48 protein-coding genes (2 of these 48 cut by a window edge) are annotated in these 57,671 nt (G+C 50.7%); 29 read left to right on the top strand and 19 right to left on the bottom strand.

Translation table 11 applies throughout. The annotated features are described in order from the left end of the window. The 4 genes from CFF01_RS14555 to CFF01_RS14570 all read left to right on the top strand — a co-directional run. Nucleotides 1-586, top strand: the end of a protein-coding gene (locus tag CFF01_RS14555) for an aspartate aminotransferase family protein (RefSeq protein ID WP_088905261.1). Its footprint begins 755 nt before the window's first position; only the last 586 of its 1,341 coding nucleotides appear in the window; its start codon lies beyond the left edge, outside the window; its stop codon occupies nt 584-586. Nucleotides 587-635: 49 nt separating this feature from the next. After that, a complete protein-coding gene (locus CFF01_RS14560) occupies nt 636-2,126 on the top strand; it encodes a CoA-acylating methylmalonate-semialdehyde dehydrogenase (protein WP_033540136.1) in 1,491 nt (496 codons plus the stop codon). Between the two features lie 57 nt (nt 2,127-2,183). Continuing rightward, the gene (locus CFF01_RS14565) at nt 2,184-2,549 is read left to right on the top strand and encodes a cupin domain-containing protein (protein WP_033540137.1); all 366 of its coding nucleotides are present in this window, start codon (nt 2,184-2,186) and stop codon (nt 2,547-2,549) included. A gap of 110 nt (nt 2,550-2,659) precedes the next feature. Beyond that, nucleotides 2,660-3,379: a TorF family putative porin gene (locus CFF01_RS14570; protein WP_033540138.1), complete on the top strand. Its 720-nt coding sequence runs from the start codon at nt 2,660-2,662 to the stop codon at nt 3,377-3,379. A gap of 58 nt (nt 3,380-3,437) precedes the next feature. Here the strand turns inward: CFF01_RS14570 and CFF01_RS19205 are convergent, their stop codons facing one another. Next, complete coding sequence (locus tag CFF01_RS19205) at nt 3,438-3,608, bottom strand: hypothetical protein (RefSeq protein ID WP_088905262.1); 171 nt, start codon at nt 3,606-3,608, stop codon at nt 3,438-3,440. 125 nt (nt 3,609-3,733) lie between these two features. On the opposite strand from CFF01_RS19205, the gene CFF01_RS14580 reads away from it, so the two are divergent. Beyond that, nucleotides 3,734-4,078 (top strand): DUF3634 family protein, encoded by a 345-nt coding sequence (locus tag CFF01_RS14580; RefSeq protein WP_088905263.1) that lies wholly within the window; start codon nt 3,734-3,736, stop codon nt 4,076-4,078. Nucleotides 4,079-4,282: 204 nt separating this feature from the next. On the opposite strand, the gene CFF01_RS14585 is transcribed toward CFF01_RS14580, so the two are convergent. Further along, nucleotides 4,283-5,209, bottom strand: a complete 927-nt coding sequence (locus CFF01_RS14585; RefSeq protein WP_088905264.1) for a DUF368 domain-containing protein — start codon at nt 5,207-5,209, stop codon at nt 4,283-4,285. 213 nt (nt 5,210-5,422) lie between these two features. On the opposite strand from CFF01_RS14585, the gene CFF01_RS14590 reads away from it, so the two are divergent. The 4 genes from CFF01_RS14590 (at nt 5,423) to CFF01_RS14605 (ending at nt 8,620) form a co-directional block, all read left to right on the top strand. Next, nucleotides 5,423-5,899, top strand: coding sequence for a hotdog fold domain-containing protein (locus CFF01_RS14590; RefSeq protein ID WP_088905265.1), 477 nt, complete (start codon nt 5,423-5,425; stop codon nt 5,897-5,899). 158 nt (nt 5,900-6,057) lie between these two features. Further along, nucleotides 6,058-7,518: a hypothetical protein gene (locus CFF01_RS14595; RefSeq protein ID WP_088905266.1), complete on the top strand. Its 1,461-nt coding sequence runs from the start codon at nt 6,058-6,060 to the stop codon at nt 7,516-7,518. A gap of 175 nt (nt 7,519-7,693) precedes the next feature. Continuing rightward, entirely contained in the window at nt 7,694-8,050 is a 357-nt protein-coding gene (locus tag CFF01_RS14600; protein ID WP_232479447.1) for a DUF1294 domain-containing protein, read from the top strand. A gap of 96 nt (nt 8,051-8,146) precedes the next feature. Beyond that, entirely contained in the window at nt 8,147-8,620 is a 474-nt protein-coding gene (locus CFF01_RS14605; RefSeq protein WP_033540143.1) for an FKBP-type peptidyl-prolyl cis-trans isomerase, read from the top strand. A 60-nt stretch (nt 8,621-8,680) separates the two neighbouring features. Here the strand turns inward: CFF01_RS14605 and CFF01_RS14610 are convergent, their stop codons facing one another. The 3 genes from CFF01_RS14610 to CFF01_RS14620 form a co-directional block, all read right to left on the bottom strand. After that, nucleotides 8,681-9,913, bottom strand: a complete 1,233-nt coding sequence (locus tag CFF01_RS14610; protein WP_088905268.1) for a M24 family metallopeptidase — start codon at nt 9,911-9,913, stop codon at nt 8,681-8,683. Between the two features lie 289 nt (nt 9,914-10,202). Continuing rightward, complete coding sequence (locus CFF01_RS14615) at nt 10,203-10,997, bottom strand: ROK family protein (RefSeq protein WP_088905269.1); 795 nt, start codon at nt 10,995-10,997, stop codon at nt 10,203-10,205. A 146-nt stretch (nt 10,998-11,143) separates the two neighbouring features. Continuing rightward, nucleotides 11,144-12,343 carry an MFS transporter gene (locus CFF01_RS14620; RefSeq protein WP_088905270.1) on the bottom strand — a complete coding sequence of 400 codons (1,200 nt, stop codon included), beginning with the start codon at nt 12,341-12,343 and terminating at the stop codon, nt 11,144-11,146. Between the two features lie 272 nt (nt 12,344-12,615). On the opposite strand from CFF01_RS14620, the gene CFF01_RS14625 reads away from it, so the two are divergent. Further along, entirely contained in the window at nt 12,616-14,403 is a 1,788-nt protein-coding gene (locus CFF01_RS14625; protein WP_088905271.1) for an aminopeptidase P family protein, read from the top strand. 36 nt (nt 14,404-14,439) lie between these two features. Here CFF01_RS14625 and CFF01_RS14630 read toward each other — a convergent pair whose 3' ends face one another. Next, a complete protein-coding gene (locus CFF01_RS14630; protein WP_088905272.1) occupies nt 14,440-15,639 on the bottom strand; it encodes an EAL domain-containing response regulator in 1,200 nt (399 codons plus the stop codon). A 316-nt stretch (nt 15,640-15,955) separates the two neighbouring features. Here CFF01_RS14630 and CFF01_RS14635 point away from each other — a divergent pair, with 316 nt between their 5' ends. From CFF01_RS14635 to CFF01_RS14650, 4 genes are all read left to right on the top strand, one after another. Next, nucleotides 15,956-17,254, top strand: a complete 1,299-nt coding sequence (locus CFF01_RS14635; protein WP_033540149.1) for a DEAD/DEAH box helicase — start codon at nt 15,956-15,958, stop codon at nt 17,252-17,254. A 161-nt stretch (nt 17,255-17,415) separates the two neighbouring features. After that, on the top strand, nt 17,416-18,072 hold the full coding sequence (locus CFF01_RS14640) for a peroxiredoxin-like family protein (protein WP_088905273.1): 657 nt from the start codon (nt 17,416-17,418) through the stop codon (nt 18,070-18,072). Nucleotides 18,073-18,182: 110 nt separating this feature from the next. Next, a complete protein-coding gene (locus tag CFF01_RS14645) occupies nt 18,183-18,815 on the top strand; it encodes a DUF2913 family protein (RefSeq protein WP_088905274.1) in 633 nt (210 codons plus the stop codon). A 110-nt stretch (nt 18,816-18,925) separates the two neighbouring features. Then, entirely contained in the window at nt 18,926-20,434 is a 1,509-nt protein-coding gene (locus CFF01_RS14650; RefSeq protein ID WP_088905275.1) for a carboxypeptidase M32, read from the top strand. A gap of 142 nt (nt 20,435-20,576) precedes the next feature. On the opposite strand, the gene CFF01_RS14655 is transcribed toward CFF01_RS14650, so the two are convergent. Then, nucleotides 20,577-22,364 carry a flotillin family protein gene (locus CFF01_RS14655; RefSeq protein WP_088905276.1) on the bottom strand — a complete coding sequence of 596 codons (1,788 nt, stop codon included), beginning with the start codon at nt 22,362-22,364 and terminating at the stop codon, nt 20,577-20,579. A gap of 68 nt (nt 22,365-22,432) precedes the next feature. Then, a complete protein-coding gene (locus tag CFF01_RS14660) occupies nt 22,433-23,068 on the bottom strand; it encodes an OB-fold-containig protein (protein WP_088905277.1) in 636 nt (211 codons plus the stop codon). Between the two features lie 271 nt (nt 23,069-23,339). On the opposite strand from CFF01_RS14660, the gene CFF01_RS14665 reads away from it, so the two are divergent. The 3 genes from CFF01_RS14665 to CFF01_RS14675 are packed head-to-tail and all read left to right on the top strand — an operon-like array spanning nt 23,340 to nt 24,678. Then, the gene (locus CFF01_RS14665) at nt 23,340-23,822 is read left to right on the top strand and encodes a GNAT family N-acetyltransferase (protein WP_088905278.1); all 483 of its coding nucleotides are present in this window, start codon (nt 23,340-23,342) and stop codon (nt 23,820-23,822) included. Between the two features lie 40 nt (nt 23,823-23,862). After that, nucleotides 23,863-24,114 (top strand): DUF2960 domain-containing protein, encoded by a 252-nt coding sequence (locus tag CFF01_RS14670; RefSeq protein ID WP_088905279.1) that lies wholly within the window; start codon nt 23,863-23,865, stop codon nt 24,112-24,114. Between the two features lie 54 nt (nt 24,115-24,168). Further along, entirely contained in the window at nt 24,169-24,678 is a 510-nt protein-coding gene (locus CFF01_RS14675) for an RDD family protein (RefSeq protein ID WP_088905280.1), read from the top strand. A gap of 147 nt (nt 24,679-24,825) precedes the next feature. On the opposite strand, the gene lptG is transcribed toward CFF01_RS14675, so the two are convergent. Then, nucleotides 24,826-25,884 (bottom strand): LPS export ABC transporter permease LptG, encoded by a 1,059-nt coding sequence (lptG, locus tag CFF01_RS14680; RefSeq protein WP_088905281.1) that lies wholly within the window; start codon nt 25,882-25,884, stop codon nt 24,826-24,828. Beyond that, entirely contained in the window at nt 25,881-26,993 is a 1,113-nt protein-coding gene (gene lptF / locus CFF01_RS14685) for an LPS export ABC transporter permease LptF (RefSeq protein WP_033540159.1), read from the bottom strand. The genes lptG and lptF overlap by 4 nt, the downstream gene beginning before the upstream one ends. A 221-nt stretch (nt 26,994-27,214) precedes the next feature. On the opposite strand from lptF, the gene pepA reads away from it, so the two are divergent. Next, complete coding sequence (gene pepA / locus CFF01_RS14690; RefSeq protein ID WP_033540160.1) at nt 27,215-28,723, top strand: leucyl aminopeptidase; 1,509 nt, start codon at nt 27,215-27,217, stop codon at nt 28,721-28,723. A 75-nt stretch (nt 28,724-28,798) separates the two neighbouring features. On the opposite strand, the gene CFF01_RS14695 is transcribed toward pepA, so the two are convergent. Then, nucleotides 28,799-29,179 carry a TonB-dependent receptor gene (locus tag CFF01_RS14695; RefSeq protein ID WP_088905282.1) on the bottom strand — a complete coding sequence of 127 codons (381 nt, stop codon included), beginning with the start codon at nt 29,177-29,179 and terminating at the stop codon, nt 28,799-28,801. 297 nt (nt 29,180-29,476) lie between these two features. Between CFF01_RS14695 and CFF01_RS14700 the strand changes: the two genes are divergently transcribed. From CFF01_RS14700 to CFF01_RS14725, 6 genes are all read left to right on the top strand, one after another. Next, complete coding sequence (locus tag CFF01_RS14700) at nt 29,477-31,516, top strand: winged helix-turn-helix domain-containing protein (RefSeq protein WP_198387054.1); 2,040 nt, start codon at nt 29,477-29,479, stop codon at nt 31,514-31,516. A 192-nt stretch (nt 31,517-31,708) separates the two neighbouring features. Beyond that, nucleotides 31,709-35,455: a S8 family serine peptidase gene (locus tag CFF01_RS14705; RefSeq protein ID WP_088905284.1), complete on the top strand. Its 3,747-nt coding sequence runs from the start codon at nt 31,709-31,711 to the stop codon at nt 35,453-35,455. Nucleotides 35,456-35,524: 69 nt separating this feature from the next. Next, nucleotides 35,525-39,103 (top strand): S8 family serine peptidase, encoded by a 3,579-nt coding sequence (locus CFF01_RS14710; RefSeq protein ID WP_088905285.1) that lies wholly within the window; start codon nt 35,525-35,527, stop codon nt 39,101-39,103. A 248-nt stretch (nt 39,104-39,351) separates the two neighbouring features. Next, a complete protein-coding gene (locus CFF01_RS14715) occupies nt 39,352-40,119 on the top strand; it encodes an EAL domain-containing protein (RefSeq protein ID WP_088905286.1) in 768 nt (255 codons plus the stop codon). A gap of 180 nt (nt 40,120-40,299) precedes the next feature. Continuing rightward, nucleotides 40,300-41,184 carry a tetratricopeptide repeat protein gene (locus CFF01_RS14720; RefSeq protein ID WP_033540166.1) on the top strand — a complete coding sequence of 295 codons (885 nt, stop codon included), beginning with the start codon at nt 40,300-40,302 and terminating at the stop codon, nt 41,182-41,184. 210 nt (nt 41,185-41,394) lie between these two features. After that, nucleotides 41,395-42,039, top strand: coding sequence for a class I SAM-dependent methyltransferase (locus CFF01_RS14725; protein ID WP_088905968.1), 645 nt, complete (start codon nt 41,395-41,397; stop codon nt 42,037-42,039). A gap of 141 nt (nt 42,040-42,180) precedes the next feature. Here the strand turns inward: CFF01_RS14725 and amrS are convergent, their stop codons facing one another. Next, the gene (amrS, locus tag CFF01_RS14730; protein ID WP_088905287.1) at nt 42,181-43,269 is read right to left on the bottom strand and encodes an AmmeMemoRadiSam system radical SAM enzyme; all 1,089 of its coding nucleotides are present in this window, start codon (nt 43,267-43,269) and stop codon (nt 42,181-42,183) included. Between the two features lie 64 nt (nt 43,270-43,333). Here amrS and amrB point away from each other — a divergent pair, with 64 nt between their 5' ends. The 4 genes from amrB to CFF01_RS14750 all read left to right on the top strand — a co-directional run bounded on the left by amrB (nt 43,334) and on the right by CFF01_RS14750 (nt 46,634). Next, nucleotides 43,334-44,134, top strand: a complete 801-nt coding sequence (gene amrB / locus CFF01_RS14735) for an AmmeMemoRadiSam system protein B (RefSeq protein WP_088905288.1) — start codon at nt 43,334-43,336, stop codon at nt 44,132-44,134. Then, nucleotides 44,112-44,687, top strand: a complete 576-nt coding sequence (gene amrA / locus CFF01_RS14740; protein ID WP_088905289.1) for an AmmeMemoRadiSam system protein A — start codon at nt 44,112-44,114, stop codon at nt 44,685-44,687. Before amrB ends, amrA begins: the two co-directional genes overlap by 23 nt. Before the next feature lie 407 nt (nt 44,688-45,094). Further along, nucleotides 45,095-45,601 carry a DUF4823 domain-containing protein gene (locus tag CFF01_RS14745; protein ID WP_232479448.1) on the top strand — a complete coding sequence of 169 codons (507 nt, stop codon included), beginning with the start codon at nt 45,095-45,097 and terminating at the stop codon, nt 45,599-45,601. A 583-nt stretch (nt 45,602-46,184) separates the two neighbouring features. Further along, entirely contained in the window at nt 46,185-46,634 is a 450-nt protein-coding gene (locus CFF01_RS14750) for a hypothetical protein (RefSeq protein WP_088905291.1), read from the top strand. 666 nt (nt 46,635-47,300) lie between these two features. Here CFF01_RS14750 and CFF01_RS14755 read toward each other — a convergent pair. Both CFF01_RS14755 and CFF01_RS14760 read right to left on the bottom strand, forming a co-directional pair. Further along, nucleotides 47,301-49,457 (bottom strand): S46 family peptidase, encoded by a 2,157-nt coding sequence (locus CFF01_RS14755; RefSeq protein WP_033540608.1) that lies wholly within the window; start codon nt 49,455-49,457, stop codon nt 47,301-47,303. 224 nt (nt 49,458-49,681) lie between these two features. Continuing rightward, nucleotides 49,682-50,881: an amino acid permease gene (locus tag CFF01_RS14760; RefSeq protein WP_088905292.1), complete on the bottom strand. Its 1,200-nt coding sequence runs from the start codon at nt 50,879-50,881 to the stop codon at nt 49,682-49,684. Between the two features lie 631 nt (nt 50,882-51,512). Between CFF01_RS14760 and CFF01_RS14765 the strand changes: the two genes are divergently transcribed. Further along, the gene (locus CFF01_RS14765; protein ID WP_088905293.1) at nt 51,513-52,067 is read left to right on the top strand and encodes a TMEM165/GDT1 family protein; all 555 of its coding nucleotides are present in this window, start codon (nt 51,513-51,515) and stop codon (nt 52,065-52,067) included. A gap of 114 nt (nt 52,068-52,181) precedes the next feature. Here CFF01_RS14765 and katB read toward each other — a convergent pair whose 3' ends face one another. The 5 genes from katB to CFF01_RS14790 all read right to left on the bottom strand — a co-directional run. Further along, nucleotides 52,182-53,642: a catalase KatB gene (katB, locus tag CFF01_RS14770; protein ID WP_088905294.1), complete on the bottom strand. Its 1,461-nt coding sequence runs from the start codon at nt 53,640-53,642 to the stop codon at nt 52,182-52,184. Nucleotides 53,643-54,173: 531 nt separating this feature from the next. Beyond that, nucleotides 54,174-54,425, bottom strand: a complete 252-nt coding sequence (locus CFF01_RS14775) for a YgjV family protein (RefSeq protein ID WP_088905295.1) — start codon at nt 54,423-54,425, stop codon at nt 54,174-54,176. Nucleotides 54,426-54,674: 249 nt separating this feature from the next. Further along, complete coding sequence (locus tag CFF01_RS14780) at nt 54,675-55,112, bottom strand: PaaI family thioesterase (RefSeq protein ID WP_088905296.1); 438 nt, start codon at nt 55,110-55,112, stop codon at nt 54,675-54,677. Between the two features lie 544 nt (nt 55,113-55,656). After that, nucleotides 55,657-57,390, bottom strand: a complete 1,734-nt coding sequence (gene ushA, locus CFF01_RS14785; protein WP_232479449.1) for a bifunctional UDP-sugar hydrolase/5'-nucleotidase UshA — start codon at nt 57,388-57,390, stop codon at nt 55,657-55,659. 166 nt (nt 57,391-57,556) lie between these two features. Further along, nucleotides 57,557-57,671: the end of an endonuclease gene (locus tag CFF01_RS14790; RefSeq protein WP_198387061.1), read on the bottom strand. It continues 2,528 nt past the right edge of the window; the window shows 115 of its 2,643 coding nt (coding positions 2,529-2,643); its start codon lies off the right edge, out of view; its stop codon occupies nt 57,557-57,559.

Here is a 57,671-nt window from a genome sequence, read left to right on the forward strand (position 1 = left end):
TGGCATTTTGTTGATCTTCGATGAGGTGATCACCGGTTTTGGACGCGTAGGCGATGCCTTTGCCAGTCAGCGCTGGGGCGTCACGCCAGACATGATCACCACCGCCAAGGCGCTCAACAATGGCACCATTCCTATGGGCGCCGTGCTGATCGATGATGCTATCTATGATGCCAGCATGGACGCTCCAGAGGGCGCCATCGAACTCTATCATGGCTATACCTATTCGGGTCATCCGGTTGCTGCGGCCGCCGCGATAGCCACCTTAAATATCTATCAAGAGGAGCAGCTGTTCGAACGCACCAAGTCGCTGGAAGGCTACTTCGAACAGGCGGTACACAGCCTCAAAGGACTGCCGAATCTCATCGACATTCGTAACACAGGCCTAGTGGCTGGCATCCAGTTTAGCCCAAGCGACAAAGGCATTGGTAAGCGTGGCTACGGTATCTTCGAGACCTGTTTCAAGAACGGTACCTTAGTCAGAGCCACGGCCGACACTATCGCCCTATCGCCACCACTGATAGTGGAAGAGGCGCAGATAGATCAGATAATCAATACCTTAAGCGATGCCATCATCAGCGTTGGCTAACCCTATTCAATAGAAAGACATTAAGATTTTTGCAGGGAATTTACGTGCTATGCAGCAGATAAACCACTACATCAACGGCCGACACACAGACAAGAGTGAACGCAGCGCCGCCGTTTTCGAACCCGCGACAGGTCAGCACAAGGCTAATGTCTCTCTGGCCAGCGCCATAGAGGTCGATGCAGCCGTCGAGTTGGCGAAAAAGGCCCACGGCCCCTGGTCAGAGATGACCCCGCTCAACCGTTCACGCATCCTGTTTAAGTTCAAGGCCCTGGTCGAAGCCAACATGGATGAACTGGCCGCCATGATCACCCGTGAACATGGCAAGGTGCTTGACGATGCCAAGGGCGAAATCATTCGCGGCTTGGAAGTCGTGGAATTTGCCTGCGGTATCCCACATCTGCTCAAGGGCGAGCATACAGAGCAAGTCGGTGGTGGCGTCGATGCCTGGACACTCAACCAATCCTTAGGGGTGGTTGCAGGCATCGCGCCCTTTAATTTCCCGGTCATGGTACCTATGTGGATGTTCCCCATCGCCATTGCAGCGGGTAACACCTTTATCATGAAACCCTCAGAGAAAGATCCTACCTCTGTAATGCGTATGGCTGAACTCCTCACCGAGGCAGGCCTGCCAGATGGCGTATTTAACGTGGTCAACGGCGATAAGGAAGCGGTAGATGCCCTACTGACCCACAAAGATATTCAGGCGGTGAGTTTCGTTGGCTCAACCCCTATTGCCGAGTATATCTATCAAACCGCAGCCGCACACGGCAAGCGAGTCCAGGCACTGGGCGGCGCGAAAAACCATATGCTGTTGATGCCAGATGCTGATCTTGACCAGGCGGTCAGTGCCCTGATGGGCGCCGCCTATGGCAGTGCAGGGGAGCGCTGCATGGCGATCTCTGTAGTACTTGCCGTCGGTGATGTGGGCGATGCGCTAGTAGAGAAACTCCTGCCCCAGATCCAGGCACTCAAGGTGGGCAATGGCCTCGAAGGTGAGATGGAGATGGGACCATTGATCTCGGCTCAGCATCTGGAGAAGGTGCGCGGCTATGTGGACACAGGTGTTGCCGAAGGGGCGACTCTGCTGGCCGATGGCCGTCAACTCACAGTTGCTGACCACGAGCAGGGCTACTTCCTCGGTGGCTGCCTATTCGACCATGTCACCCCAGAGATGACCATCTATAAAGAGGAGATCTTCGGCCCGGTACTGGCTATCGTGCGGGTCAAAGATTATAGCGAGGCGCTAGCGCTGATCAATGAGCATGAGTTTGGTAACGGCACCGCCATCTTTACCCAGAGCGGTGAGGCAGCCAGACACTTCTGCCATCATGTACAGGTCGGTATGGTAGGGGTCAATGTCCCTATCCCTGTCCCTATGGCCTTCCATAGCTTCGGTGGCTGGAAACGCTCGCTCTTTGGCCCGCTGCATATGCATGGTCCAGACGGGGTGCGTTTCTACACTAAGCGAAAGGCGATCACCGCCCGCTGGCCAAAAGGTAACAGCGGTCAGGCAGAGTTTGTGATGCCTACCATGAAATAAATTCCCTTAAGGCGCAGTGCTGCGCCTTAAATATTTGTTATAGTTTTTGGAGTCGATATGACGCAAACTATTGATGCCATCATCAATTTTGGCCAACATAAGGTTAAGACAGAACATTATGAAGTCGCACCTGAGAAGGTGCTTAGCGGGGAACCGAAACAGCAACTGGAGAATCACTACTCCAGCCCCTGCGATCAATTTCACGCCGGGGTCTGGCAGGGTCAGGTCGGCAGTTGGAAGGTCAACTACAGCGAACATGAGTATTGCGAGATCTTGTCAGGCAGCAGCGAAATTATCGATGAAGCTGGCAATAGCATCACGGTCACTAAAGGCGATCGCTTCGTTATCCCAGCAGGGTTTAAAGGGGTATGGCGAGTGCTGCAGGAGTGCCGCAAGATCTACGTCGTTTTTGAACAAAAATAATTATCAGTATTGCCATGTTGTCTCAGCATCTTAGCTGTTGTTTGGCTTAATCTGGTCGGGTTAGCTTGCTAATCAGACTGGTGTCAACAAAGTGAAATGGAGAAACCACCGTGTATAAAAAATTTAATAAGAAACGGATAGCCCAACTAGCTGGCTTAACCTTGGCAACTGCGCTAATTACACCTTTAGCTCAAGCCGAAGTTTCGGGAGAGATAGGCATCACTAACGATTACCGCTTTCGCGGTGTCTCACAAACCGCTGGCGACTTTGCCGTTCAAGCCGGCATAGATTACAGCATGGAAAGTGGTTTTTTTGTCGGCGCTTGGGGAAGTAATGTCGATGATGAAAGCTATGACGCCGATGTCGAGATTGACATTTACGCAGGTTATGCCGGCGCCTTTGGCGAAGATGATGCAGTAGAATATGACTTTACCCTCACCTACTACACCTATCCTGGACAAGATGAGAGCAGCCAGTATCTGGAAGCGACCCTAGGCTTCTATATCGCCGACTTCCATGTTGCACAGTGGTACACCAACGACTATGCCAACGCAGACGTGTCACTGCACTACACTGAAGTGAACTACTCTTACGGGTTCGCCGAAAACTGGAGCCTTGACCTTCATGTAGGCTACAACTATGGCGACGGTGCCGATCTGGACTGGGGTGAAAACTATCTAGACTACTCAATCGGCGTCTCAACAGAGATGAATGGATTTGGCTTTTCACTGGCTTGGTTAGACACTAACCTGAGCAGCGAAAATGAGATCACCGATGGTCCTTGGAAAAATGAAGGCACTATTCTGGCGTCAGCCAGCTACAGCTTCTAACCCTCTTTCCCCAACCTAAGTGATTGTCAAAAAAACCGCCAAGATTGGCGGTTTTTTATTACAGCTTCAGGCTCTCACCGCGGCGAACCCGCTCAGCCAGCATACGCCAATAGTTAACCAGTTCCTGATGCGCCTGCGCGCGCTCGGGAAAGGTTTTTGATAAATCTTGCAGAATATTAGCTTGCTGATGGCAGAGCTTTTCCCATCGACGGGCATTAGAGAGGTGCATAGTGTTGTCCTTAACGTATTAAACTCCTTCGAAGAGTATAGCCAGTTTATTAAAAATTTGATCTAAGCCGCTAGGAAAAAAGCGTTGCCGGGAGTATCTTCAAGCTATAAAGCTAAGGAGTGATTATGACTGAAACCCTATTTAAAATCGTCTTTATCCTGGTGGGTCTTTTTGTGATCTATAAGCTGATCTTCTCAGGCAAACGTGGCTTAACCCTGTTTGAGATGCACTTTAAGGATGGGCGTCTTATTTCCCATAAGGGCAAGATCCCAGAGAAATTTCAACGAGAGTGCAGAGCTATCGCCAAGAGTGAAAAACTCACCTGTGTGGTGCGCGCCGAAAAGAACGGTGGTGTGAGACTGCATGTGTCGGCAAACGTCAGTGATGCCGTCACCCAGCGCATTCGCAACCTGTTCCCCTTCGAATATTACGACAAGAAAACCATCGACAACTCTCGCCAGGCAGGCTAAACCTGTCTGCGCTGTGCATGATGGCCGCGAATACTCGTTCCCGGCGGCCATCTTGCGTGGCACTATCTCTGCTCTAATGCTAGTGCTAAGAGCTTAACCTTTTGACCAGCAGCGGCGTACTTGCTCGCTAGGACTTGGTCGTGCGATTAAGGCCATGGAAAAAGCGACTAAAACAACACGCCCAAGAGTCCAGACCCCATTCGCTTATTCAGCTTTATCCTTTGCGCCAGCAAAATACTCTAACCCAGCAACCAAGGCGATGCCCAGCAACATGGCGCAGATCGCCAGCGCAAGTTGAGACGGCTGCCCCGTCAACTGCTCAAAACTCATCGGAGAGAGATTCTGTTCCAGCAAAGGCACCTGCTCTCCGGCCGAATTTTCACGCCAGGTCAGCACCTGCTTCCAGGGCCAAATCTTACCCAAGGTACCGAGCATCAACCCGGTTAAAAAGATCAGGGTGGCGTCATGATATTTGCGCAGCAGTGCCGACAACAGATGACTGAATGAGAGCAGCCCAAACACACAACCGCTGGCAAAGGTTAGCAACACAGGAATATCCAGGCTCTTAGCGGCACCCAGCACTGAGGTATAAAGCCCTAGTAGCAACAAGATAAAACTGCCGGAGATCCCCGGCAGCAACATGGCACAAATGGCAATACTGCCGCCAATGAAAACGTTCAGGGTATTCATCTGCATATCTATCGGGTGCAATACGGTGATCCCCCAGGCGAAGGCCACACCGAGTGCAAACAGCAGCAAACGTCCGACTGAGAAGCCATTAACCTGTCTGAGCATGTGCACCACAGAGATCAGAATCAGCCCAAAGAAAAATGACCACACAGGAATAGGATGGTTATGCAGCATGTAAGTGATTAGCTTTGCTAGGGTAAAAATACTGGTCAAAATGCCGCCAAACACCGCCAGTAAAAATGGCCCATTAATGTGCATAAATGCGGCTTTTATCCCCTGCTGGCGTATCATGCCTAACAGGCTGGGGTTGACCTTTCTTATGCTGTCCAATAGTGGATGGAGTATGCCTGTAATGAAGGCGATAGTGCCACCGGACACGCCGGGCACCACATCAGCGGCCCCCATGGCCATCCCTTTAAAATAGGTCAGCAGATATTTCACGCAAAATCCTTAAGTTGGTCTGAGTTACAGCATTCGCTTGTCGGGGCAGATTATACGCATCCTCGCCCAGCAATGGAAAATGAAGTTTGGTTTAACGAGACGTCCGGCCCACTATTGTTAAGCGGTTGTTATTAGGCTAGTCTAGCAACTCATCTGACCAGACCAAACTTTCTCTATACAGCAGACAAGGTTTTCTATTAGCGAGATAAGCCAATGAATAACAAACCAACAAAAGTGATGGCACTCTACCACCGACTGACCAAATGGCCATTTGGCCATAAGCTCTTTTCCGTCATGGTGTCTCGTATGGCCCCCTACTTTGCCACCGTTAAACCACTTATCACCGAGCTAAAACCCAACTATTGCCAGGTGCTGGTGCGAAAGCGTAAGACAGTACAAAACCACATAGGCACGGTACATGTGATTGCTATCTGTAACGGCCTGGAGATGGCTATGGGGACTATGGCTGAGGCCTCTATTCCGCCTCATCTGCGCTGGATCCCCAAGGGGATGAGCGTCGACTACACCGCCAAGGCAGGCAGTGATATCCGTTGTATCGCCCAGGTTAAGCCAGAGCAGTGGGTTGAAGGTGACATGCTGGTGGCTGTGACCGCTCTGGATGAGAATGACGTTGTGGTGGTCGAAGGTCATATCAAGCTGTGGATCTCCCTTAAGCCCACAAAGGCATAGCCGCTCGTTAGAGGCGAATTTAACAAACAGTGTTAAAGGGCGGCTTAAACTCCGCCCCCGTTCCCAGCAAAGAGAATATCGATAATCCTATGAAAATTTGACATTTTGTCCTCAGTCTCTCAAGTTAGTGACATACTTTGGCATCAGGGACGCGCCACATGACATCGACTTTCAGGACACTCTCACCTTTCACTCTGCTATTGGGATCTCTTTGCCTTACCGCTAACGCCACGGCCAATGACGATCATAAAGGCGCAGATATAAGCGCCAAGATCTATGATAAAAAGCCAAGCTGTATTGAACAAACGCTAACACCTATCTCTCTGACCCTTACCAGCCATAAATACCCTGCTGATACTAAGCCTCTGGAAAGTGAGGCCTTTAAGGCGGCATTGGCGCAACTTGTCCAACAGGCCACAGAGCAAGGCGCTGAAGCTATCTTACTCACCCAGGTGGGCAATCATATTGTCAGCAAGATGAAGCAAAAAAAGCTGTCTCAACGCTCGCAACAAGAGATGGTCAAAATGACACAGCTAAAGACCCATCTCGAAGCTGAGCTATATCGTCTCTGCGACCATGATAAAAGCCTGTCTCAACAAGCGGCTGCCTATGACAGTAAAGGCTATGAGATCCGTCAGTCACACTTTGAATACACCTTCGAACCACCTACGCCTAAATCAGCCGCCAAGCTCGCGGCGGCGAAGACTGTGCCTCCCGCCTTAGTCTCGTTAGACCAAGGGGTCTACGGCGCAACACTTGGCATGAGCCCCGAGGCGATCTATGAATTACTCGGCCCCGCAAGCATAGAGTTACCGCTTAGCGCGCAGGATTTTGCTTGGGGTTACGGCAGGCAACTCTGGTTTGTGTTTACCAAAAAGCGACTATCGGCCATCTCTACTGACTTTAGTCCTCTGAATAATACGGGGCAGAATCTTATCGATTATCGCGACGGATTCGATGGCGCTCCCTGGCTGATTAATGGTGAGTTCGCCTATCGCACGCCCATGTCTCAGGTGAGCCAAGCCTTAGGCATCAATCAAGCAAAACGTCGTGACCAGCTAAAACTTAGTGACGGTAATCGTCATCTAACCCTTAATTTTGACACCTTTCATCAGAACAAGGACGCCGCACCTGAAGCCCAATTAACCGGCTTCAGTCTCTATCAAGACAAGGGGAAACTGACGCTGCGAGGAAAACAACCCGACAACGAGTCACTCTCGCCACTGCTGCAGCGTCTTACCCCTTCGTTACCCCAGGACCGCCCCAGCCTGCAGCAGCTTCAGAAAACTTATCCCACCATGGCAAGGTTAGCGATCTCCAGTGATGGCGAATGGTGGCTGCTAGGCAACCATCTGCAGCTCAAGTTCAACGGCGACACCTTGCATAAGGTCAAACTGGCTTCTGGCATCTATCAACAAATGGATGATGCCGACCTCACAGAGCTTTGCGAAAGCATGGCTATTCCATCGCGAAAAAATAAGTTGCTTGAGCAGTTCGACCAGGCTAACGATGAGTTCGACAGCGTCGAAGTTTCTGAGAACAACTTCTCTCTCGTGGCTAAGTATGACTCTTATGATGATGACGCCACCCTGTATGAACTGGAGATCGTCTATTTCTAAATGGTATAAAGCGCACTGTCGGCATTTATCCCTAGATTAAACTATGAGAAAACATCGCCCAAATAACCCAAAGCAGCATCAAAAATTAGACGAGCATAGGGCCAAACCAAGTGCCACAAGGAGCAATGGGAACAAGCGTAAACAGAAAAAGACTCGATGGACGTTAGGCGCTAAAGTGCGCCTATTCTTGATTATCGGGCTATTTATCGGCCTGCTACTTGCCGAGCAGCAACACCTGCTGCCGATAGGCGTCTTTATCTATTATGCCATTATGAGCCTGCTCACTTTTATCTGCTATGCCCTAGACAAAAGGGCTGCCCAACAAGACGGATGGCGTATAAGAGAGAGTCGATTGCATTGGTTATCGCTTTTGGGTGGCTGGCCGGGGGCTATGCTGGGTCAGCAGCAACTCAGGCACAAATCCAGTAAGCGCTCCTTTCGCTTGATGCTCTGGCTAATGGTATTGATCAATCTCGGGCTATTATTCGCCATCTTGTCACCCCAGGGGCAAGCGCTGATTTCATTTAATTAAAAGCCAATTAGCCAAGAATAAGTTTACCTAGGGCTCGTTTACCCAAAGAGGACAATTGGCTATGATGAGGGCCGCACTTTTACAGGAAAATCAATAATGAGAATCATATTAGCAGTCGTGGTGATCGCCGGCGTTTTGTTTTACTTCTTTACCAGTATGAACAACCAAAAGGCGGCAAAGGAAAATATCGCCAAGGGCGAAGCCTTTTTAACCCAAAATAAGACACAAGAGGGAGTTGTTGAGACCGCCTCGGGATTGCAATACCAAGTCTTGGCAAAGGGCGATGGCAGCGACCACCCTAAGGCGAGCGATACAGTGACAGTGCATTACCATGGCACCCTGATCGACGGTACTGTATTTGACAGCTCAGTCGAGCGCGGCGAACCTATCGCCTTCCCACTCAATCGCGTCATTAAAGGCTGGACCGAAGGGGTGCAGCTTATGGTCGAAGGCGAAAAGACCCGCTTCTTTATTCCCAGCAGCCTGGCCTATGGCAACCGCAGCGCTGGCAAGATCCCCGGCGGTTCAGTGCTCATCTTCGATGTCGAGCTGATCAGCATAGATAAATAGCTGGTGCGCAACTCGCTTCTGCAGCAATAAAAAACGCGCCTTAGGGCGCGTTTTTTTATATCAATACCCGAAGGGATTATCGATTGAGTGAGCTGGTTGGGTAAACCATTTCGGCCCGCTCTCCGTCATGTAGAAATGATCCTCGTGACGCACCCCAAACTCGCCTGGAACACACAGCATGGGTTCATTACTAAAACACATGCCTGCGGCCAGCGGCGTGTGGTCATTCAGCACTAGATAGGGCCATTCGTGAATATCCAGCCCTATACCATGTCCCGTCCTATGGGGCAGACCCGGCAGATCATAGCCAGGTCCGAAACCTGCCTGCTCGATCACATCGCGGGCGGCGCGATCGACGCTAGAACAAGGCGCACCCAATTTAGCTGCCTCAAAGGCCGCCAGCTGGGCATCTTGTTCAAGTTGCCACAACTGACGCTGACGCTCACTTGGGGTACCGTACACATAGGTACGAGTAATATCTGAGTTATAGCCATGTAACTGACACCCTGTATCAATCAGCACGGTATCGTTTAACGCCAGCGCCTTAGGCGATTTCACCCCATGGGGATAGGCGGTATCTTCGCCAAAGAGCACAATACAGAAGTATGAACCCGCCGGTGCGCCCACGGCTTTGTGCGCCTGATGAATAAAACTCTCCACCTCGCCCACTGTCATCCCTTCACGTAAGATACGCGCCGCAGCCTTATGCACCTCCAGCGTCATATCCTTAGCACGCTGCAGCAGGGCCAACTCAGCTTCAGACTTGATCATGCGACATGCTGCGGTGATCGACTTACCGTTCACAAATTCAAACTCACTGCTCAGCTGACGAACGCCATCGAAGATGAAAAAGGCCGCCGACTCATCCATGGCCAACTTACCCTGACAAATCCCCAGCTCCCCCAGACGTTTTACAAACAGCGCATAGGGGCTCTCATCTTCGTGCCAGCAGTTCACCCGCCCCTCAATCACCATGTAGCCCTTGAGGGTATCGAGTTCAAACGCCGGAGCGATATATTCCAATTCGCCATCGGCAGGCAAAATGGCACCCACCATACGCTCACTGGCATACCAGCGTGTTCCGGTAAAATAGTAAAGGTTAGTGCCTGCATTGAGGTAGATAGCCCCTATCCCCTGTTGACGCATCAGGCCCTGCGCCTTTTCGATGCGGGCACGATACTCTTGCGCCGAGGGAGCCTCAACGCCTTGAGTCATATCAGATAATTTTGCCAGCTCCTGCTCGGGCGTTGAGCCGCCCACGCCCTTGGTGGTTGTTACACTCGCTTCAATCATATCTTACACCTTACAAGGCAACCGCCGAACAAGTCTGCGGTCACCGTAGAAAACATCAATGGATAACCTGCATTTTTAGCATACTGTATACAAAAAAGCAGTAGTGTAAAGAAAGAAAAATCTTCAAGGTGGGGTAGCAAACATATTGCGGTACCGACAACTGAGACCGACACCTGTAGATAATGTGCCAGTCAGCTAAGGTATCGGCGTGTTTTTATCAGATAAACTATAGCCTCACATCACGGCAGCAGTCTCATATCCCCTAGGCCGCGTCATACACTAGAGTCGATTAGGCTTGATCTTTTTCTAGCTGATGCTTGTCGAGCAACACCTTAAGGCCACGACAAACCAGGGTCTCCATATCATCGACCCGGGCGATATTGACATCACTGAGTGGCGATGTCAGTGCCAACTGCTTCAGAGACTCAACACAGCCCTTATAGTAGTCGGGCTGATTCATCATAGGGCCTGCCAACCAGATACGATTAGGGTTGAACAGGTTGATCGCCCAGGCAATCCCCATCCCTAAATAACTGCCTGCACGGTAAAGCTCCTGCGGGCTCTTAAGGCCTCTGATGCGGATCGACTCGCCGCTGGCCAGTTGCTCCAAACTGTACTCGCCGCCTTCACTCATCACCCGGCAATGACCCAGTTCACCGGCAACGCCACCCGCCCCGAGAAAAGGCTCTCCCTTGATAGCGATTGCCATGCCTATCCCTGCGCCGCTCATCAGCAGTAATTCGCAAGCATTTTTGGGATCACACACCGCCAACATGCCGGCATCGATATCATTGTGGATCAGACTGAAACGAGCCTGGGTATGAAGGTGTTGCAAAGAGAGTCCATTGAGCTTAGGCGCCACCTTACAGGCAATGAGAGTGTTTTGCTTGACTAAGCCTGGTACGGCCACCCCAAGTGCATAATCGGTCAATCCATAGTCCGCTTCGATGTCGGCAATGTGCCGATTAAGATCGTCCCAGGTAAAATGCTCACCCGTGGCGATCTTATACTGTTCGGTACGCCCCTGAGTTTCGATTTCAAACAAGGCCGTTGTCGCGCCAATATCTATGGTGAGGGATTGCATAGCGAGCTCCGTTACCAGCTATCTCATTACAGAGACAATGAGAGTTATGTATGGCCGAATTTTATCATAAAAATAGCCGCATTAGGCTACACAAAATCATACTAACACTTTGCTTTGATTGAATTTCCACCAAGCCTTATGCAGGGTCATCGATTTTTTTCCTCAGCCGTCTGTATACTGAGGTCAATCGGTACCCTGCCCCAGGCCATCAACAACAAGTGTATGGCAAGTAATGGAATGCAGCTAAGTAACATCACCTCCCAGCCGAGCTGATGCAGTACCCAGCCAGCGCTTAATGAGGCCACAGCCTGAGAACCAAACACAAAAGCGTCGTTAAACGCCTGAACTTTAAAACGTTCCTCGCTATGATAATGACGGGACAATAATACAGTCCCAGCCACAAATAGCAGGTTCCACCCTAAGCCAAGTAACACCAGCGCCACCCAGTAATTGAGTAACTCTCGTCCTAACAAAGCAACTGTAATGGTCACCCCATAGGCCAGCAAGCCCACCAGCATCATACGGCTGGTGCCAAACTTAGCCACCAGGTAACCGCTAAACAGTGAGGGGAAATACATGGCGATAATATGGCTCTGAATCACCCATTTGGTGTCGGCTAGCGAGTAATGCTCCATATGATGCATGTGAAGTGGCGTGGCCGTCATGATAAAACTCATCATGCCATAGCCTATTGTCGCTGCGCCTATGGCTGTCCAAATAGAGGGTTGCAGCAAAATATGACCAAGGGGGCGTACAGGCCGAGGCGCTAGCTCAACCGCCGCCTGATGTTCCTGGTTATCCTGATAAAAACAGAGCACCAATCCCGCCAACAAGCAGACGCAGATCAGAAACAGAAAGGCACCAACATGGGGCGTTTCGAACAATTTCTCCCCCAGCACCGCCAGTTCAGGCCCCATAAAGGCAGCAACTAAGCCACCAACCAGCACACGAGAGGCCGCCTTAGCGCCGTCGATTGGCGCGACCGACTCCATCGCCGCAAAGCGGTACTGCTGCACTATGGCCCCAGCCGCGCCCAGCAGCAGGCCACTAATACAAAAAGGTATAAAGAGTTGCATCAAGGTAGCAAAGGCGGCCAACAGGCCGCCGCACATCCCGAGCGCGCTGCCCAAGAGAAAAATCTTCTTACGCCCAAAGCGGCGCATCAAACGACTCACGGGCACAACTGACAGCGCAACCCCAATCACCATCACGGCAATAGGCAGAGTTGACAGAGCGGGAGTGGGCGCAAGCTGGGCACCAATCAAACCACCCAGCAACATCATCATGGGCGTCGCACTCATGGCAAAAGCTTGCGCCAGGGTTAACACCCAAACATTTCTTGGCATCAGGATCTCATCTTCAGGCTATTTATATGCAAAATACTGACTCATGACTCAATTTACCAGTCTGCACTGAGCTTAATTAGCCAATACGTGTTGGATCCATGTGCCAAGAGCGATTAACGATCTGGCTCAGGCCACTTGAAAACAACCTAAGTTCACCTAAGGTTTACGCCGACAACCCAGCAGTTTTGTTGACTTCCCTTCCAAGTCTTGGCCGCAACTGAGATAATCCCTGCACATTAAGCCACCCATAGATGGCCAAAAGAGGAGCCTACATGACATCTGTAACTGCACAACGTCTGCACGCCGTTAGAACCGAAATGCTCAATCATTCACTCGATGCCTTTATCGTGCCACGGGCCGACGAATACCTGGGAGAATATGTGCCGGCGCGTAACGAGCGACTCCTGTGGCTTAGCGGTTTTACCGGTTCGGCAGGCATGGCCATAGTGCTCAAAGAGAGTGCCGCAATCTTCATCGATGGCCGTTACACGGTTCAGGTGAAGCAACAGGTAGACGCCACGCTATTTGAATACCAGAGTCTGCATGACACGCCGCAGATCCCTTGGCTGATAGCCCAGCTAAGTGAAGGCGATCGCATAGGTTACGATCCGCGCCTGCATACCCTGAGTTGGCAGCAACAGGCCCTAGCACAATGCCAACGCGCCGGGATCGCCCTGGTACCTGTCACTCAAAACCCTATCGATCTGCACTGGCAGGAAAGACCCGCGGCATCGAGCACAGCTATCACCCTATTTAGCGAGCAAAGCGCTGGACTCTCCAGCCTGGAAAAGCGCCGCCAGATAGGCCAAGAGGTTGCCGGTAGCGGAGCCGATGTTGCCCTTATCAGCGCCCTCGACTCCTTCTGTTGGTTGCTGAACATTCGTGGCAGTGACGTTCCTCGTCTTCCCGTGGTGCTGGGCACCGCACTCTTGTACAAGAATGGCGACATGACACTGTTTACCGATCTGGCTAAATTGCCAGAAGGCATTGTTGAGCACGTCGGCGCTGGCGTCGAATTTAGAGCCGAGACCGAGCTCGCCGCCGCCCTGGAACAATTAGCGGGCGTCAAACTGCTGGCCGATCCAGACAGTGCCAATGCCTGGATGCAGCTAACCGCGCAAGAGGCCGGCGCCAAGCTGATAGCCGGTCAAGATCCGGTTGCCCTGCCCAAGGCACAGAAAAATCCAGCCGAACTTGCCGGGCTGACCGCCTGCCATGTTCGCGATGGCGTTGCCGTGAGCCGCTTCCTCGCCTGGCTCGACAGCGAAGTGGCGGCCAAGCGCCTTTATGATGAAGGCACCTTGGCCGACAAGCTGGAGAGTTTCCGCCTGGAAGATCCTCTCTATCGCGAGCCAAGTTTCGACACCATCTCGGCCGCTGGCGCCAACGCGGCCATGTGCCACTACAATCACAACAATGGCACTCCCGCCATGATGACCATGGACAGCATCTATCTGGTGGACTCTGGCGCCCAATACCTTGATGGCACCACAGATGTTACCCGCACCATAGCTATCGGTGAGGTCACAGACGAGCAGCGCAAGATGGTGACTCTAGTCTTGAAGGGGCATATCGCTCTGGATCAAGCCAGATTCCCCAAAGGCACCACAGGCCAGCAACTCGATGGCTTTGCCCGTCAATACCTGTGGCAGCATGGCTTTGACTACGACCACGGCACGGGCCATGGCGTCGGCCACTTCCTCAGCGTCCATGAAGGCCCACAGCGCATCGCCAAGAACAGCAATGCCGTACCTTTACTACCGGGCATGGTGGTATCAAACGAGCCAGGTTACTACCGCGCCGATGCCTTTGGCATACGCATCGAAAACCTGATCACTGTCCAAACATGTCAGGCCTTGGCTGGCGCCGAGCGCGAGATCTACGAGTTCCATGCGCTTACGCTTATCCCCATAGACACCCGTTTGATCGATAAGCAGTTACTTACAGATGCTGAAATCCAATGGCTTAATGCCTACCATCAGAGAGTCAGAGAGACATTAAGCCCCTTGATGCAGGGCGCAGAGTTAAACTGGCTCCTCAAGGTTACAGAAGCTATTTAAGCGATAGTAAAACAGCACCCTAGGGTGCTGTTTTTTTCAGGCTTGAACCAGGCGCTCCCGCGCCTTTAACCAACGTACCAGCTCGCTATAGGGTTTGGGGCGGCAGATTAGATAACCCTGCAAGGAGATATCTGGCACCTGCTCTAGGTAGTTAAGATCATGGATATCTTCAACCCCTTCGGCCACAAGATGTATGCCGAGCTTGCCGCTAATGGCTTGCATCGACTTTAAGATTGTCTGGGAAACCGGATCTTTATGTATGCCATGAACCAGACTGCGATCTAACTTCAACTCACTGATCGGTAAAGTGCAGAGCTGAGAAAGATTTGTGTAACCTGTACCAAAATCGTCAATCGCCACCCCAATACGATTCATCCTCAACTGGCTGATGGTGGAATGCTGGCGCTGCTTATCCAGCACCTGATTTTCGGTGATCTCCACCGTGAGGCGCGAAGGCGACAAGAGATTTTGTTCGCAATATTGAATCAAGCGGGTATGCCAACCACTCTGATTGAGCTGCTTAGGGCTCAGGTTGATTGATAGGTGGCATTGCCGACAAGAGTCAAATTGACTGATGAGCGCCCACTCAGGGATAGCATTATTAAGCAGTTTAGTGGTCAGGCTGTTGAGGGCATTGTTGCACTCGGCCACATCGATAAACATATCAGGGGTGATCAGCTGCAGGTGATTACCCTGTTGCAAGCGGCACAGCACCTCGAAGCCCTTTATCTTGCCGCTAAGAATGTCAACTTGCGCCTGATAATAAGGAATGATCTTGTTGGAGTTGATCGCGCGGCGGATCTCTGTGATGCTCATCAAGCCTTTCTGGCGCGCACCGACACCTTGATAGGCCATCAGGCGATAGCGCTCAACACAGATCCTAAGTTGTTCTGTGGTGACGGGTTTCATCAGCGCCCCAAGCAACCTGAGTTTCGAGGCTTCCACCAGCTGAGAGGCGGCCTCGACAATACGCGACTCCATGCCGGAGGCAATAATGATCCCCCCTTTGAACTCCATTTTGCTCAGGCGCATCAGAAACTCTATGCCATCCACTTCTGGCATATGCAGGTCAACCACCACTATCTGGTAGTCATCGCTGTATTTACTTAGGGTGCGAATGGCACTGCGAGCATCACGGCAGAACTCCACCTTGTCGACATCAAGCAGCAAGAAGTGACGGCTGAGTACACGGCAGGCACTCAGCGAATCATCGACGATCAAGACATTTATCGACATGACATCCCCTATAGCAAGTAGGATGCTGTATTAGATTTCGAGTATAGAAACATTCCACCTCAGCCTCCGTGCCAATGACAACCTCCAAGAGTTAACCTAATAAGGTTAGTTCAGCTCGCTATCGTGTCAAATGACCCAAATCACCAACACCTCTCTGCCTCGAGACAATAAAAGTGCAGGTTTTAACCAAAATTTTTGCTATACTCCGCGGCCGCCTTTGTGGCCTAGGGTCGTTATGGGTTAAGGTACAGCTCGAGTCTGGACTAAACTCAATCTGATATGTCGTTATTTTAAAAGGTAAACAACAGGATATCCCATGAAATTTGAATCTTTCAGTTTTGCTCCCGAGATTTTGCGCGCCGTCTCAGAGTGCGGGTACCAAAAAATGACGCCTATTCAGAAAGAGGCTATCCCGGCTATCCGCCGTGGACAAGACGTGCTGGCCAGTGCGCAAACCGGCACAGGTAAAACCGCCGCTTTCGCCCTGCCTATCCTGCAGAAGATGATTGATACCCCGGCCGAGACACAGCGCTCAAATACCCGCGCACTCATTCTAGCCCCAACCCGTGAGCTAGTGGCTCAGGTGGCCGACAACATCAAGCAGTACAGCCGTTATCTGCCTATTTCAGTGCTGACGGTTTACGGTGGCGTTAAGATGGACACCCAGGCAGCCAAGGTGAAGAAAGGTGCCGACATCATAGTCGCTACCCCAGGCCGTCTACTTGAGCACATTCAAGCCTGTAACCTTAACCTCTCCAACGTCGACTTCTTGGTGCTGGACGAAGCCGACCGTATGCTCGACATGGGTTTTATCTCAGACATCCAGAAGATCTTGCAGTCGGTAAATCGCGATCGCCAAAACTTACTGTTTTCAGCCACCTTCTCTAGCGCCGTTAAGCAACTGGCCAACGAGATGCTGGTCAAGCCTAAGTCAATCGCCGTCGACAAGCAGAACACGACGGCAGTGACCGTCAGCCAAGTGGTTTATCCAGTCGAGCAACGCCGCAAGCGTGAGCTACTGTCTGAACTAATTGGTAAGAAAAACTGGAAACAGGTGCTGGTATTTACCGCCACCCGTGAGGCCGCCGACTCCCTGGTGAAGGAGCTCAATCTGGATGGCATCCCTTCGGCTGTGGTGCACAGTGAGAAAGCCCAGGGCAACCGTCGCCGCGCCCTGCGCGAATTTAAAGAGGGCAAGGTACGCGCCCTGGTCGCGACCGAAGTCGCGGCACGTGGCCTGGATATCCCTGAGTTGGAATATGTGGTTAACTTCGACCTGCCCTTCTTGGCAGAAGACTATGTTCACCGCATCGGTCGTACCGGCCGCGCCGGACGCAGTGGCGTCGCCATCTCTTTGGTGAGCCGCGAAGAAGAGCGAACTCTGGCCGATATCGAAAAATTGATCGGCAATAAGATCCGCCGAGTCACTATCCCTGGCTACGAGGTAGGCAGTCGCGATCTCTTGATCAAACAGCTGCAGAAACGTCGCAGCTTTGCCAAGAAGCAGCAACGCAGCGACAATGTCGGTGCTCAGGTGGTCGCAGAGAAGAACATGGGCGCTCGCCGGGTCAAGGTAAAGAACTCATCTAACGCGAAAATTAAGAAGCAAAAATAATCGACGTACGGTCACAAAATTATTATCTAATCAATTAAGGCACTTAACAGTGCCTTTTTTGATCGCATCGATTAATTCCACATCAGGATGAAAGTTTAAATCGCCCGCCTGGGTCTGTTCGACAGATAAAACAGTCCACATACAACAATAAAGGCCCCCTGATGACTAAAACCTCCAATCCCCTCCTCGGTACCCTGTTGCTACTCCTGATGAGTCTGCCGCTGACGGCTGAGCCTGTTGCAGTCAAGCCTATCGCAGAAAGCCCGACGACTATCTCACCGCTCCTCAACGGCCAGCAAGTGCCTGAGGTGTTAGTCAAAGATCTCCTAGGAGAGACTGTGGAGCTAAAGCAACTACTCCAGGGTAAACCCAGCGTGATTTTCTTCTATCGCGGCGGTTGGTGCCCCTTCTGTAATGCTCAGATGGGTCAGCTCCAGGCGATCGAGGGCGATCTACTCAAGATGGGCTTTCAATTAATTGGCATCTCACCCGACGCGCCGGAAGAACTGCGCGCCTCGATGACCAAAAACGATCTCAACTATACCTTGGTCTCCGATGCCGATCTCAACGCCATGCGCGCCTTCGGCCTGGCCTACTTTAGCAGCCAAAGCATTACCGAGCGTTACATGAGCAAGATGCAACTTAACAACCGTCTGTGGAAAAACGCGGCCGGAGAGGAGCGCTTAGTGCTGCCGGTACCTGCCGTCTACATCACAGATAAAACTGGGCTGGTGCACTTTCAATACCTCAATCCCAACTACAAGGTGCGCGCCGATCCCAAGCTGATCCTCACAGCTGCCAGTTTGGTAAAATCTTAAATACACAGCAGGCCCAGCGCCTGCTTTTCTTTGCCTGCGCCATATTGCTCATCGCGGCGATAGGGTATACTTGCCAGCGCATTCTTATCCCATTTCTGCGCGGAGACGCAATGACAGAGCAAAGCTATAATCAGGCCCTATTGGCGTTAGCCGAAGCTGGGCTGGCAGCCTTAACGGCACGTAACGACAACCCCTCCAGCATCAAGACCCCGGCGGCCGAAAGCCACTTTATCTGCAACTGGATGGCCCAGGCACTCAAGGAGCGCCGCTTCTCTAAACTGGTGGCCGACGATCTCACCCGCTGGGTAAGAGAGGGACGTAGCCGCGGTGCAAATGCTCAGTTACCCTTGCTGTTAGAGCGCATCCAGGCCCAATACCTGCCCGCCATGGCAAACCATGAGGTAGGAGAGTCACTACAGGCGATGATTGCCGAACTTGAAGCTCAAGATTGGCTAGTTATTCTCGACTGCGAAGTCAGCGGCAAACTCAAGCTCGACAGCGATGGTCAAAACAGCCTGGTGATTTCGGTCGAGCAATATGAGCAGCATCTGGTCGACGGCAAACTCCTCAAGCCCATCACACTCTACATACGTGCCGATGAGCAGCTTATCGCCCAAAGCGCCGTTAAACACGCGCTCCTGCTGAGCCAGGGTGACAAGAAAGCCAGCTGCATCAAACACCATAAGGCCTATCGCGTCTATCCGGGCAATCGTCTGCCCGCCTTAGCATTGCTAAAAGCCTAAGTAGACTTAAATAGGTCGTCTCAGCCAAGACGGCCTATCTCATCGACACTTCCTTCTGCCCAATCTCGTGGTAGCATGTCAGCCTGATCCACTTAAATTCAACAGGCAATATGACAGCGAACAAGCACCAAGATTCGGCAACACCGCACTACAACGCCCTGTGCGCTGCCTTTAAACAGATCCACCACTTCGAACACCTAAGAGCACTGGGTGACTGGGACCAAGCGACCATGATGCCAAGTGGCGGCAGTCAGGCGCGAGGCGATGCCATGGCTGAGTTGGCACTGCATATCCACGGGCTAAAGACGGCGCCAGATTTGGTGGATAGATTAGCCGCTGCGGGCGAAGAAGCCCTATCGAGCGAACAAGTCGCTAACCTCAGAGAGATGCGCTATCAGACGCTGCAAGCCACCGCCCTACCCGGCGAGCTGGTACAGCAAAAGACGGCACTTACCTATGCCTGCGAACATGCCTGGCGCCAGCAACGCAAGGATAATGATTGGCAGGGATTTAAGCCCAACCTGGAGCAGGTGATTGCCCTGGTGCGCGAAGAGGCACAGATCTTAGGTGAGGCGCAGCAGTTGTCGCCTTATGATGCGCTACTCAATAAGTTTGAGCCCGGCACCCGCACCGAATCACTGAATCAAGTCTTTGGCGAAATCAGAACCTGGCTACCAGATATGATTAAGCAGGTACAAGCCAAGCAGCAGAGCTGGCCATCGGCGCCCGTGCCACACACCAGCGCGGCAGCCCAGCAGGCGCTCAACCTGGATGTGATGACACTCTTAGGATTTGATTTTAATCAGGGCCGACTAGACACCAGCAGTCACCCCTTCTCAGGTGGCGTGCCCGGCGATGTGCGGATCACCACTCGCTATGATGAGACCGACTTCATCACCTCGCTTTACAGTACCATCCATGAGGTAGGCCACGCCCGCTACGAACAGGGGCTGCCGCCAAAGTGGCGCACTCAGCCTGTGGGGCTGGCTCGCTCAATGGCTATCCATGAGAGCCAGAGCCTGTTTTTCGAGATGCAGCTGGCCAGAAGCCCGGCAATGATTGCCCTGCTGACAGAGAAGATTAATCAACACCTAGGCACAGCTCTAACCAACCAGTCCCTGACTCATCTGGTTCAGCGCGTCACGCCGGGCCAGATCCGGGTCGATGCCGATGAGGTGACCTACCCTTGCCATATCATGCTGCGTTTCGAGGTGGAGAAAGGGCTGATCGATAACAGTCTGCAGGTCGCCGATCTTCCCGAGTTCTGGGACAACCAGATGCAAAGCCTGCTTGGGCTCTCCACTAAGGGAGATTATCGCAACGGCTGTATGCAGGATATTCACTGGCCGGTCGGTGAGCTGGGCTACTTCCCAAGCTACAGCCTGGGGGCCATGTATGCTGCCCAGTTTAAGGCAAGCATGGTCAAGACACTCGGTGATATCGACAGTCTGATTCAGGCGGGAGAGATGGGGCAGATCATGGCCTGGCTCGAACAAAACATCTGGTCGCAAGGGTCGCTGCTGACCACTGATGACCTAGTCACCCAGGTAACCGGCGAGGTGCTTAATCCGGTGCACTTCAAGCACCATCTGGAGCAACGCTACTTACACCAATGGTAGTAAACAACTGCTCACTTACTGTGATTGGTATTAGTTAAACTAACAGACAAATAAAAAGGCTAGCGCAATACGCTAGCCTTTTTCATTCTATTACCGGCAGCTTTATCTCCCAGGCTGACGTGACTCGTCAGCACCATTAAGCTTAGTTAGCGACTTCGCCCTCGCGTGGCGTCTTGCCATTTAAAGGAGAGTGCGCCCCTTGACTCTCTTCGGCTAACTCGCCCGAGCCAAGCATATCGTTAGTGATCATGTTATGACCTTTGAGCAGATCATTGAGTCCGCCCTTTTTGGCATCGACCATGCCTAGCTCTCTAAGCATGGCATCGACGATAGGCGCATTAGCCCGGTAGTTCAGCGCCGCCGAAGTGACCTGCTCGGCAATGCCGCCCTGGCTCAATACCGTCTCGCCGCTACCTTGTGTCGCACCAGAGGTACCATAGCCCTGCAGTATCTTAATCCCTTCGATGTTCTCCAGCGGCTTAACCGCCTGGGCCACCACTTCAGGCAAGGCTTTAAGCATAGCCAGCGCTTTTTGCAGCTCGATCTGCTCGCTGCTCAGCACGTTTTCCGCCTCGTGCAGCGCCTGCTTACCGGCCGCCTCGACCGCATACACCTTCTCATCGGCCTCGGCCTTAAGTTTCTTGGCATCGGCTGCCGCCTTCGCCTCGGTAAGAATCGCGCTTGCCTTATCTTCGGCGGCGCGCTTCTCGGCTTCCGCTTCCACCGTTACGCCAACCGCATCACGCTCGGCTTCCTTACGGGCGTCGATCACTTCGATCTCTTTGCGACGGTTAGCCTCGGCCACCTGACGCACGGTAATAACCGCTTCCTCTTTCTCAACTTTGAGCTTCTCAGCCTCAGCCGCCTTGGCGCGCGCAGCGGATTCCTCTTCCGACTTCTGCGCCACGGCGATCTGCTTATCCTGCTCGGCGACCTCAATATCGCGCTGCTGCTGGATACGAGATTGCTCGATCGCCTTACGCTTCTCGATCTCTCGGGTCTCGATATCTTTAGTCTTCTCAATCTGCGCCGTCTCTACCGCGCGCTCCTTGGCGATCTCCGCCTCGCGCTCTTCACGGGTCTTCTGTTCTTGCTTCTTGAGGATCTCTGCCTTTTGTTCGGCGCGCTTAAACTCCAGCGCCTGTTGTTGAATTAGACGCGCTTCCTCTTCCGCCTTCTCGATCTCAAGCGACTCTTTTTCGGCTTCCAGGTTACGCTGCTCTATCTTGATGCGGTTTTCCTGCTCGATGTCGTTGGTCTCTTTGCGCTTCTCTTCGATGATCTTCGCCAGGCGAGCACGCCCCTCAGCATCGAAGGCGTTATTTTCATTAAAGAACTGTAGATCGGTCTGGTCGAAACCTGTCAGTGATACCGACTCCAGCTCGAGACCGTTTTTCTCCAGATCGTTGGCGACATTATTCTGTACCCGCTGCACGAAATCGGCGCGCTGTTCATGCATCTCTGTCATGGTCATCTCTGCCGCCACCGCACGTAGCACGTCGACAAACTTGGACTCCATCAGCTTCTTCACCTCTTCGACACGGGTGGTACGCGTACCCAGTGTCTGAGCCGCCATGGAGATCCCCTCGACACTTGGCGCTACACGCAGATAGAAGTCGGCGCGCACATCGACCCGCATGCGATCTTTGGTGATCAATGCATCTTTCTGCATCTTCTCCACTTCGATTCGCAGGGTATTCATGTTGACCGCGATGGTTTCATGTAACACGGGCAATACGATGGCACCGCCATCTTTAATGATTTTCTCCCCGCCAAAACCCGTCCTGACAAAGGCGGTCTCTTTCGAGGCCCGTCGGTATAACTTGGCAAATATCAGGCCGATAACCAAGAGACCGATAAGCGCAGCGCCAATGGCAATAAAAACAAAGCTGCCACCCAATGAGACGCCTATTCCTTCAATTTCATTCATTTTTCATCCTTAATCTAAAATCACTTGTATCAAGCGGGTAAAATGGCGAGCCTCAGGCTCGCCGAAAGTTAAAGGTCATCGTTAAACTGCACCACAGACCAAACCTTGCCGTTGCGATGCAGGAGTACCACAGAGGTGCCCTGAGAAAAGGCTTCACCGGCCAACTCGGGCTCCACCAGTACATAATGTTTCTGCTGATAGATATCTCGTACCACGGCCTCACTAGGAAACCCCTTGCGAGCGCAACCTAAGGTAACGACTCCCACCAGTCCGCTCAGTTCATCAACAGAGACGGCAGAAGATTCGTTTTTCGGAAGTAGATCGGCAAGGCGACTGCCAAGGAAACGACAGGAGAGCGCGGTTAACACCAGGGCGCCAGGAATACTCATCACGGGAGAAAGTGACGTCACAAAGGTCAGCCCCAGATAATTAATCGCAAAGCCCGCGATGGCAAAACTGGTTAAGGCTAACACCAACCAAATAAGTAGCGGTAAACGATCCAGGCAGAGCCAGCCGGCAACGCCTGTGACACCAGACACGGCGGTATCGACATCGGCGTCCATCTCCATGGGTGTCATATCGTCCAGAAGACCAAACAGGCTCAGACCAAAGGCCATAGACAGGCCTTCGACCAATCCCAGTAAGATCACGAATGCCAGTGCTAGGCTATAGGGTAAGTTATCGGTAAGAAGTAAAAAGTCCACTGTCTCTCTCCATGAGAAAAGCCTATTTCCTTCAAGAAAATTTAAGGCCTGCTTAATATTGAGCGCATATCTTCCTAGCTTGGCAACTTGGGCAACGAATGACTGACAAAACGATAAAGTCACCAAGTCTGAGAGAATAACAGACTGAATAATTGAGTTAAATAGCCAAATTACACATTTGTTTTTGCTAATCTAAACAGCCATACCATGCCATTGATAAGCCCTACAAGCTGTGCGAACATCTAGCCTTTACCCCATTTAAGCCCGACTTATGCAGATACGAGAAATACAGACTCAGGATTGGCCCGCCATATTAGTAATACAAGATGAGTGCTACCCCAACATAGCGCCCGAATCCGAGACTGCCCTGCAGAGTAAGGCAATGCTCTCACCAAGCACCTGCTGTGTGGTGACTCAAGATGACACAGTTATCGGATACTGCCTAGCGCATCCCTGGCAGCGTGATACCCCGCCGAGTCTGGAGCAGGTACTGGACACCTTGGAAAAGCAAGAAACCCTCTACCTGCACGATATCGCTTTTTCCGCCAAGGCCCGTGGCCTAGGTGCTGGCACCGCCGTGTTCGACCGTCTGCTTGCTCAGGCTAAACGTCTGTCACTACCAAGCATCTCACTGGTGGCCGTGGGCGGCGCACACACATATTGGCAACGCCTGGGATTTAAATCGCGTATAATCGACAAATCATTAGATAGCTACCCGGATGATGCCTGCTATATGGTGTACGCCATCGATTAGCATTATCCGCTGCGCTTCAATTTATCAGTAAGAGAATATTATGGCACGTAGAGTCGGTTATACCTTTAAAAATCAGTACAAAGAGATCAACTTCGTTTACGACAAGTACCACGATATCTATGAGGCAGTCGCCGCCGCAGAAGGGATAGATTTGACTCGTTATCTCGCCATGGAGGCTCAGGTCGCCATGACATCCAAGGGCTCTCAGGCGGTGAAAGACTATCGTCAGAAGGAGTTTGCCCGCTTCGGCTTTAGCGATATCCACTTTATCCGAGATGAAAGCCAAGACTAACTTAGCTAGAATAGCCCCCCATTTATGCCTTTAACCAGATGATGTAGGCCCAAGATGTCTAATATTGAACATGCCAATTTTCCCAGAGCCGGTTTCATTCGCCGTATGGGCGCAATAGTATACGATCTCCTACTGGCCGTTGCCGTCTATATGGTGGCCGGTGCCATCGGCTTTGGTTTCTTTATTGCCCTCACCAGCAGTGGCTTGATCTCAATGCAGGGATTCGAGCATGTTTCAGATCTGCTCAACGCGACACCGCTTTACAAAGGGTTGTACCAACTGTGGATCGCCTTGTGTGTCGGTTTCTTCTATGTACTGTTCTGGAGTCGTGGTGGCCAAACCTTGGGCATGCGCGCCTGGCGCCTCAAGATCCAACATCCTAACGGCCAGTGCCTGAGCATGATCACAGCCGGCGCTCGCCTGGTCTGGTCTCTGCTGGGGATAGGTAATTTATGGATCTTAATCAACGGCGACAAGCTGGCGCTGCAAGATATGATGACCCGCTCAGAGGTGGTGGTGTTGTCCAAAGAAGCCAATCAGATGCGTAACTGGCACGGCGTTTAATGGCTAATTTGTGATAGCTGTATAAGCAGTTCATTTTGACAGATAGCGGCTCACCGCAACTTTGGCCGCATTAACCTGCCATGAAAAAAGGACCTCTAGGGTCCTTTTTTATTAGTCTGCTTAGCATCAGGATTTAATCAGCCTGCGCTATTTTCGAATATAGTAGATCGCCACACCGCTAAAGATAATGGGCGGCATCACGGCCCCCAATATGGCTGGCAGGCCGTACACTAGCGTCATAGGGCCAAAGATCTCATTGCAGATATAGAAGCTGAAACCTGCCATCACCCCTAATAGCACACGTGCACCCATGGTGACAGTACGCAGTGGGCCAAACACAAACGACAGCGCCACCAGCATCATGACCGCAACCGTTATCGGCTGCATGATCTTTCGCCACAGCGCCAGTTCATAACGGCCTGAATCCTGATTGTTTACCCGCAGATACTCAAGATAATCCACCAATCCCTGAATCGATAACGCCTCAGGTTTCACCGAGACCACACTGAGCTTATCGGGCGTCAGGGTCGACTCCCAGCGGAATAGTGTCAGGTCCGTCTGGCTCACCTTTTCAGCTGAGATATTGGTCTGGCGCACATCCAGCAGTCGCCAATGATCGCTCGAATAAACACCACGTCTCGCTTCAATGGTGCCCACCAGGTTGAGGTTATCGTCAAACTCATACAGCACAACATTATGCAGGGTATTGATGTTTTCAATCTCACCGATTTTTACAAACAGATCGCCATCTCTGGCCCAGATACCACGACTCGACTTAAATAGACTACCGCCTGAGAGCTTGACCGCCTGTAGCTCCTTACCATGACGCTCGGCAACGGGGGCTCCCCACTCGCCTAAGGCCATCACTAAAATCATCAAGGGCACCGCGGTTTTCATCGCAGACAGGGTGATCTGAAAACGGGACAAGCCTGATGATTGCATCACCACCAGCTCAGAGTTCGACGCCAGCATGCCCATGCCGATCAAAGCCCCTAAGAGCACCGCCATGGGAAAGAACATCTCAATGTCACGAGGGATCAGAAACAGTACATAAATAGCGGCATCGACCATGGTATAGGTGCCCCGCCCCACAAGGCGCAGCTGATCCACCCACTTGATGATGCCTGACAAGCCTGTCAACACCAACAGACACAGGGCAGAGGTGCTCACCAAAACACGAGCTATGTATAAATCTAATATCTTCATGCCTTCACCTTCTTACGCTTAATCAAGCCAGAAAGCTTAGCCCCAGTAGGACGCTCCTTACTCAGCAATAATATCCCCATAACCAGGGCCGAGGCGTGGATCCACCACATCCCCAAATATGCTGGTACCACCTCATCTTCGAGTGCCTTACGCCCTGCAATCATCAAACCGAAATAGCCAAGGTAAAGTAAAATCGCCGGGAACATCTTGGCAAACTTGCCCTGCCTGACATTCACCCTAGCCATAGGCACGGCGATCAGTGTCATAAAGGGGATTGCCAGTGGGATTGCCAGACGCCAGTGGAACTCTGCCACGGCCTCAGGGCCCTCAGTGTCCAGCAGTTGATCGATAGGTAGGGCCGATAGTTTACGGCGGCGCTGATCCACTTCCTGTTCTTTGATCTGCATTTCGTAGCCAGCAAACTGCACCACTTGATAGTCGAGTTGATTGCCCTTGCTCTGATATTGAATACCGTCATTGAGCTTAAGACGCTGCTCGCCGCTTTCATTTTCAACAACGCTGCCCCCTTGAGCCACCACGATATTGGACTGGCTCGCAACGTCTTCAGGATCTGGCAGCTGAGCCACAAACACCTTATCGAGCTGATTATCCCGACCGATACGTTCGACAAACAGTACCGCCCGGCCATTAGGACTGGTTTGAAAACGCCCTTGGGTCAAGGCCGCAAGGCCAGCCTCCGACTGTGCATTTTCCAACACTCGGTTTTGGGTCTCTTCGGCCCAAGGCGTCACATAGATGGATAAAAAGCCGGTAAACAGCATATTGGCGATGGCTAGTAACAGGGTGACGCGGGTGACATACCACTCACTGATCCCGACGCCGTGAAAAACCACCATCTCACTCTCGGCATACATACGACCATGGGCCACCAAAATCCCTAAAAATAGGCTTAATGGCACCACGAGTACCGCGAGGTAGGGAAGGTTGAGACCTAAGAGAGTCATCACTAGAGAGGCGGGAAACTCGCCTTCGGACGCATCTGCGAGTACACGAACAAAATGTTGGCTAATAAAAATAGCTAACAGTACTAAAAGCACCGCCATCTGCGCTTTTAAAACTTCACGAATCAAGTATCTAAATACAATCACAGGCAGGATCCAGTCCCTAAACTTATATTTATGCTGGTATCAGCCCACTTTTCATGTAGACTGTCTACTTTTGGTAGTTTTGTGACCAGCCTTTAACTAAAAATGGCAGAAAAACACCTGAAAAACTAACATTTGGTGTACCAATTTTAGGTCCGTTTTGGACACAAGCAGACATTATCTAATAAATAATAATATTTGTCTTTAAGAATCTAGGAGAGCTCATGGAGTTTAGCGTTAAGAGCGGCAGCCCGGAAAAACAACGTTCCGCCTGTATAGTCGTTGGTGTCTATGAACCTAGACGCCTCTCAGGTATTGCTGAGCAACTGGATAAAATCAGTGAAGGCTACATTAGCAACTTGCTGCGTCGCGGCGATTTAGAGGGTAAACCGGGTCAGATGCTACTGTTGCATCATGTGCCTAACGTGTTAAGTGAACGCGTCCTTCTTGTAGGTTGTGGCAAAGAACGAGAACTAGACGAACGCCAGTACAAGCAAATTATCACTAAGACCATCAACACCTTAAACGAAACAGGTTCAATGGAAGCCGTTTGCTTCCTGACCGAACTGCACGTTAAAGGCCGTGATACCTATTGGAAAGTTCGCGAAGCCGTTGAGTCTACACAAAATAGTCTCTACTGTTTCGACGCACTTAAGACACGCAAAGGCGAGACTCGTCGTCCGCTGCGCAAACTGGTATTTAATGTACCGACCCGCCGCGAACTCACAGTTGGCGAGCGTGCAATCGAACATGGCATGGCCGTATCGAGCGGGACTCACCTGTGCCGTGACGTGGCTAATATGCCACCTAATATCTGTAATCCAGCCTACTTGGCCTCTCAGGCGCGTCAAATCGCCGAAAACCACGAAAATCTCACCGTCAGCACGATTGGCGAAGAGCAGATGGCGAAGCTGGGCATGAATGCCTACCTGGCCGTGGGTCGCGGCAGCCATAACGAATCAGTGATGACGGTTATGGAATATAAAGGCGCGGTGGACAGCACAGAGAAGCCTATTGTACTGGTGGGCAAGGGACTGACCTTTGACTCGGGTGGTATCTCACTCAAGCCTGGCGAAGCCATGGATGAGATGAAATACGACATGGGCGGCGCTGCAGGTGTCATAGGTACCATGCTGGCGCTGTGTAAGCTGAAACTGCCCATCAATGTGGTTGGTGTGCTGGCAGGTTGTGAAAACATGCCATCGAGCAACGCTTATCGCCCAGGTGATATTCTCACGACTATGTCTGGCCAGACCGTTGAGGTGCTTAACACCGACGCCGAAGGTCGCCTGGTATTGTGTGACGTACTGACTTATGTCGAGCGCTTCGATCCTGAGCTGGTCGTCGACACGGCAACCCTCACCGGTGCCTGTGTGATCGCCCTAGGCAAACACGCCTCAGGCCTCTTCTCTTCTCACAACCCACTGGCCCACGAGCTACTCAATGCGGGCGAGCAAAGTGGTGACCGCGCATGGCGCATGCCACTGTGGGATGAGTACCAAGAGCACCTGGAAAGCCCATTTGCCGACATGACCAACCTGGGTGGTCGTCCAGCCGGTTCTATCACGGCGGCCTGCTTCCTGTCGCGTTTTGCCAAGAAGTATAACTGGGCACATCTGGACGTTGCCGGTACAGCCTGGAACAGCGGTGCTAACAAGGGTTCTACTGGTCGTCCTGTACCATTATTGACCCAGTTCTTGATCAATCGCGCAGGCGTTGAACAAGGCGAATAGTCGCAGGTAATAGCCACTGGCGATGCAATTTAGCGAAATAAAAAGGTGAAGCAGTGCTTCACCTTTTTTATTGTCTCAAGCAGCAGGCGTTTTGGTCTTAATCAGCTGGATCATCATCAGCAAGACGCCAGCAAACACGCTAAAGGAAGCGAGAGCCAAAAAAGGGTCCACCACCTCCAAGGCAACAAACTTACCGTAGAGGAGAAACAGGCCTATTGACACGCCAATGGTGCCCGCTTGATGCAAGATAAACTGCACCGTCATCAGCTTTCCTTGTGCAGCCTTAAGCCACAAGCGATAACAAAGTGCATAGCTAAAAGAGATTAGAAAACCTATCATCATGATATGTGCATGGGTCACCAGCTGACCATGATTATGAGAGGCCGCCATATAAAGCCCTAAGGCGAGCCCGAGCAAGGCATAAACAAATGCCGTAATAAGATACCGCCTATCCATCACTATTCCTCCGGTTGACGGTTTAAACCGCCGAAATCCTCTCATTTAGTGTAGATCAGGCTAATAAGATCATGGCATTTAGGCATAACTACCACTTTGTAGCAAATTGTAACCTTTTAAAACCACTTAAAAACAGTATATTAGTAAAGGCAGTATCAATAAATATTCACTGGCTATTGAGTCCTGGTCGACTCTGCTCCTATCATAGGCCTAATAACAAAAACAACAGAAAGTGGACCCATTTTAATGACAAACCTTAACTACCAAATTGGCGGATGCGAATTAGACTGCAAGTTAATGTCATTAAAACATGCACAAAGCAGCATAAAACTCTCTTCTAAAGTCTTTGAACTCCTGATGCTGTTTATTAACAGCCCAGACAATATTGTGTCTCGTCAACAAGCTGTTGAGACCATCTGGCTTGGCAATGAGGGGGTTGGCAAGAAGGGGTTTACCAATGGGATCTGGGTGCTGAGGAAAGCCTTCAAAGAGCTGGGAATCGAAGAGGAGGTGTTTAACACCTTGCCAAAGCTCGGCTATCAGCTAACGCTACCTGTACAAGCATTATCTGCTGAACAAACGCCGACTCCACGCAAGCCCTACATAAATATTCTGGCCGCTTCGGCTGTATTTGCGCTACTGACCTGGCTTGGTTATTCATGGTTTAGCCCCAGCACTCCACCTGTGCTCGATGAACCCAGCACAGCCCAGGTCGTCATGGCGCCAACTAAAATAAAAGTCACTAACTATGGCGGCGTAGAAGAGCATATCGCGGTATCCCACGATGGCCAGCGTCTGGCCATGCAATGGCGAGACAACTCACTCAGCGGTAAGATCTACATCAAAGAACTCAATCAGGCCGATGCGCCGCTCACGCTGATCTCCTTTGAAAACAATGAAGAAGCCTCACCAGCCTGGTCCCTGTCCGATAAAAAGCTCGCCTACGTTAGAGTCGACCACAGTGGTGAATGCCAGGTCAGAATAAGAAATCTGCTCGACAATACCGATGCCTTAGTGGCCTCTGATTGTTTTTATATCCCCTATAAGCGCATCGTATCTTGGTCAGGCGTCGACGATAACCGTTTGATCTATGCTAAAAAAATGGATGACAGAGTCGCACTTATCGCCTATTCACTAACCACAAAGCAGAGCCAACAGATCAGCTTTCCCAATAAAAATGAGATCGATTACGCCCCCAAATGGCTCAAACAAGACACTCAGCTGGCTTTTATTCGTGAGCGAGCGGCCTCTAATCTGTTGAATCTGGTGCTACAAGATCAAGATGGCCAGCTGCAACAACTGATTCAAGACAGCGGTAGCATAGTAGATTTCGACTATTCGGCACGAGAAGAGCTCTTTTACGTCAACAACATCGACGGCGCAGCGGCAATCATCTCGCGCATTCGCCCTGATGGCAGCCAACTTTCGCCGATACCCCAATCAGGACTGCCCAGCAGCATCACACTGTCCGATAACAACAAGTTGCTATATATCACAGAACATATTTCCAAAGAGTACATCACTCAACAGGCCTATGCCGATGGCAAGCAGCTGCGCCGCATCTCCTCCTCCTCACGGGATATGTACGGCAAATATTCACAGGCCAGTGACGACATATTGTTTCTCTCGAACCGCTCCAAGCTTTGGTCCATCTGGAAAAACAACAAGGTCAGCAGTAAGAATATCACCCACTCATTGGGCAATGTGGGCGTGCCCGCCATCTCCCCCGTCAGCACTGACTTTGCAGTCAACATCATGACTGATACAGGGAGAACTCTATATATCGGCAATATTGAATCGGAAAACTATCGTGCCATCGATACCCAGGGACTAGAAGCCGAGAATTTAAGCTGGTCGCAAGATGGCCGACACCTCTATTTTAAGGGCTTTGCCGATAAGCGAAACGGTATCTATAAGTTGAATGTAAATTCCGGCGAGCTTGAGCAGATCACCCAGCAGAAAGGGGTCTATGCGATTGAAGGAAAAGACAGCAATACCCTCTACCTTTCCCAGTTTGACCAGAATGGCATCTGGCATTTCGACCGCACCACAGGTCAAATGAACCAACTTACCGACAAGCTGGCAAAATATGACTACGGCGCTTTTTATTATGAGCAAGGCTATCTCTACTTTCTGGCCAGAGACGCTGAGTTCGACACCATCATGCGCATCAAACCTGATAGTGAGCACCATACGCCAGAAGTGGTTCGTCAATATCCGGCCGACTCGGTAAGAAAATTTTTTGGCCTCTCGCGGGCCGATGGCGAATCCTATTTAGTCACCCTCAAACTGGCTAACGAGGCAGATGTGTATGGTTACTCCCTAACTGCAAACTAAAGATACAATATCGTATCTAATTGATTAAAAGCGGAATAGATGTTTTTTAGATAAAAATATTACCTCAACAGACCAAAAATCGGGGAATAATCGAGTTCCCCTTCATTGTACCTACGTAGCCTTCACGTTATTAAATTGTTGCAGTCATGAATCGTTGACTCGACAGCAAAAATATAACAAGAAGGAAAGGACATGAAATTTAACAAATGCACCCTAGCATTATGCGTCTCGACCGCTATTCTCTCTGGGGCCCTTCAGGCCAAGACAGAATCGATCGTGGCTTTCGGTGCCGAGCAGGCACAGTCCAAGGGAACCTATACTTTCTCTTTAGCGCAATCAGAGAAGGATTCTGGCCAGCAGATTCTGGACACTCAGCAGGTACTCAAGCAACAAGCAGAACTTCTAGCACAAATTAAAACCATCGACCCACAAGCTCGCTTCGTGGGAAGTACTCATCTGCTGGCAAATACCATCACGCTGGAAGTACAAAACAGCGCGCTGGCAGAGATCCGCAAGTTAGATGCCATAGCCCAAACCTTCTACGGTCAACAGCTACAGACAGCCAAGCAGGATCCAAATAATCATCAGGTAATGAATACTTCAACTGCAGAAGAGATCAGCCTGATGACGCCCTACATGGGCAAAGAAACCGCAGGTAAAGGGGCCAGCGTTGCTATCATCTCTACCGGTATCGACTATACCTTGCCAGTCTTTGGCGGCTCTGGTGTTTATGGCGAAGATAACGACCCTGAAACGCCACCACCAGCGGGAAGCTACCTAGAAGCCCTTGAAAACGGCGCCATCGAGTACAGCGGATTTCCAACGGCTGTGGTGAAAGGCGGCTGGGATTTCTCTAGCGAGAACTTTGGCAATGACGCCAACCCAATCGATCAAAACTTAAGCTATGAGTCCTATAACGGCTGGGTTTACCCCACTGGCCAAGGCACCGAGCTGGCGAGTATCGTTCACCAACTCGCCCCAGGTGCAGAGTTACACGCCTACAAGGTCTATAACGTCTCTGAAAACAATGGTTGGGTGTCTGCCTCAGCCCCTAGCATGGCAAAAATCGTAGCAGCCCTTGAGCATGCACTCGATCCTAACCAAGATGGTGACACAAGCGACCATCTGGATATCGCCTTGATAGAAGCTGCCGGCGCTGGTGCCTTCTTTGACATCGATGGTAATTCATCCCCTAGCCTGATACAGATGCTAATCGAGCGTGTATCGGCTCAAGGCATGACAGTGGTTACCCACGCAGGTGATTTGGCGAAATACTCTCTCTTTGGTGATGCAGAGGCTAAACACCGTAACTGGATCTCTTCAGAAGGCAGTTCAACATCGGCCATCACTGTCGGTGCGGTCAATTATGCCGACGATGGTGAGACGCTGGTCATCCCTGAATGGGCTCCTATGGGACCGGTTCGTGGTTCTCAGGCCCTTAAGCCTGAAATCGTCACTTTGAGCGACAACCAAACCGTTGCCAAGATCTCTAACCCTGATGAAACAGCCCCTAGACTGGGTAGCCGCTCAGGCGCGTTAACCAGCGCCGCACGTATTGCTGCTGCCGCTGCTGTCATTAAGAGCGAGTTCCCAGGTTTCGGCCCTGCAGAAATCAAGGCAATACTTGCCAACACTGCCAATGTTAACGCCATCCTGGAAAGCGATGGCATGACCCCAGCTGAACTTTACGCCATGGGTCACGGCATGGAAAACCTGGAAAATGCAGTTGCTTCGCCAATTGTTGCCTGGGAAACCAGCAGCTATCAACCTTATGTGCAGTTTGGTATGCATGAAGTGGGACAAAGCAAGACGCTGCATAAGCGCATCACGCTAAGAAACATCTCAGATACCACTCAGACGTACCAGATCGCCTACAAGATGAATGGCGAAAAAGCCGCTCACGAGGCACTTAGCTTCAACATGCCAGAAAGCGTGAATATTCCCGCCAACTCTAGCGTGATCCTACCGATCACTATCACGGTCGATGGCAATAAGTTGCCTCAATGGCCACTGATGAGTACCGGTGACCACACTGATGCCAATCTAAAAGCCACCGAACTTAACGGCTATATTAGTCTGACTTCAGAGTCAAAGCCTGAGATCAACCTGGGCTGGATGCTCAAGGCGCGTCACAGCACCAGTATCACCAAGCGCCCAAACGCTATCGAATTTCCCTCATACCTCGGCTATAACCCAGACTTGGGCCAAACCGAGTGGGATCATCTCGAATGGGGGCATGAGCTATATCCTAATAATGAATATGGCTCAATCAACTACCAAGGTTATGTCGCCTCTTTCGTGAACAACTCAGACTCGGCAACCACCTTTCAGGCTTACCCTTTGCTGCTGCAAAACAAAACCCTACCTGAGCACCTACAAAACCTTAGCGGCCATATGATTAAAGCTGTCGGTGGCGCTATTTTTGATGATGCCCAATGTAGCGTAACGGGTAAGAAGCTAAACATCGCCGTCAGCCTGTTTGATCGCGCCGACACCGCCTTACCGAACTATTATGAGCGCGGTCCACGCCTATTTACCTTTGACCTGTTCTACGAGGCCATGGTGAAAGAAAATGGCTGGGATAACAGCTTCGAAGGAGCCTACATCTGGGACGACGCTCAACGTGTTGCTCAACCCTTTGTTGCGCTCAATGACAAGGGACAGCCGACCACCTATGTGATCGACTACACCATCCCTTATGATTACTCAAATCCAACCGGACGCTACAAAGAGTCATCTCTGCCAACGCATTTTGCCAATAACGGTAAAAATGTTGTGTCGCAAATCTGTTTAGAAGATATGTTTCACCATGAGCTAGACAGTGTAGAAGACTTCGATCAAAACTTTGGTTTCCATATCGAAACCGATCGTCATACGGGCAGGGATCAATATGAGCCTATAGTCCAATTTAACCCAATCAAGGGCGGTAGCTACACAGTAGAGCAGTCTTGCTACCTGGATTGGTTCAGTGGCGAAGAAGTCTGTAGCGACATCGTCTTTGATCGCTCAGTGCATGTGGGTTTTGCCGCAATGGAAGAGGGCAAATCAGCAGGCGAGCTTGATTATCAGCAGACCTTTACCGCTCAACCTGGCGAAGAGATCTATATCGCTTCAGTGGGCACCGCTGAGATGGGGGGCATAGGCCCAATCGAAGCGCCTAAAGGCTTCATGGTCGTCAGCCTCAACGACGATTTCATGCAAGTTGGCTACAACTCCCTCATGGACGACGATGGCTCAGTGATCGCTAAGGCGCAAGCTGGACAGCACTTTAGTGTTGAAGAAAACGCTGAAGTCGGCACTGTTGTAGGCAAGATAGAGTTGGATTCACAAGGCTTCTTCACCTACCCATCAACCAAGTACACGCCGTTTGAGCTGCACATCACCAATACACTGGTCGGTACACCGTTTGCCATCAATCAGGAAACCTATGAGCTTTATGTGGTTAACCCTGATGCGCTCGACTACGAAAATAACCGTGAGTTCGAGATAAAGGTAACGCCTAAATCAGGCCGTGACATAGGTGACACTGAAACCCTGACCGTGAGTGTTGTTGACATCAATGACGTTGCACCACAGGTCAATGAAGACGTTGCCGCCTCACTGTCGGTACCAGAACTCATCTTCAAGTCTGGTTCATCAGCAAACTTCACCTTAGATATTGCCGGTCTGTTCAACGATCTAGAAGGCAATAGCCTGAGCTACGAAGTGGAAGGCACTGGCTTCTCGGCGCTGTCTATCAGCGGCACCGAAATCACAGGTCAAGTTGAGAACGAAGGTAGTCACATGCTGACCATCATCGCCTCTGACGGTGTGCATCAGGTCACTCATATGCTAGAGGTCGATGCAAGCTTTGAACCTGAAAGCGACGGTGGCTCACTAGGCTGGATGTCGCTCATCCTGGGTGCCTTGGCGCTAGTTCGCCGTCGCACTTCACGCTAGTTAGTAAAACCCTTGTGGGATAGCCGGTAAAACGGCTATCCCCCATTTCACAACCCTTTAGGTAATCAAATGAAATTAAGTCGTAGAAGTTTGTTGCTTAGTGCATTAACGGCTGCCATCGCTTGTTCAACCCATGCCGATGATACTAAGCCATTGCAAACCCTTATCCCTGGCCAAGAAAAACTAAAACTCGAACGCGCCGATAAACAACGCAACGACGGTATGTACTTTGTACGTTTCAAGGAAAGCCCTGTTGCCAGTTATGACGGCTCACTTGCCGGTTATGCGGCGACCAATATTCAGATTAACACCGCAAACAAACAAGCCTCAGGCCTGTTAAACAGCCACTCAAAGGCAAGTCTGCAGTACAAAAGTTATTTGAAGCAGCAGCAAGCAGCGACCAAACAAAGACTCAACAACCTGCTTAAACGTGTCCTCAATCCAACCCATGAATACCAGCTTGTGGTCAATGCCATGGCGGTTGAACTTCGTCCGGGCGAAGCCAGCATGGTTGCAAAAGACCCCAATGTTCTTAGCGTAGAGCCTATCGGCCTGCACTTTATTCAAACTTCAACAGGCCCAGAATTTATTGGCGCTAAACAGGTCTGGCAGGGTGATGCGCAAGTCAGCGCGACTCAAGGTGAAGGCGTCATCGTGGGTATTATGGATTCAGGCATCAATGCCAACCACCCCTCTTTTGCCGAAGTGGGTGCCGATGGATACCGCCACACCAACCCTCTGGGAGAGGGTCAATATTTAGGTGACTGTCAGCAATATAGCCAATTTTGTAATGGCAAGCTGATAGGTATCGTCAGTTATCCTGAGCTGATTCAATATCGTCTCGATAGCGCCGATAGCCTAGATAACCCTGAGTATGATGACTTAGAAAATAAGACCCAGGTCGGCTATGACTTCAATGGTCATGGATCACATGTCGCCTCTACGGCAGCAGGCAATATATTACATGACGTCAATTTCTACCTGCAGGCGGAAGAGGAAGATGGCACAATCATCGCTCAAAAGAGTGCCTTTGAATTCGACGCGATTAGCGGCGTTGCACCTCACGCAAACCTAGTCTCTTACCAGGTTTGTGACGATGGTGGCTCTTGCTATCCAGAATTTACCCTTAAGGCGATTGAACATGCCATCGAAAATGGCGTACAAGTGCTCAACTATTCAGTGGGCGGCTCGGCAAGAGATCCTTGGTCTTCTATCGACGCCGAAGCCTTCCTCAATGCTCGCCAGGCTGGTATTCACGTGGCCGTCGCGGCGGGTAACGCAGGCCCAACAGCCGGCACCATTGGCGCACCGGGTAACGCCCCTTGGGTAACCACAGTAGCGGCCTATAGCCACGACTTAGCCTTTAAAGAAAAGCAGATAACCGGCATGACCGGCGGCGAGACACCTCCTGGCAACATGAGCGGGTTTGGCGCGACATCAGGGATCACAGGACCTGTCATCTTGGCCTCAAGTGTTAGCGCTGACAACGCACAATGCACCGAACCGTTTGAACCAGGTAGCTTTAACGGTGAAATCGTTGTCTGCGAACGCGGCGTTAACGCCAGGGTCCGCAAAGGGATCAATGTTCAAGCAGGCGGCGCGGGCGGCATGATTTTGATTAACATGCCTGGCGGTGCTGACTCACTCAACCATGACAACCATGTATTACCGGCCATTCATCTCAATGCCGATAACGGTGAGCGTCTGACGCAATGGTTGGCAAGCGGTGAAGGTCATCAGGCGACAATTGAAGCCACTGAGACAACAAGAGATCCAAGTCTTGGCGATATCGCCGGCGTATTTACCTCTCGTGGCCCTAACCTGCCCTACACCAATATCTTCTCGCCAGATATTGCCGCCCCCGGGGTGAACATTTATGCTGCCAACGCCGAAGACAGAATCTTTGAAGGACAGATTGGCCACATCCCATATGTCAGCTTTTCTGGTACCTCTATGGCCAGTCCTCATGTAGCTGGTGCCTATGCGCTGCTGAAAGCGACTCATCCAACTTGGACACCGGCACAAGCACAGTCGGCCATCATGAGTACCGCCCATCAGACGACCTATAAAGACGATGACTTTGATGGCGTCACCCAGCGTTCGGACTTCTTCGATCAAGGCGCGGGTAGTCTGCGCATCAATAAGGCATTGAAGGCCGGTCTGCTGCTGGATGTTAGCAAGGAGGAGTATCTTGCTGCCAACCCTGAAATAGGAGGCGACCCAACTAATCTTAACACCAGCTCTATGGTGCAAAATCAGTGTATTTCAAACTGCAGCTGGACTCGCACTGTTACCGCGACCCAAAGCAGCAGCTGGACTGCTGAATATGAGTACCTCAACCCAGGTTTCACCCTGGAAGTGACGCCAGCCAGCTTCTCGCTAAATGCTGGTGAATCTCAAGTAATCACTATCAAAGCAGCTGCCAACATCAACTTGGTAGATGAATGGGTGCATGGCTATATCAAGCTTAACAATGCCGATGCCAGCATGAGCGACACTCATCTGCAAGCCACCATTGGCTTTAAAGCTGGACAAGTGATCGAAGAGATCGCCGCCGAGCTGAATAATGTCGATAACAGCATACTCATAGAAGATATCTTTACTTCTGGCAGTAATGACCTGCAGAGCCGTGGTTTTGGTCTGTTTAAGGCGCAGTCCTTTACTGGCAGCGCGATCGGTTCATCTAACGATGCTGAGCGTAACAGCCCATATTCTAACCCTGAAGTGATCTTCAGCGTGCCGACTGTGGTCAAGCCATACACCAAGCGCTTGGTGGTTGAGATAACTGACACGACGTCGCCAGATATGGATCTCTTTGTCGGTATCGATGAGAACGGTGACGGCATGCCAGATGCCTATGAATTGTTCTACTCTCTTGTTTGTCTCAGTGGTGAAGTTGACTCGAAAGAGCGCTGCGTCGTCGAAAATCCACCATCAGGTAACTATTGGATCTTTGCCCATAACTACGAGGGCACGGTAGAAGATCAAGCCGACGAAGTGACCTTAGAGATCACCCATGTGAACTATAGCAACCAGGCGAGCTTCGACATCACGGCGCCAAGCCAGGTGGCACAGGATGAGCGCTTTGACATTAGCTTGACCGTTAATGGCTACCTTGACGATAGCCAGACGCTACAGCCACTGGAAGCTGACGCCACCTACTATGGTCTGCTGGAGCTGGGTACGACCCCAGATCTTAAGCGCAATATTGGCGCAACACTGATCAAGGTAAAAGGCTTAACGCCAGTGGAAGTGCCGCTCAATACACCGCCGGTAGTCGCTAACCCTATCGCAGATGTTAAAGCACAACTTAGCACCGCTGGTAGCGCTGTGGTCAACGTCGATCTCAGCCAGGTATTTAGCGACCCAGAGGACGATGCGCTTACATTGTCGGCGTCAGGCATTGAGGGGATCAGCCTGTCAGAGCAGCAGCTTGAGCTAACCTTCACTGCTAGCGGCACATTCACTCTCGTGGTCACCGCCAGTGACGGCGAGTTTGAGGCAAGCACCCAATTTGTGGTTACTGTAGAAGATGCGCCTTTACCACCAGTCGAGCCACCTAGTGAATCTAGTGGCGGCGGTGCTATTGGCTTGTATGCCCTGCTGACCCTGCTCCTGTTGGGAATACGCCGCAGACAGTACTCATAACAACCAATACTAATAATAACTAATTTCAATCATAGCAATCGCTTAACTTTTTTGGCTAACAGGGACGTTAGCCAAAATTTTTTTACCGAATGTACTTTCCTCAAAGAATTCACTTCAAAAACGATTAAAATCACGACTATACTGAATCATTAGACTCTCCGGCGAGTCGAATCAAGCTGCTGCACTGCGTAGTATCTTTTCGACACTAAGCAGGACAATACAGTGCGCCATAGATTAAGGATAACTAGATGGAAGCAGATCAGGCTCAGTTAGCCACCAAAGGCTGCCAGCAGTGCGTCAACAATCCTCTTCTCGACTTTGATTTCACCATGGCTTTTCAGCCAATCATAGATATTCATAAGCAAGAGATATTTGGCTTTGAAGCCTTAGTGCGCGGTCCAAATAATGAATCTGCCGCATCTATACTTGCCAAGGTCAATGATGAAAACCGTTACGCCTTCGATCAAACCTGCCGTGTCAAAGCTATCGCCCTCGCAGCAAAGTTAGATTTAGACACTATGCTGAGTATTAACTTTCTGCCCAACGCCATCTATCAACCAGAACGTTGTATCCGCACCACACTGGCCGCCGCCAAGGAATATGGTTTTCCGACAGAAAGAATCATGTTTGAATTTACTGAAGCCGAAAAGATAAAAGACGGCGGACACGTCAAACGCGTGGTGGAATACTACCGAGAACTGGGATTTATCACCGCCATCGATGACTTTGGTGCAGGTTATGCGGGTCTTGGGTTACTGGCCAACTTTCAAACCAACATCATCAAACTGGATATGGAGCTGATTCGTAATATCCACCAAGACAAGACGCGACAAATCATAGTCACGCACACGCTCAACATCTGCCGCGAGCTCAACATCACCTGCCTGGCAGAGGGCATAGAGACAGTTGATGAAATGCGCTGGCTCAAGACCGCTGGTATCAGTCTGATGCAAGGATACCTGTTTGCTAAGCCCGGTTTCGAGTGCCTGCCAGAGGTCGCCTTTCCTATTGGCTAAACCAAGCGTGGGTGATGACCCACGCGCTTTCAATCACAACAAACAGTGTTGGCATGGCGCTTACCTCTTTCGCGCCGCAAAGCTGAACTTTTGCCAATTAGATTGGCATCACAAGCCCTATGTTGTTAGTGTGACCTTAATTTAGGACGACTCACACCAAATAAACGACGGAAATCAGTTATGCCACGCTTACTTTGCATGTTAATCGCCATCATTTCATTCACCATGCCCCTCACCCTGCAGGCAGCCGAAGAGGCCAAAATTGAACCGCCTAAAGCCAACTTGCCACACTCTCAGCAGCCGATATTAGATAAGCCCCTCATAGAGCGCTACATACTCGATGAGCTCAAGACGCTGCGCACCGACCAGCAAGATCTCGAGCGCAGGCTTACGGTGGAGATCACCGACAGGGAATTGGCCGTCGCCGACAAATCTCTTAACTATGCCAATGTGACCGTGACCTATTTCTTCTACATCATAGCGGGGGTTGCGTCGCTCATCGCCTTTATTGGTTGGCAATCCCTTCGGGAGATTAAGACCAATACCGCCAAGCTCGCGGCGGAGCAGTTACAATCCATCACAGAGCAATATGAAGAGAAGTTCAAGGTACTGGAACAAGACCTAAAGCGTAAGAGCCGAATCATCACCAAGAACAACCGAGAGATCGAGATCATCAACGAGATCCACACGCTATGGCTACACGCCCAGAGCGCCCAGACCCCAGAGCAGAAGATCGCCGTCTATAACGAGATCCTCACCATACGCCCCGGTGACCTTGAGGCCATGACCTACAAAGCCGATGCGGCCATGGAGATGCGCGAATTTAACTGGGCGCTGAGCCTGTGTAACAGGGTACTAGAGGTCGATGGCAGTAACGCTCATGCCCTCTACCAGCGCGCCTGCGCCTTTGCCTGCCTGGGTCAGGAAGATCGCGCCCTGTCGGATCTGGAACAAGCCATCGAAAACAGCGTCAGCTTTAAAGAGGTCGCGGCCAACGAAGCCGACTTTGATAACCTGAGAGACAATCCTAAGTTCGATATTCTGATCTCCACCAGCGAGAGCTAAAACCAGCGGCTAGCGCCGTACCGCCACGGCCACAGAAAAGGGACGAGTGTCCCTTTTCGCCCGCCCCATAATTAACAGCGCCCATCATTAAAAGTGACCATACTTAAATAAGCCGGCACTTAAATAAGCCAGTGCTTAAATAAGCCAAAGGTGAAATGTCCTATCCAGGATATGCGCGGCAAATATTGTGGTCGCAAACCGGGGACTAAAATGTCACGTATTATCGCCTATTGTTACGACTACTTGATGCGCGGGCCAGAGCAGGCCTGCCTCATCGACTGGCGCAGGGAATTACTAAGCCAAGTCAGTGGCCGCGTGTTGGAAATTGGTGCCGGTACAGGGGCCAGCCTGCCCCTCTATCCCAAAAAGCAAGAGCTCGAACTGGTACTCACAGAACCCGATGAGGATATGAGAGGTCGACTAGCTGCTGCGATCGCCAAGATGCCAGATAGTCAGATCACTCTGCTCGATTGCCCGGCCGAATCGCTTGCCTGTGACGATGCTAGCTTCGACTGGGTATTTGTTTCCCTGGTCTGCTGCAGTGTCAATGATCTCCCAAGGACGCTAAAGGAGATCTGGCGGGTACTTAAACCCGGCGCTCACCTGCTCTTTCTTGAACATGTCGCTGCTGAGCCGGGCAGCAGGCGGCGACGCTGGCAAGATAGACTGAACTTCATCTGGCGCCGAATTGCCGGTAATTGCCACCTCAACAGAGAGACTGAGGCGCAGCTCCGCCTCGCGGGATTCGAGATAGAGTCCATAAGACGCGAGAGTATGCGTAAGGCGTTCTCCCTTGCCAGACCGACGATTCGCGGTGTCGCACGAAAACCGCGACAGCCTGAACAGCCAAGCTAAATCACCAGGCCCAAATACCAGGCTAAGCCACTAAGCCACTAAGCCACTAAGCCAAATACCAAACTAAACCACTAGGCTAAACCACTAAGCCGAACAACCAAGCCAAACCACCAGGCTAAGCCGCCAAGCTATGCCGTCAGCTTAATCCCGATGAATACGCACCGCTATGCGCCGGGCACCGAAGTCTTGCCTAACCCTATCGAAGCGCCCCGGTAAGGGCGCACCACAATGCCTGCAGGCACCAGTCTCATCGAGTGCATATTGCCCCAGCTGATACCAGTCTCGCTCGATCACCCGCTTATGGCAGTTGGCGCAATAGGTAGCATCTGAATCAGGATCATGAACATTGCCGCAATAGACATAATGCAAGCCATGATTCAGGGCTATTTGGCGAGCCCGCTGCAAAGTTGATAGGGGCGTCGCGGGTTTATCTCGCAGCTTAAAGTCGGGATGAAAAGCGCTAAAATGCAGCGGCACATCCGGGCCCAAGTTCTCCATCAGCCACTGACACATGGCGTTGAGTTCCTGATCGCTGTCATTCTCCCCCGGGATCAATAAGGTCGTTATCTCAAACCAGACTTGTGTCTCCCGTTTAAGGTAAAGCAAGGTCTCCAGCACAGGTTGCAGCTGGCCATGACAGATCTTGTGGTAAAAGCGTTCACTAAAGGCCTTAAGGTCGATATTGGCCGCATCCATATATTGATAAAACTCGGCCCTGGGCGCCTCGCAGATATAGCCAGCACTCACCGCCACGCTTTTGATCCCGAGTTCTTTAGCTGCCTGGGCGGCGTCGATGGCGTACTCCATAAACACCACGGGGTCGTTATAGGTAAAGGCGATGCTCTTGCAGCCATGTCGATGAGCCGTGGCCGCTAATTCATCTGGCATGGCAGTGTCACACAAGGTATCCATCTGGCGGGACTTACTCATATCCCAGTTCTGACAAAACTGGCAACTCAGATTACAACCCGCCGTGCCAAAACTCAGCACGCTCGAGCCGGGATAGAAATGATTCAGCGGCTTTTTCTCAATAGGGTCGATACAGAAGCCGGAGGAGCGCCCATAACTGGTGAGCACTATCTCGCCTTGATGGTGCATACGAACAAAGCAGGCACCACGTTTCCCCTCACGCAGAGTGCATTTTCGCGGACAGAGATCACAGCACACCCGACCATCCGCTAAGGCATGCCAATAGTGGGTGGGAAAGTATGTGGGCGGCGTCGTTAACATGGGTGTTTACCTGTCGTTGACCTACACTAAAAGTATAGTTGACGCCCAGTCTAGGGAAGAGAAGATGAAATACCGACCCGCCGCCGTCGCAGGCCGTTTTTACCCAGCCGATCCCCCGCAGCTGATGCAGCAAATTAATAGTTATTTCAGCGAGCCTCCCTGCTGTGGCATCATCCCTAAAGCCCTCATCTTACCCCACGCAGGTTATCTCTATTCAGGCGTCGTTGCCGCCAAGGCCCTGACTCTACTAAGAAATCGTCAACAAGCTTACACTCGTATTCTCCTATTAGGCCCCAGCCACTATGTGGGACTCAATGGCTGCGCCCTGCCCCGCAGCGATGCCTTTATCACTCCGCTAGGTGAAATTCCTATCGACAAGGCGGGTGTAACACAGCTACTGGCGCAAAGGTTAGCCATAGAGTCAGATACGGCACATCAAAAAGAACATGCATTGGAAGTTCAGCTGCCATTGCTGCAATCTTGCCTGGAAGAGTTTACCCTGCTACCTGTCGTCGTCGGCGCCACCAGCCCCGAAGCGGTGCATCGCTTGATCAACGAGGTCGCAGACCAAGAAACACTGATCATAGTGAGCAGCGATCTGAGTCACTATCACCCTTATGGCGAAGCCAACCGCATCGATGCCGACACCCGCAGTAACATATTGTCCCTCGACGCCCACCTGAGCCCCGAACAGGCCTGTGGCTGCCATCCCCTCAATGGCCTGCTGGCGTTTGCGAAGAAGGTCAATTGGCAAATAAAATGTGTCACCCATACCAACTCGGGCGATGTTATCGCCCGCAGTGAGTCGCGCCAGCCCAGAGACAATGAAGAGGTGGTCGGCTATGCCAGCTTCGTCCTCTATTGAGCTGAGTCAGGCAGATAAGCATGAACTGATCCGCATGGTCTGGCAGGTACTGGATCATGCCTTAGCAGGGCGAGGCTTAATATTACCGTCACCGCCCAGCAGTGAAGCCTTGCAACGCCACTGCGCCTGTTTCGTTACCCTTTACCACGGCGGTGAACTAAGAGGCTGTATCGGCACAGTGCAGACCAAGGAGCCCCTATGGCGAGTCGCCTGTGAAAACGCCTATGCCAGCGGCTTTAACGACCAAAGGTTTCTGCCGCTCACCCTGGCAGAGCGCGCCGAACTCAGCCTAGATATCGCGATTCTCTCACCGCTCATACCGATAGAAAACCAGGGCGAACAAGCCCTGCTCGATACACTCAGACCCGACATCGATGGGCTGCTGATGGATGATGGCCGGCGCCGCGCCCTGTTTCTCCCCTCGGTCTGGCGCAGTTTACCCACGCCCAAAGCATTTGTTACAGCGCTCAAGCAAAAAGGCGGCTGGCACCCAAATTTTTGGCATGACAGCATCACGCTGCAGAGGTTTACCACCCAAGTCATTTCATCATGACCTTAAATCCGGCTTCGGCCAAAATTAGCACTTGGCATAGGCTAGGGGTTAGCATCTGGCTAATTGGTTATTCGGTAAGGGGGCTGAAGGTCATATCTCTATAGCAATCTCCACCTGCCCAGTGGGGGCAGAGACGCATATGACACACTGAAAGCCACTGACCTCGAAGGATAGAGGGAATGCCGAAAAATGTCAGGAACATTTTCGTCCCTGAAACCGAAGGTCACCGACATATCTACACAGTATCCAACTTCACTTCGATTTGACTATATTGATAACAATGAAATCTTTATTTCTAAATGAGATATTTGTTAGTGATGCAGTTCATGGATTAAGTCATAGAATCCAGCTAGGCTGATTTACGTTTTAATGGATTAATTTTATGAGGTTCAACAATGATAAAGGCGATGATACTTCTTACCTCCGCGTTTCTACTTGCAGGTTGCAGCTCTACATATCAGCACTCGGCGTTACAGACTCCCACAGCTAAATTAAATCCCGCCAAAGGCGTGCTGATCGCCATGCCCAAAGATGGCTGGTATGGCAACAAAGAATATCGTAACTCAGGCCAGATGACGGCCAATGCTGTCCGCAGCGCCTTCTCCAAATACACCAATAAGGTCATTATCGCGGACAATTGCGTGGGTGACGATTGCCTAAAACAGCTCGATGCTAATCAATTCGGCTATTTTGTAAAACCAATCATTCTTCACTGGGAAGACAGGGCAACCGAATGGTCAGGGATATCAGATACCATAGAGATTCAGCTTGTTGTCTTGGATGCAATGACCAAGCAAGAGATCGCCAACGCCTCATACACAGGCAAGAGCAAATGGGCCAGTTTCGGCGGTGATCATCCTCAAGATCTCCTACCCGAGCCCACCAATGAGTTTGTGAGCAGCCTATATAAATAGGCTGTTGATTGTATGATTTATGATTTAGCGTCAGGCGAGATTGAAGTTTGATAGGTATTTGAAGATCATACCTTCATGGTTATCTATCACCTGCGGTGGGCTTATGTGCAAACCGTTTCGGCATGCTGTGTACCTTTGACCTTCATCGATGCTGGAGAGGCAGTTGAAGGTCACCTCTTCATGGTAATCTATCGCCTGCCCGGCGGGTGCAGTACATGGAAGTACCAATGCCGTGATCACATGGATGTGAAAGAACGACGTATGTGCAGATACGCCTGTGAGACGCCGTGAATAAGTCCCGTTAGGCTCTGCCGAAACATCCCTGTTTCGGAAGCTCACCGACGTATCTACACTCGGTATCCAACGCCTCTTCGATTTAGGTGTATTGGTGTATTTAAGGCGTGAAAGCTAACTGATTTTTGCCCCATTCCTTGTTTAGTATGGCCGAACTAGCTTTGCTTGGTATTGGACTGTTGACCTAATTTTAGTAATGCTACAAAGTGTCTACTGTTCTAGAGGCTTACCAAGCCGCTGAATGCGGCGTTGGTATGAGCTCATCATTTACTTAGTTAAGAGTTAATAATTGGATATCTTAGAAATTTTTAAAGACTACATATTTGCAGTCTTAATGGCGCTGTTTTTAGCTTATATTACGTATCAACAGTTAGTAACTAACCGTCAGAAACTCAAACTAGATCTCTACAATAAGAGATTTGAGGTATATACGGCTACGTTAAAGTTTTACCAAGAACTAATAGGCGATGGTGTTACCTCAGAAACTCACAAGGACTTCATCGAGAAAAAGGAAGCAGCCAAATTCTTGTTCTCAGAAGATGCATCAATTTACGAATTGCTCAATGAACTGCACGAAAAGTCATTTAAGGTAAAAGCTTTCAAAGGTCATCGTAAAGAACTTAAGTCCAGCCCTGAAATATTCAGCAAAGCGGCACAAGAGTCTCTAGAGGTAGTTAACTGGTCAGTTGAAGCCGTCAAATCTCTCAGCAGTAAATTAGAGAAATATTTAAACATGTAGCAAGTTTCGTATAATAAGGCGTTTAAGGCGGATTCCCAACGCTTGGTATTCTCCGTTTGATTCAGTTTTAGTGTTTACGGCACAATGGTTTAGGTAGGGGGTAGCGTTGCTCAGCACTTAATGCGGCGTTAGCCATTAGAAATTTTTATCCGAAACTGACAAGTTAGAGTTAAGGCTTTAACTCGGAAATGTCCAAAAACAATTTAGCTTTTGATTGTCTGAGTGATACAAGTAAGGGCAAATCGAAGAAATGGAAAACCGGGTGTAGATACGCTGGTGAGCTTCCGAAACAGGGATGTTTCGGCAGAGCCTACAGGATGTATTCACGGCGTCTCACCAGCGTATCTGCACATGAGCCTGCGGCAGGCAATAGATTAAAAATACGGCTAACGCTATAGCAAGGGTATTAAATATCTACCCCACCAGATTAATGATTTCCAGTGCATTGCAACCTTGATGCTATCAGCATTTAACCTCCCGCAAGCAATTAACATCAGTTACGGCTAATGCTAAAACAAGGGTAATGAATTTCAACTAAATACAAAGAGTAAACACCAAGAAAGTTACCCCTTTTACGCAAAAAAGGGCCTAGATTCTCATCTAAGCCCTTTTAACCTTAACGCTAACTAGATAGCATCCAACCAGCGCCTCCACTAATCGCTAGTATTAGTGAACAATCTCCATTTCCGCCAACAGGTTATCGGCGTTATCCAGATACTTCATCACCCAAAGCATATAGCGGCTATCTACCTGGATAGAGCGGTTGGTGTCGGTATCGTAACCCCAGTCGCCGATGATGGATTCATAGACGCCGTCAAACAGCAGACCGACAAGCTCGGCGCGGCCGTTTAGGGTTGGTGAACCTGAGTTACCACCTGTGGTATCCAGCGTTGACAGGAAGTTCACCGGCACAGAATCAATAGACTTCATATAGTAGTCGCCATATTGCTTCTGCTTAATCAGCTCAAGCTGCTTCTTAGGCGCATCGAACGGCTCTTCACCCGTGTCTTTGGCCAGTATACCTTCAAGGCGAGTGAATGGTACGGCCTGCAGACCATCTTGCGGCGAGTAGCCCTTCACGTGACCCACGGTAACACGCAGGCTAGAGTTAGCATCGGCGTAGACAGGATTACCCAGCTCCTTGTTATAGGCGATGATGGCATCCATATATTGAGGACGCACCTTCATCAGCTTGCCATACAGCTCCTTCTCTTTCTTTTCCTGGGCCATATCTGTGTCATACATGGCGACAGCAAACTGAATGAAAGGATCTTTAGACGCCTTGAAGTCGGCCACTGACTTATCCATCCAGGCTAGACGAGTCTCTTTGTCGCCTAGCTGAGTCTTGGCGTACATCTTGTCTAGCGTCTTGCTAAGCTTAGCGGCGTCAAACTTCTTGCCGATGCCAAAGGCTTTGTCCAGCGCAGGGATACGCTCTTCGCTAGGCAAGTTGGCGTAACGCGTCAGCAGATCCAGCACCACGGCCTTATCGACACTCGGCGCATAACGACGGTCGATACGCTCAAGACCCGACTTGAAACGAGTCATGTCGCGCTCCTGGTAACCTGGCTCGCGGGCCATGTCATCAAGCTGCTTCTCATTCGCCAGACGGTAGAGGCTACGCGCAGTCGGCAACATGGTGGTGTAGCCGATATAGCCTAAGATGATGTCGCGGGCCTGATGCTCCTGGCTCTCTTTGATCAGCTTGTCCAGTTCGGCCAAAGTCTCACCATATTTGGCCTGACGCTGGCTGTCTTTATTGATCCAAGTGGTCAGAGCCGCCTCGCGTGCCTTGCGATCTTCGAGCATGGTCGACTTACCATAGAACTCGATCATCGAAGTGAAGTTCTTAGCATAGTTAGCCAGACCAGCGATTAAGCTCTCATACTTGATACGCTCGTCGCTGCCCTCTGGCGCAGTTTCCTTGATGATCTCGATAAAGCGTTCACGCAGCATCTTGCCTTCTGGGTAAGCCCACTCGAACTGGTTTTCCACTTCGTTGGCGGTGCGGTAACGGTTGGTGCGACCCGGATAACCGGCCACCATGACGAAATCGCCATCGCTCACGCCCTTGGCCGATACCTTAAGGAAGCTCTTTGGCTCGTAAGGCACATTGTCTTTGCTAAAGTCTGCTGGCTTGCCATCTTTGGCGACATAGCCGCGATAGAAGGAGAAGTCACCAGTGTGACGTGGCCACATCCAGTTATCGATATCACCGCCGTACTTACCTACGCTGGCCGCTGGGTTATATACCAGGCGCACATCGCGGATCTCAAGCTGCTTAACCAGATAATATTCCAAGCCGCCGTGGAAGCTGTATACCTGACAGCGGTAGCCGCCACCCGCCTCACACTGAGCAACCAGTTGTTTCTCTTTGGCCTCGATACCTTGATAAAAGTCGTTACCGACCTTGTTTTCCAGGCCCGCTTTCACCTTGTCGGTCACATTGGTCACTTCCTCGGTGACATAGATGCGCGAACCAGGGGTAGCGGGTAGCTCTTCACTGTAACTCTTGGCCAGAAAACCATCTTTAAGCAGGTTATTCTCTGGGGTCGAATTGTATTGAATTGAGCCGTAGGCACAGTGATGGTTAGTGACCACCAATCCCTTTGGCGATACGAAAGACGCGGTACAGCCACCCAGGCTGATCACGGCGTTCATAGGAAATTCGGTGAGTTTAGAGATAGATTTGGCGTCGATTTCCAGCCCTTTGGCTTTCAGTTCATCAGCCATGGCGGGCAGTTGATATGGCTGCCACATTCCCTCATCGGCTTGTGCGCCGAAAGCAGCAGCGAACGCCACTGTTACGAGTAACTTTTTCATTTGCTAAGTCCGTTTTATCGTTATAAAAATTTTTATAATACCCATTGGCTTTTTGAGTATTCAGCGCAATGAAGACTCAAAAAGCCCTACAAAAAAGTCGGGCAATCGCCCGACTTTATCATAAATTGCTGAGTGACAAACAGCTTAGCAAAAAAGCTAAAAAGTAAGCAGTTATTTCCGGCTAGGGAAACACCTTAGCCGTATCCACTTTCTTCAGGCGAATTTTACAGCGCAACCCAAAGCTGAGCGGCAATAATCACCAGTCCCACTAAGGCTGACGCCCCTAGGGCAAAATTACCGCCACCGACCTGGTAACCACCCAGGTTTTGTTTACGCTGCCCCAGCGCCATAGCGATAGGCAAGAAGATGATCATCACCACCAATGGCAAAGCGGCAAAACCTAGCACCTTAATAAATCCATCTGGATAGTAAAGTGCACACAGCAGCGGAGGCACAAAGGTGACCAGCCAGGTTTGTACGCGACCTAAGAGGTTATCTCTGGCACGAGTCAGCTCGGCAATATAATCAAACAGGCTCATGGTCACCCCAAGGAAAGAGGTGATCAGCGCCAGATTGGCAAACAGATCGATACACTGACGCAAAATGTCTGAGTGAGCAATCGCCTGCAGCGCCGACACTAACTTAGGTAGTGACCCCTCGAAACCGTGCACTGTTGCCCCGCCTACTGTCCCTAAGGTCACCATCAACCAAAGGATATAACAGAGCAGTGGAATGCTAGAACCTATCATGAGCACCTTGCGCAGTGACATGGCATCGCCATCTAAGTAACGCACTATAGTGGCGATACAGACATGGAAACCGAAAGAGGTAAAGACCACAGGGATCGCCGCCAACCAGAGGTTACCCAGCTCACCCTTAGAGACGATTTCGGCAGAGGATTCACGCAGAATATAAGTTGGGCTCACCTCGGGCAGCAAAAACAGCACCACGATAATAAACAGTGCCACCATGGCAGTAAACAGCACCCGTGAGACCTTGTCGATCCAAGACACACCGATGGCAATAAAACCACCGAAAATCAAGGTAAAGAGTAACACTGCCGCCTCATGACTCACCTTGATTCCCAGAGGTTCAAAGCGCGACTCTAACAGGGAAGAGCCCCCCATCAGGTAAACCATGGTCAAAGCAAACAGCAGGCTGAGGAAGGAGCCCCCCTGGATCAGCTGTCCAACCTTGCCGAGTGTCTTGCCCGTGATGGCGTGAACATTAAGCCCTACCCCTGCACGTAAGTTAATCTCTAACATCAGCAGCGAGGTATAAATAGATACCCCCCAAATCACCACCAATAGCAGTAAGGCTGGTATTGTCCCCAATGAAGCGGTAGCCAGAGGCAATGCCAACATGCCTCCCCCAATTGCGGTGCCCGCAACGATGGCAATAGAGCCAAGCATTTTTAAGTTCACAAAATTGTCCTGTCTTTTTTAATTTTCTCTTTTTGGAAGGTCAGATTTAGAACGGCTGCGAAGGCGGGAATTAGTCATAAAACACACTAAGCGATAGCCTCCTAACCGAACTATGGAACTCTGTCCTAGTACGCGTTGGGTTGGCCTCAACAGCTTAGCTATACACTATCTTCCGATTTAACTAAGCCCCTGAGGCTGTCTAAATCGGTAACAATATCGATAGGTTTGTTTCATCACTACCTTTACTCTATAAATTTGACTGTTTGGCACATTAACAGAGGCGTTGCCAGCGCACAAGGTATCGCGCGGGATTGGGCGCAAGATTACACAAAGGCGCAAAAAGCGCGAAACAACTTGTCTACAGCGTAATCATTGCGCATAAAAATTGCTCATTAGTACTCACCAGCTTGCGCCTCAAACGGATTTGGGTATAATTGCCGCCACTGCTTCAGGGGAGTAGCTAACAAGGCGAGCAATTGCCTTGAGTGAGTGTCAACATACTTGGCCACATGCCATGGTACTCACGGTAAGGGGGAACACCTTTTACTTTGCAAGACCTGAGCACGGTTACCGTTCATTCATTAGGGGGCGGCGGATCGTGCTTGGATTTTTTGCCCCCTTAGGAACTATGATGGAAGCTTTACTCGCCTCAACCTTCACCGTCGCTATTGCCGAGATCGGTGACAAGACTCAGCTGCTGGCACTCATACTCGCCGCACGCTTTAGAAATAAAACCGCCATTATCTTAGGGATCTTTCTCTCGACCCTGGCAAACCATTTCGCCGCCGCCTGGTTAGGCCAATGGGCCATCAACTGGATAAGCCCAGAAGTCGCCACCTATATTGTCGCTTTCTCCTTCTTTGCTATCGCCCTCTGGGTACTGGTACCGGATAAAGTTGATGCCGAAGAGAGTCGTTTTTATAAGATGGGCCCCTTTGTCGCAACCTTTATTCTCTTCTTCCTCGCCGAGATGGGCGACAAGACTCAGGTTGCCACAGTGGTTTTATCGGCCAAGTATGACGCCTTAGCCCTAGTCGTGCTAGGTACCACCCTGGGCATGATGATTGCCAACGTGCCCGTGGTCCTTGCCGGTCACTTCAGCGCCGAGAAACTGCCGATGACATGGATCCACCGTGGTTGCGCCGCCCTGTTTGCCCTGCTGGGTGTCGCAACCCTGATCTATTAAACCAAGGTTCTATTAAACCAAGGCCCCTGGCTCGAAAATCAGATTAAGCCTTAACAAAAAAGCCAGTGACTCAAGTCACTGGCTTTGTTCTACAGGTTACTTATTTACAGGCGGTTATAGGCCCAATCCCTGTTTGATGCGCTGACCATAGTCTTCATCGGCCTTGAAGAAGTGGGCTAACATGCGCTCTTGTACATCCACGCTTGCCTGACTTAGCGAACCTGAGATGGTTGCGGCTAATCTGGCTTTCTCCTCCTCACTAAAGATGCGATACAGGTTACCCGCCTGAGTATAGTCATCCTGATCGTAACGACTATAGCGATCGGCTTCGCCGTCGAGTCTTAGCGGCGGCTCGGCAAACTGAGTTGGCTCAACCAAGGCTTCAGAGGTGCTATTCGGACCATAGTTGGCACTGGCATCGCCGCCCGTCTGACTGCCGCTGAAGGGGCATTGAGTCCCCGCCATGGCGCCACCACGTTGATGATGGTTAGCCTGAGCCGCATGGGGGCAGTTCACCGGCAACTGGTTATAGTTGGCACCAATACGATAGCGCTGGGCATCGGCGTAGGCGAACAGACGCGCCTGCAACATCTTATCGGGTGATGCGCCGACACCGGGCACCAGATTACTTGGCGCCAGGGCCACCTGCTCCACTTCGGCAAAATAGTTTTGCGGCAAACGGTTAAGCTCCAGTACACCTATCTCGATCAGTGGGTAGTCGCCATGTGGCCAAACCTTAGTCAGATCGAACGGGTTAATATAGTAAGAGTTAGCATCTTCTTCCGGCATGATCTGCACATTCACTGTCCAGCGCGGGAAGTTACCATCTTGGATCGCCGCCACCATGTCACGCTGTGACGAGTCAGGATCGATCCCCTTAAGCTTATCCGCCTGCTCGTTGGTCAAATTCGCCACGCCTTGCTGCGATTTAAAATGGAACTTAACCCAAAAACGTTCACCCTTGGCATTCCAGAAAGAGAAGGTGTGCGAACCATAGCCGTGCATCTGGCGATAGTTAGCCGGAATACCACGGTCTGACATCAAGATGGTCACCTGATGCATGGCTTCTGGGTTGAGTGACCAGAAGTCCCACATCGCCTGTGGATCTTTCAGGTTGGTCATAGGGTTACGCTTCTGGGTATGGATAAAGTCTGGGAACTTGATGCCATCACGCAAGAAGAAGGTTGGCGTATTGTTACCGACGATATCGTGATTACCGCGCTTGGTATAAAAACGCAGGCCGAATCCACGGGGATCGCGCTCGGCATCGGCTGAGCCCATCTCGCCGCCCACGGTAGAGAAGCGTACAAAGGTCTTTGTCTGCTTACCTTCGCCATTAAAGTGATCGGCAATGGTGTAATCGCTCAGATCTTTGGTCAGGGTGAAGGTACCATAGACGCCTGTGCCTTTGGCATGAACGATACGCTCGGGAATGCGTTCGCGATTAAAGTGCGCCAGCTTCTCGATAAGGTGCCAATCTTGAAGTAACAGCGGGCCACGCTCACCGGCTGAAAGTGAGTTTTGGTCGTCGGCAATCGGGGCACCGCTTTGGCTGGTTAAGTAGTTCGTTGTCATAATTCGCTCCATCCTGTGTGATCTATTTTCGGTCAATGGCTTTTAGGGTCGAGTCAGCTCAACCAGTCTTCGATAACATCAAATATTGTGGCCATGATTTATGCTCCTCTGAGTCCCACCCTTGAGTGGCTAAGCCCAGCATTTAACTTGTCGATGCAGTAAGACTAGTCGACAAGCCAACAAAGCGAAAACGATTAAAACGAATAACGCTAAACTATTTTTTAGATTAGAAATGAAAAGCTAAATCGGTTATCTCCCAAGTGATGTGATCTGCAAGGTGAGCGCAGCAAAGCGTGCCAGACACACAGCGCTTTGACGTTGGAACAACAAGTTGGGACACCTGAAGCCCTAGACACTAGTGAGCGATAGGCCTGACAACTCCGGTCGCCATAAGCCAGGTAAAGATAAGTTTAGATTTAAGATGTGGCTCTGCTTAGTAGGAACTGAGTAGGGAAAGCTATACTGGGAGACCTGTGCTGGGAGACCTGTGCGGGTAAGCTTAGGCGCGGACCTTAGCCCGCACCTTAACCATCAATGGTCTTTATCCAGGGTCACAGTACTGGCTCGATACAGCTTCACCAGATAATAGGCATCGATCAACACGATAAAAAAGTTCACCAAAGCCACAGGCAAAGCGTCGATAGCCAATCCATAGGCGACAAACAGGGCGGCGCCGATCAGGTTCCACCAGCGCAGTTTCTTGATATTGGACATCATCAGGGAGATGGCGACCACCACTGAGGCCAGATAACCGACCCACTCCCAAATTGTTGCCATTTCCATAGGCACTCCTTAACCCTAAAATAACTTTCCTTAATTATGGACACTAGCACCAACAAGCGACAGCAAAGGCGAAAAATTATCTCTGCAATTCAGATGCATGGCCATGCTATTGCCAGACACCTCGCCAGCGGCGCTATCGCTGAAGCCATTAACGCCTGATGTTTAACGCCTAGAGCTTTAACACCTAGAGCTTCAACACCTAGTTTTTAACACCTAGTTTTTAACACCTAAGCCCTTAACACTTGGGCCTTAACGCTTTACGACGGCCGCCGTCATACGGGAGATACAGCATAGCTCGCCCGCGCTATTGTGGATTAAGATCTCCCACACTGAGCTGCGTTTGCCCAGATGAACCGGCTTGGCGGTTGCGGTTAATATGCCGTTGCGTGATGCTTTAAGATGGTTAGCGTTGATCTCCTGACCCACGCAGTAATACTGCTCAAAATCCACCACAAAATTGGCCGCGTAGCTGGCAACCGTCTCAGCCAGGGCCACATTGGCACCGCCATGAACAATACCTAAAGGATTATGCACCGCAGGGGATGCCGGCATGGTCGCCTTCATATAATCGTCGCCAATCTCGCTGATGGTGATCCCTAGGGTCTGCATCAAAGTACCTTTGCCGTGCATACCGGCGTCCATCTTAGCGCAATCTTCCAGGGTGACAGGTCTAAACCAAATACTCATTGCTCATTCCATTATTCACAAAATCAAAACTGAGCAGTTAGTCTACTGTGGAAACTGATTATAAGATATAGGAACCAAGGTGTTATCTATAAACACCCGGCCTTAGGGGTGGCCTTCATTCGCCCTGAATTATTAGTCTCGTCTGCCGCCAATAAGCTGCATCAAGTGGGTTTGTGTGACGAATGAAGACCTAGGGTAACAGGTAAAATTTGTCTCTGCTTCTGCAGGTTATGGCGCCGCATTAAGCCTTGAGCACCACACCATTTTCGCGCGACAGTTTAGCCTGAAAAACCTAATAAACAAGCCCGATGAGTCGAGTCAAAATAGAAAAATATCACAGCGTTACCTAAGACACAGATTTGATGAGCGCGCGCTACACTCTGTAAAACAACCGCTAACATAGCGCCAAATTCACGCCTAAAGAGATGACACATAATTGAGGCCAAAGCGTAACAGCGAAGAGGCCATAAAAAAGCCCAACCAAAAGGTTGGGCTCTGATTCAAATACTAAGATATCGGTTAATTTACCATATTAAATTAAAACCTAACTGCCGCAGCCATCAGGACTTCTAGAGTTGATATAGCGAACATCTTTTGCTCTGTCATAGCTAGCAGGATCGAGCGTGCCATGCTTTTTGATAAATTGATAAAGCATATCGGCATCAATAAAGCCTGTGTCCCTCGCCTTTTCCTTCAACTTAGGATATTTGTTACCGCCCGCAGCATTATAGCTAGGAAGGGTAAATCGGTACTTATCCGTTAACTTGAAGGGCTTGTCACCCACCATTTTGATATCGACATCTTTAGCTTTACAGTCAACTGTCATCTTGATGCCACTGAAGTGGGCAAAGCCGCCAGAACCTCGAGTCTTAAGTGCAACTTTAGACAGATATTTCTTAAGTTCGGCACCATCCATCTCGGTCACTGTCACACTGTTGGAAAAAGGCTGCACCTTAAGCACATCACGATAGCGAATAGGCCCTTTCTTTATCGTGGCGCGAATCCCCCCTGAGTTCATGATGCCGAAATCGGCTGGCACGGGGAGCTGAGTCTGAGCATGGGCGATCATGATTCCTAGCGGCGTAGCTTGATTACGGACAACCTTACGCTTACCAACGAAATCAGCCTTGGCAACACCAATCTGTTCTCTCAACTTCAATTGCCCTTTTGCCTGATAAGGGCGAAGCAGTTCAAGGGTTTCCTTATCCTTGGGAGTCAACATATGCGCTGGATAATAGGAACCAAACTTGGTTTCAGTATTTACTGGTACCAGCTGGTAATTAGCCAAGTGTAGCTGGCCGCCATAGTATTCAAAATCGGCGCGACCAACGAACTTGCCCCACTCATAGGCTTGCATGATCCAAGTGCCATTTTGACGGTCAGGCTTACAAGGCTCATCTCGACCATAATCTTCTACGTACTCACCTGTGTCGCCTTCCATACAAACAGGCAACTGCGAATGGCCGCCTATGATGGCTTGGATTTGGCCAGGCTTTAGGCTGTTAGCCAATGCAACATCACCAGGCGCGTTACTACCATGTCGACCATTTTCATAATGGCCCATATGGGTAAGACCAAAAACAAGATCCGGTTGATGTTTCTCTTCAAGCTCGGCCAAAATAGCTTTCACCTCAGCTTGAGGAGAAGTGAATTTAAAATCTTCAACAAACTCTGGGTTACCGATCTCGGCAGTATGTTCTGTCGTCAGCCCAACCACGGCTAGCTTCAAGCCTTGAATCTCAAATAGCTTGTAAGGCTCAAAGTAGCGTTGCCATTCACCATCGACCTGACGATAGATATTGGCCGATAACCAAGGGAATTTTGACCAGCCTCTCTGCTTATCCATCACAACGGATGGATTATCAAACTCATGGTTACCCACTGCCATGGCATCATAACCAAGATGATTCATGCCGATAAAATCAGGCTCAGCGTCTTGAAGATCGGACTCTGGTACACCTGTATTGATATCGCCACCTGAGAGCAGTATCGTCTGCCCACCTTGTACGGCGACCTCTTTACGAATTTGATCCAGTATGGTTTTTCGTGCCGCCATACCATACTCGCCTCTCGAACCATGCCAAAAACGGCCATGATGATCGTTGGTATGCAGCAAGGTGAAACGCTTACAGTCATCACCGGCGGCTTGACAGGCAATCGATGCAGTCGTCTTAGGCGCCTCTTCCACCTTTTTCTTACCACAGCCGCTCAATGCTAACGACATAGCGATAGCGCAGCCGGCTAGGACCAGGCCAGAAGGACGGAGTGAAGTATTCATAATAATCCTTCAAAATTATTCAGATCAGCGTTGTCACTGACCCTAAAGGCTTTATGTCGATAGAACGAACTAAGCCCACAAGGTAAGGTGTAGACAACGTCTGTAGAGTTAAAAAAAGCAGCACCCAGAGCGATTCCGATGCTGCTTTTTCAGGCTTAGCTGATGACTAACCTTGGCGACGACGCCACCACATTACCGGTAGTAGTAGCATCACAAGACCACCTAAACTACCTGCGCCATCTGGCTTAGTCCAACCAGGCTCTTCGGTGTTTTTGACCTCG

The sequence above is a fragment of the Shewanella marisflavi genome (genome assembly GCF_002215585.1).
Lineage (GTDB): Bacteria > Pseudomonadota > Gammaproteobacteria > Enterobacterales > Shewanellaceae > Shewanella > Shewanella marisflavi.

Excerpts from the sequence above, each read along its gene's own strand:
- CFF01_RS14700 (WP_198387054.1), top strand. The coding sequence starts at position 29,477 with ATGTCATTAAAACATGCACAAAGCAGCATAAAACTCTCTTCTAAAGTC.
- CFF01_RS14675 (WP_088905280.1), top strand. The coding sequence starts at position 24,169 with ATGTCTAATATTGAACATGCCAATTTTCCCAGAGCCGGTTTCATTCGC.
- CFF01_RS14595 (WP_088905266.1), top strand. The coding sequence starts at position 6,058 with ATGACATCGACTTTCAGGACACTCTCACCTTTCACTCTGCTATTGGGA.
- CFF01_RS14710 (WP_088905285.1), top strand. The coding sequence starts at position 35,525 with ATGAAATTAAGTCGTAGAAGTTTGTTGCTTAGTGCATTAACGGCTGCC.
- CFF01_RS14695 (WP_088905282.1), bottom strand. The coding sequence starts at position 29,179 with ATGGATAGGCGGTATCTTATTACGGCATTTGTTTATGCCTTGCTCGGG.
- CFF01_RS14775 (WP_088905295.1), bottom strand. The coding sequence starts at position 54,425 with ATGGAAATGGCAACAATTTGGGAGTGGGTCGGTTATCTGGCCTCAGTG.
- CFF01_RS14580 (WP_088905263.1), top strand. The coding sequence starts at position 3,734 with ATGACTGAAACCCTATTTAAAATCGTCTTTATCCTGGTGGGTCTTTTT.
- CFF01_RS14565 (WP_033540137.1), top strand. The coding sequence starts at position 2,184 with ATGACGCAAACTATTGATGCCATCATCAATTTTGGCCAACATAAGGTT.
- amrA (WP_088905289.1), top strand. The coding sequence starts at position 44,112 with ATGCCAGCTTCGTCCTCTATTGAGCTGAGTCAGGCAGATAAGCATGAA.
- CFF01_RS14725 (WP_088905968.1), top strand. The coding sequence starts at position 41,395 with ATGTCACGTATTATCGCCTATTGTTACGACTACTTGATGCGCGGGCCA.
- CFF01_RS14605 (WP_033540143.1), top strand. The coding sequence starts at position 8,147 with ATGAGAATCATATTAGCAGTCGTGGTGATCGCCGGCGTTTTGTTTTAC.
- katB (WP_088905294.1), bottom strand. The coding sequence starts at position 53,642 with ATGACAACGAACTACTTAACCAGCCAAAGCGGTGCCCCGATTGCCGAC.
- ushA (WP_232479449.1), bottom strand. The coding sequence starts at position 57,390 with ATGAATACTTCACTCCGTCCTTCTGGCCTGGTCCTAGCCGGCTGCGCT.
- CFF01_RS14630 (WP_088905272.1), bottom strand. The coding sequence starts at position 15,639 with ATGTCGATAAATGTCTTGATCGTCGATGATTCGCTGAGTGCCTGCCGT.
- CFF01_RS14655 (WP_088905276.1), bottom strand. The coding sequence starts at position 22,364 with ATGAATGAAATTGAAGGAATAGGCGTCTCATTGGGTGGCAGCTTTGTT.
- CFF01_RS14715 (WP_088905286.1), top strand. The coding sequence starts at position 39,352 with ATGGAAGCAGATCAGGCTCAGTTAGCCACCAAAGGCTGCCAGCAGTGC.
- CFF01_RS14590 (WP_088905265.1), top strand. The coding sequence starts at position 5,423 with ATGAATAACAAACCAACAAAAGTGATGGCACTCTACCACCGACTGACC.
- amrB (WP_088905288.1), top strand. The coding sequence starts at position 43,334 with ATGAAATACCGACCCGCCGCCGTCGCAGGCCGTTTTTACCCAGCCGAT.
- CFF01_RS14670 (WP_088905279.1), top strand. The coding sequence starts at position 23,863 with ATGGCACGTAGAGTCGGTTATACCTTTAAAAATCAGTACAAAGAGATC.
- CFF01_RS14745 (WP_232479448.1), top strand. The coding sequence starts at position 45,095 with ATGATACTTCTTACCTCCGCGTTTCTACTTGCAGGTTGCAGCTCTACA.
- CFF01_RS14765 (WP_088905293.1), top strand. The coding sequence starts at position 51,513 with ATGGAAGCTTTACTCGCCTCAACCTTCACCGTCGCTATTGCCGAGATC.
- lptG (WP_088905281.1), bottom strand. The coding sequence starts at position 25,884 with ATGAAGATATTAGATTTATACATAGCTCGTGTTTTGGTGAGCACCTCT.
- CFF01_RS14620 (WP_088905270.1), bottom strand. The coding sequence starts at position 12,343 with ATGCCAAGAAATGTTTGGGTGTTAACCCTGGCGCAAGCTTTTGCCATG.
- CFF01_RS14645 (WP_088905274.1), top strand. The coding sequence starts at position 18,183 with ATGACAGAGCAAAGCTATAATCAGGCCCTATTGGCGTTAGCCGAAGCT.
- CFF01_RS19205 (WP_088905262.1), bottom strand. The coding sequence starts at position 3,608 with ATGCACCTCTCTAATGCCCGTCGATGGGAAAAGCTCTGCCATCAGCAA.
- CFF01_RS14560 (WP_033540136.1), top strand. The coding sequence starts at position 636 with ATGCAGCAGATAAACCACTACATCAACGGCCGACACACAGACAAGAGT.
- CFF01_RS14665 (WP_088905278.1), top strand. The coding sequence starts at position 23,340 with ATGCAGATACGAGAAATACAGACTCAGGATTGGCCCGCCATATTAGTA.
- CFF01_RS14635 (WP_033540149.1), top strand. The coding sequence starts at position 15,956 with ATGAAATTTGAATCTTTCAGTTTTGCTCCCGAGATTTTGCGCGCCGTC.
- CFF01_RS14755 (WP_033540608.1), bottom strand. The coding sequence starts at position 49,457 with ATGAAAAAGTTACTCGTAACAGTGGCGTTCGCTGCTGCTTTCGGCGCA.
- CFF01_RS14640 (WP_088905273.1), top strand. The coding sequence starts at position 17,416 with ATGACTAAAACCTCCAATCCCCTCCTCGGTACCCTGTTGCTACTCCTG.
- pepA (WP_033540160.1), top strand. The coding sequence starts at position 27,215 with ATGGAGTTTAGCGTTAAGAGCGGCAGCCCGGAAAAACAACGTTCCGCC.
- CFF01_RS14780 (WP_088905296.1), bottom strand. The coding sequence starts at position 55,112 with ATGAGTATTTGGTTTAGACCTGTCACCCTGGAAGATTGCGCTAAGATG.
- CFF01_RS14625 (WP_088905271.1), top strand. The coding sequence starts at position 12,616 with ATGACATCTGTAACTGCACAACGTCTGCACGCCGTTAGAACCGAAATG.
- amrS (WP_088905287.1), bottom strand. The coding sequence starts at position 43,269 with ATGTTAACGACGCCGCCCACATACTTTCCCACCCACTATTGGCATGCC.
- CFF01_RS14720 (WP_033540166.1), top strand. The coding sequence starts at position 40,300 with ATGCCACGCTTACTTTGCATGTTAATCGCCATCATTTCATTCACCATG.
- CFF01_RS14615 (WP_088905269.1), bottom strand. The coding sequence starts at position 10,997 with ATGCAATCCCTCACCATAGATATTGGCGCGACAACGGCCTTGTTTGAA.
- CFF01_RS14610 (WP_088905268.1), bottom strand. The coding sequence starts at position 9,913 with ATGATTGAAGCGAGTGTAACAACCACCAAGGGCGTGGGCGGCTCAACG.
- CFF01_RS14650 (WP_088905275.1), top strand. The coding sequence starts at position 18,926 with ATGACAGCGAACAAGCACCAAGATTCGGCAACACCGCACTACAACGCC.
- CFF01_RS14705 (WP_088905284.1), top strand. The coding sequence starts at position 31,709 with ATGAAATTTAACAAATGCACCCTAGCATTATGCGTCTCGACCGCTATT.